Source organism: Nocardia sp. NPDC004860 (genome assembly GCF_040609015.1).
GTDB lineage: Bacteria > Actinomycetota > Actinomycetes > Mycobacteriales > Mycobacteriaceae > Nocardia.
The window spans coordinates 1-56159 of record NZ_JBEXJI010000002.1; the positions used below are offsets into that span (position 1 = coordinate 1).

Sequence of the window (56159 nt, forward strand, 5' to 3'; positions counted from 1 at the left end):
TCCGGGTGCCCTCGCCCCCGCCTTCGCCCCCCTCCGCCCCGTCAGCGGCCACTCACCGTCCAAATGAGACGCCCCCCTACGGTCCCCGACCCGTGGGGCCGCTTCACCGTTGTGCCGCAGGCACTATCGGCGCGGCGGTGCCGCGGGCACGGTCACCGCGCCGGGGCTCAGACGGTGACGGGCTTGTAGGTGGAGATGGCCCAGATCACCACGACGTCGAGCGCGATGATGAGCAGCGACCAGGCCGGGTAGTAGGGAATCCAGAGGAAGTTCTCCACGATGGACAGGGCCGCCAGGACCAGGGCGGCGACCCGGCCCCAGGTGGTGCCCCGGAGCAGGCCGATCGCCACGACGATCTCGATGATGCCGAGGACGATGTGGATCCAGCCCCATCCGGTGGTGTTCATCTTGTAGACGTAGTCGTAGCCGACGACCAGCAGATCGTCCGATGCCACCGCGGAAATGCCCTGCAAGATCGACAGCGCGCCGACGACGAGCAGCAGGATGCCCGCCGCGATCGCCGTTCCGGCGGCGAAGCCCTGTTTCAGTGTGGGTTCGGGACCAGTGCTTTGTGCCATTGGCCGAATATGCCACGGGTTTGCTGGCGAATGCGGAAACCGCTGCCGCCGTGTTTCCGTGCCCTGGCCGCCCTGGAATCCGGGCCGGTCAGGGTGTGGTCAGCGCCTGCGAGACCGCGGTGCCGAACGCCAGGTCCGCGGTGGTGTTCACCTTGGTATAGGTGCCGCCGGTGCGCTGGGTGAGGGTCTGCAGGGTCTGGGTGCCGGGGCCGCCGACCACGATGACGTCGATCCGCACCGGATGCGCCGGATCCATCGCGGCGGCGATGCCGGCGAGCAACTGATCGCCGGTGACCGTGGAATCGTCCTCGGGGCCGTCGGTGATCAGCAGGATCGAATTGGTGCGGGCCGCGGCGTAGTTGGCGAGCACGTTCTTGTAGGCGGCCTGCAGCGTGGGATAGGTGCGGTCCGGCTTGGAGGTGCTCGCGGTGACCGTGGTCAGGGCCTGGCTGATGGCGGTGCGCTGATCGTCCGACAGCGGCGCGGTCGGGGTCAGGACCTTGTAGGGGTTGTTCCCGTCGAGGTTCTTCGAGTACTCCCATACGCCCAGGCCGAAGCCCGGCGGCATGACGCCCATCGTGGACTCCAGTGCCGCGGCCGCATTGGCGAGACGGGTGCCGAAGCCCTCGGTGGCGGACATGGAGGAGGAGACGTCGAGCAGCACGGTGGCCTGCACACCGAGCACCGGATGGGCGAGGATCTGGCCCACTTTGTCCAGGACCGCCTTCGCCGGGACCGGGGTGGTGGCCGGGGGTGCGGCGCCGAAACCGTTGTCGGTGAACAGCTTCGACTGGTCGGGGGCGCGCAGGAAATCGGCGAACAGGCCCGCGATCAGATTCTGGGTCTGGTCCACCCAGGAGCCGGTGAGCTGGGCGGCCGGGTAGTCGGCGACCGGGCCAGCGCCATCGGGGCGGAAAGCGGCCAGCCCGTTGCGGGCCCGGATCTGCTGCTCGGTGGCGGCCACCGCGTGCACGGGAGCGGTGGCCGCGTCGGCGGCCCCCGACAGGTCGGTGAGCGCGCCGCTCACGTCCTTGGCGGCGGGTGCGCCCGCGGCCAGGCCGGAGATGGCCGAGACCACCTGACCGGTGGCGACGGCCTTCTCGTCGAGGGGATCGGTGCCGGAGACGCCCGAGCCGACCGCGGCCGCGATGGCCAGCGAGCCGTCCCCGGCGGGCATGGCCAGACGCAGCTTGCCCCAGGTGGGCAGCCCGAGATCGGCGAGCGAACCCTCTTGCAGCCGGGGCAGGTCCGACCAGTGCACCTTGGCGGTCTCGAGGGCGCGGCGCAGGTCGTCGGGAACGGCCAGGGAGATGGGGCTGACCGCGATGGGGGCCGGGGTGCCCGCGATCAGGCCCGGCACGCGCATCTGCTCGACCGAGCGGGAGGATTCCGGAATCCAGAGCGCGGGCTGCGGGCCCAGCGCCGGATCCCACGCCTTGCCGGAGGTGAATGCCGCGACCATGGCGGCCGAGGGCTGTGCGGCCACGGCCACCTCGGCGCAGTGATCGCGTACGTGCGGTTTGGTGGCGTTGAAGCGGTCGGCCGCGGCCTTGACCGGGGTGAGGATGTCGGGATCCACGGTCACGTTCAGGGTGGCGGTGCCCTCCACGCAGGAGGCGGCGGCGCGGCTGTCGCGCTCCTTGGACCGATCCGACAGCCAGGCCCAGCCGACGACGGCCAGCGCTAGCACTGCCACCGCGACCACTGCGATAACCGGTCCCTTGCTGATACCTCGTGACCTGCCCGCGGCGCGATGAGTTCCCACGAGCGACCATCCTATGTTGACGGGTCGGTAGCCACCTGTGCCAGGCGGTTACGCGAAGTCCGACCGGCCTGGACCCGGCGGGGCAGCGACGACAACGACTCCGAGTGACAACGGCGGTGACTCCCAGGGGAGTCACCGCCGAGGTGTCAGTCGCGAATCAGCTTGCCGCGGTCGTACTCGTGACCGCCCCAGACGCCGGACTGGCCGGTGCGGGCCGCGAAGTCGCCGCATTCGCGGCGGATCGGGCAGGCCGCGCAGATGGTGCGGGCGTAGTCGAAGTCCTGCGAGGGGTACGGGAACCACGCCTCGTGGTTCGGGTCACCCTTGCAGGCCGCGCGCTGCCAGTAGTCCTTCGAGTCGGAGATGGGGAGCAGATCCGCCAGGGTCGGCTCCCGAAGTGCAGTGTTCGTCATCGGATCTCGCTCCTCTCATGTCCGATCACGCGGTGCGGGTGTTCTTCGTTCATCGAGGTCGGTCCCGGTCCTGGGATTCAGGACGCCGCCAGTTCCTTCCAGACCTGACGCTGGGCTCGTTCTCTGTCATCGGGGGCCTTGGGCTCCCACAGCAGGCGCATGCCGGCCTCCTCGGGAGTCCGGTCCGCCTTGTACGTATTGCAGGGACCGCACGCGGCGATGAGGTTGGCCCAGGTATTGGGCCCACCCTTCGAGCGCGGGCGGATGTGGTCGACGGTGCGAGCCCAGTCGTTGCAGTACCCGCAGCGGTAGCGGTCGCGACGCAGGACCGCGGCCAGGGTGGCGCGGCTGTCGTCGTCGTGCACGAGGATCCGGTGTTCGAGGTAGATGTAGCGGTGCAGCCGGATGGTCTCCGGCAGCGCCAGCTCCAGGTGCTTCGAGCGGATCGGGAAGTGCGGCCGCCGATCGGTGACGGTCTCGGCGGCGCCGCCGAGCAGCAGCACCACCGCGCGCTCGGCGCGGATCGTGGTCAGCGCCTCGTAGGAGGCGTTGAGCAGCAGCACACCGGCGTGTATCCAGTTGTCGGTGGTTGTCTCCGGGTCGTCGGCGTGACGGAACAGCATGGGGGTCACCATGTTTCGTGAAAGGGATCGAACAGAAGGTTGGGAGTTGCCCGCTTACGCGTGGGCCTGGAGACGGCCGATGTTCCGGTCGTCGCCGCGCAGGCTGCGCTCGGTATGGCGCACGAGTAGGGCGCGCTGTTCGGGCGAACTCGGATACTGTTCGCTGAACCTCGGATTCATTGCCGTCTCCTCCTCTCCTGCTGGTCACGACCGTGACGGTCGGCTGATCATCGGTGAAAAACATGGTGGCACAACGGACCTGCCGTTGTCGGGTGATTTTTTCGCCCCCTGACTCCGGGTGCCCGCGTGGAGCGCGGACCTGGAGCCGTGGAGGTACAACGAAGGCCATCGGCCATTTGTTCCGGGGAGAACCGCAATTCATCGCCGGTTACCCGCCGGGGCTAGCGTGGCTGGTATCGCGACGAGCGTGGCGGGTATTACAGAGGAGCCGGCCCATGGAGATCCGACATCTGGTCTCGTTCATCACCCTCGCCGAGGAGCTGCACTTCGGGCGCGCGGCCCAGCGGCTGCATCTGACGCAGCCCAGCCTGAGCGCGCAGTTGCAGAAGCTGGAGAAGTCGATCGGCGTGACGCTGGTGGCGCGGAACTCCCATGAGGTGCGCCTCACGCCGGCCGGGCGGGAGTTCGAGATACAGGCCCGGCAGATCGTGGCGCAGCTGGATCGGGCGGCGCGGGCGGCGCGGGCCCTGGCGGACGGCCGGGTGGGGACGGTGAATGTCGGCTACAACCTGCCGGCGAGCCGGCATGTGCTGCCGGACACGCTGGTCCGGATGACCGAGCGGTATCCCGATATCGAGGTGTCGCTGTGGGAGAAGCGGACCGGCCCGCAGCTCACCGCGCTCGCGGAGGGCGCGCTGGATGTGGCCATGGTGTACGGCCATCCGAGCACGCCGGAGTTCCGGTACCGGCGGCTGCTGCATCGAGTGCCGCTGGTGGCGGTGGTGGGCAGGCGGCATCGGTGGGCGGACCGGGCGGGGGTGCCGTTCGCGGAATTGCAGGACCAGGAGTGTGTGCTGTTCGCGCGGGAGCAGTGCCCGGCCATGTACGACAACATCTTCCGGGCGGCCGCGCAGTCGCGGATCTCGCTGAATGTCACGCAGTACGCCGATGATCCCGGGGCGACCGCGCACATGGTGTCGGTGCGGCCGCTGGTGGGGTTCGCCTCGCTGCCGCGTGCCATCTCCATGGGGATGGGTGGACCGGGAAGTATGTCGGTTGCGGTGAAAATCGTGGATCCGGTGCCCACACTGGATCTGTACGCGGTCTGGCGCAGTGCGGAGACCAATCCGGCGGTGGCCGCGTTCCTGGAATGTATGGACGGTCCGGAGCCGGCGAGCGCTGCGGACCCGGAGAGCAGTGGGGTGGTCAGTGATGACGATCGACGCCTGGGCACAGCATCCGACGGGTCGCTTTCTCGCGCGTGACATCTTCGACTCGCTGCGGCGGTGGACCGGGGATGTCATCCCGTCGGAGGAGATTCCGCTGAAGGCCACGCTGGCCGCCATGGACGCCGGCGGCGTGGATCGGGCGCTGCTGTCGGCGTGGTGCGCGCCGGAGGGGGTGCTCATCTCGAATGACGAAGTGGCCCAATGGGTTGCGGAGGCGCCCGACCGGCTGATCGGGGTGGCCTCGGTGGATCTGCGGCGGCCGATGGAGTCGGTGCGGGAGCTGCGGCATCGGGTGCGGGAAGAGGGGTTCAAGGGGGTGCGGGTGCTGCCGTGGTTGTGGGAGGTGCCGCCGACCGACGCGCGGTTCTATCCGCTGTACGCGGCGTGCGTGGATCTGGGGATTCCGTTCTGCACGCAGGTCGGGCACACCGGGCCGTTGCGGCCCTCGGACCCGGGGCGGCCGATTCCCTACATCGACCGGATCGCCCTGGATTTCCCGGAGCTGACGATCGTGTGCGGTCATGTCGGTTATCCGTGGACCGAGGAGATGATCGCGGTGGCGCGCAAGCACGAGAACGTGGTGATCGATACCTCGGCGTACACCACGAAGCGGCTGCCGCCGGCGTTGGTCGCGTATCTGAAGACCACGAGTGGCCGGCGGAAGGTGTTGTTCGGCACCAACTATCCGATGATCATGCCGCAGCACGCGCTCGACGGGCTGGAGCAGCTGGGCCTGGACGACGAGACGCGGGAGCTGTACCTGGACGGGAACGCCCGGCGGGTGTTCGGTCTGTGATCATTTGAGTCCCGAACGGACGAAGCCGTTCACGATGTGCCGCTGCAACACCAGGTAGAGCAGCAGTACCGGCAGGCAGACCAACCCGGCACCACTAGCCCTTTCCGGGTGCGAGCGTCTGGAGGCGCCCCTGCACCTCGATGTCTGACTTGTCGTAGAGCCGGGTCGTGGGTGTCGTCTCGACCGCGCTGGCGATGATGGCCGTGTCCAGGACGTCGATCCGGGTGGAACCCGAACCGGCGATGCCGTATTGACGGCCCGCCGGTGACAGGGCGTCGATGCGATAGGCCAGCGCGGGTCCGACCCAGACCGGGATGCCCGCCAGCGCGGAGGCCGCGGTCATGTGGTTGTGCCCGCAGAGGATCATGCGGACGTCGGTGCCGGTGAGCACCTCGGCCAGCCGATCGGCATTGCGCAGCTTGAGGAATTCGGCGGCGGGGACGGCCGAGGGCAGCGGCGGGTGATGCAGCACCAGCAGGCTGCCCAGGGGCGCGGGCTCGCGGAGCTGGGCGGCCAGCCAGTCCAGCTGGTTGTCTTCGAGATGGCCGTGGTGCTGTCCGGGTGTGGTGGAGTCCAGGCCGATGACGCGCAGCCCGGCCACCTCGAGGACCTGGTCGTAGGGTGCGGTGGCCGCCGCCGAACCGGGCTCGTGCCCCAACAGTTCGACCCCGAATGCCGCTCGCTCGTCATGATTTCCCATCACGTAGAGCACCTGCGCGCCGAGCTCGGCCGCGACCGGTTCCACGGCCGCGCGCAGTCGCCGATATGCCTCGGGTGCGCCGGTGTCGGCCAGATCGCCGGACAGGATGAGCGCGTCGATGCGCCGCCCGCCGGTGCGGAGCTTGTCGAGGACGTGCAGCAGGACCGCATGGGTGTCGACCGCGCCCAGGACGCGCTCACCGTTGGGGCGCAGGTGGGTGTCGGTGAGCTGGACCAGGGTCAGGATGTTCGCCGGGTTCATGACGCCGGCAGGAGTGTGGCGCCCTCGGCGCGGGCTGCGGACAGGGTGGCCTGCGGATCCTTGCCCTGGAACACGACCGACTCGACAGCGTCCATCATGCCGTCGCGGATCTGCAGATAGTCGTTGCCGGGTGAGACCCCGGGTTCTCTGGTGGCCGGCTGCGCGACATTCGGGGCCAGCAGCGGGTTCTGCGCGGCCCAGGAGCCGAGAACCGCGGGGTCGGTCATCATCTCGGAGCGCAGTGGCAGGTATCCGATGTTCTGGGAGATCTTCACGTAGGACTCCTCACTGGTGAGATATCTGATCAGCTCCCAGACACGCGCTGCTTGGCCGGGTCGCTGGACAGAATGTGCAGGCCCGCACCGGAATTGGTGAGACGGCCGGTTTGTCGCCGAAGCGGGGCCACCGCTCTCCTTTCTCCGGGACTGCAAGGGCTTTCGCCGAGTTCGTGCGGTGTGCTGCGCCCAGTCTCGGTGCGTGGCGCCCGGCATGGCGCGGCGATCGGCACTGTCTATCGGTCGAATCGAGCAGCGCGCGTGACCGCGCGACCGTGGGAGCGCTCCGACACGGTGGGCTCGACGTCCGGCGATCCGCGGGCGATCTCGCGTTGCCCCCGAGCCCGTTCCCAATCGGGAGCAGCGCATGGCCGCCCACCCCGATCCGCTCTCCGAAAAGCCACCCGTCTTGCGGCCGGTGACCGTGCTTCGGCGCGCCCGCGCCGGAACATGTTGCTGTGCAACAGAATACGTAGTATTGCCGAGTTGAATCGGTGCCCGCCGTGGACCATCGGAGGTTTTCACGCTATCCGGCCGTGTCACACTCGCTGTGCGAATTGCACGGCGTGGCTTCGGCCGTGATGGTGGCTCGAGGAACCGGAGTGAGGCAGACCCAAGAACCTTGGGCTGGTGCGCGTTTGAAACGTGGACTACTCAAAGTAGAACCCCTGATCTTGCTCCGGCATTCGCTGTGATGTGACTGGCCTCAGGGGGATGGGAGAGGTTGTGCGGTTGCTCGGCCCTTGGTCGGATTCGGTGGATGTCGCCGCGTATGGGGGTGGGAAGGCGCGGGGGTTGTATGCGCTGGGGGAGGTGGGGGTGCGGGTGCCCGAGTGGGTGGCACTCGGCACGGAGGCGTTCGAGGGGTTCGCGAGTGCGGCCGGCCTGACAGGGGAATTGGAGGGGTTCGCGGCACTCGGGGAGGTCGAGGCCGCGGTGGTGCGGGCCGCTGAGCTGCGCGCAGCGCTGGCGGTCGCGGAGGTGTCCGACGCGGCGGTGGCGGTGATCGGCGAGGCCTGGGAGCGGCTCGGCCCGGAGCCTATCGCGGTGCGGTCCTCCATGTCGGCCGAGGACGGGGCGGAGGCTTCGTTCGCCGGGCAGTTCGACAGCCATCTGAACGTGCACGGTCTCGAAGCGGTGATCGCGCGGGTGCGGGACTGCTGGGTGTCGGCGTTCTCCGAGCGTGCGGTGCGATATGCGTTCGCGCACGGCCTGTCTCGCGCCTACGCGCCCGCGGTGGTGTTACAGCGATTGATCTCGGCGCGATCCAGTGGCGTGGTGTTCACACGGAATCCGATGACCGGTGCGGACGACGAGCTGGTGATCAGCGCCGTCTACGGGCTGGGGGAGGGTCTGGTGTCGGGCGCGGTCGACGCCGACTCGATGATCCTGGACCGGAACACCGGTGCATTGATCGATATCACACTGGGGGACAAGGATATTCGTGTCGATCCCGGCGACGGGCAGGGCTGCGCGACGGTCGAGGTCGAGGCCGGCCGACGCGGCGCGCGGGTGCTGAGCGACGCCGAGACCGCCGAGCTCGCCGAGATCGCCCGGGAGGTCGAAATATCCTGTGGCGCACCGCAGGACATCGAATGGGCCATCGACGACACCGGCGTGTGGCTGCTGCAGACCCGGCCGATCACCGCGACCGCGTCGACGCTGTCCGCGCGCGAGGTCGAGCTGCGTGGCGCGGGCGAGCGGGTGGGTCCCGGTGAGACGCGAATCTGGGACAACTCCAACATCATCGAGAGCTTCAGCGGCGTCACCTCACCGCTGACCTACACCACCGCCGCCGATATCTACGGCCGCGTGTACCGCGGCTACACGGCCTCCCTGGGGGTGCCGCCCGAGCAGCTGCGGCAGACCGATGCGTGGACTCCCGTGCTGCTGGGCAGCTTTCACGGCCGCGTCTACTACAACCTGCTGCACTGGTACCGCATGGTCGGCATCGCGCCCGGCTACCCGCTCAACCGCCGGGTGCTCGAGGCCGCCCTCGGCGTGGCCGAACCGCTGCCGACGGAGATCGCGAAGACGCTGCGGCCCTTCGAATTCGACAGCACAGCGGCCCGGCTGCGCTCGCGGGCGCGCACCACGGTGATCTACGCACGGCGCCTGTTCGGCATCGACGACCTGGTCGAACAGTTCATGGCCGACTTCTACCGCGTCTACGACGAGTACGACGCCGTGGACTACACCGCGCTGACCGGCGAGCAGGCCTACCGCTCCTATCGCACGGTGGAGGGCGACCTGGTGCGGCGGTGGGGCCCGCTCATGGTGCTCGACGCCATCCTGCTCACCCTGTCGGGCCTGATGTTCGTGCTGACCAAGCTGTTCCTGCCCAAGGCGCCGGAATGGTTCCTCTACGCCGTGGTCGGCCCGGGCGCGGACGTCGAATCCGCCGAGCCGGCCCGCGCGATGACCGAGCTCGCCCGGGTCGTTCGCGCTGATCCGGAACTGAACGACATCATCAATTCGACTGCGCCGGAGGCGATTCACGACGCGCTGCGGGCCGCCGGGCGCACCGAGTTCCGCGCCGCCCTCGACGACTATCTGGACCGCTACGGCTACCGCAGCCTCGACGAGCTGAAGCTGGAAACACCGGATCTGCGCGAGAATCCGGCCAATCTGTTCGTCATGCTGCGCAGTGCGGTCGGCCGGGTCGGCGACACCGTGACCGCGAACCGCGCCGGCGAGGCCGACGCCTACCTGGACGCGCATCTCGGCCACGGCCTCCGGCGGCGCGTCTACGAACGCCTGCGCGCCAAGGTCTCCCGCTGCGCCGCCCACCGTGAGCGGCTGCGCTTCTGCCGCACCCGTGCGTTCGGCATGGTCAAGCGCATGATCCGGGTGATGGGCCGGGATCTGGTGGCCCGCGGCGTGATCGACGAGTTCGAGGACGTGTTCCAGCTGACCGTCGAGGAACTGCGTGGCTGCTACGAGGGCGCGGACACCGACCGGCTGCGCGAGGTGGTGGCGGTGCGGAAGTCGCTGCGCGCCAAGGATTCCACGCTGGTGGCCCCGGCCCGCTTCCGCACCGTCGGACCGCGGCTGGGCAATGCCGAACTGGCCGAACAGGGCTGGGTGCCGGTCACCGCGACGGCCGCGGCCACTCCCGGCACGGTGCTCACCGGAACCCCGTCGGCGGCGGGCATTGTCGAGGGCGCCGCGGTGATCGTGGACGAACCCCGCGACGTGGCCGGCGGCATCCTCATCGCCTACCGCACCGATCCGGGCTGGGTGGCGGCCCTGCCCTCGGCGTCGGCGCTGGTCATCGAACGCGGCAGCCCGCTCACCCACGTGGCGATCGTGGCACGCGAGCTGGGCGTGCCGACCGTGGTCCAGTTGCCCGGCATCACCCGCCAACTGCGCAGCGGCATGCGTATTCGAGTCGATGGGGCCGCCGGCACCGTCACCGTGCTTTCCGAAGGAGACCAGTGATCGACCACGTGAACGACGAAGCGACCGTGCGCAGGTGGCTGATCGAGCCCTCGGCAGGCACCGGGCTCTACCTGGCCGACGAGGCCGACGGATGGGAGTACCGCAGCTATCGGGACCTGGCCGACCAGGTGTGGTCGATCGCGGACCTGCTGCGGGCCGCCGGACTCGGCAGCGGTGACGGCGCGTGCGTGATCATGCCGACCGGATTCCCATGTGTGGCGGCGTTCTACGCGGTGTGGGCGTGCGGCGGGGTGTTCACCCCGGTCGCGCCGCCCATGTTCGGCGACCTGGAGCAGATCGTCGCGCACATCGCGGGCATCGTCGAGCAGGCCGCGCCCCGCCTGGTGGTCACCTCCCCGGAGTTCGAGACCTTCGTGCGCAGCGCCTGCCTCGCGGCCGGTCGCACCGACGAACCGGTGGTCGTCCATGCCGCGACGCTGCCCGCCGCCCCCGCGACGCGCGAGCTCGCCGACGTGTCGGAAGTGGCACTGCTGCAGTTCACCTCGGGTTCCTCGGGCGCACCCCGCGGTGTGCGGGTGAGCTGGCACAACCTGGCCAACAACATCGCCATGATCACCCGCCTCATCGACTGGCAGCCGGGCGAAACCATGGTGTCGTGGCTGCCGCTCTACCACGACATGGGGCTGGTCGGCGCGTTCCTGCAGGGCGTCACCAACCAGGCCGACCTGTACCTCATGCGTCCCGACCAGTTCGTGCGCGACCCGCTGCGCTGGCTGCGCGCCATGACCCACGCCCAGCACGCGCCGTCGCCGTCGTTCGCGCTCGGCTATGTGGCGCACCGGGTCCGGCCCGAGGAGATCGCCGGCCTGGATCTGTCGGGCTGGCGGACGCTGGCCATCGGCTCCGAACCGGTCGAGGTGGCGGATCTGCAGGCCTTCGCGAATCTGACCGGCCCGCAAGGCTTCTCGATGGGCGCGTTCACCCTCGCCTACGGGCTGGCCGAGGCGACGCTCATGGTGACCTCCTCGCCCACCCGGCGGCCCATCACGGCGCTGCGGCTGGACAATCCGAATCTGCGCTTCGGCGAACCAGTTCCGGTGCTCGAGGAGGCGATGCTCGACGACACCCACCGGGTGGCGGGCGCGGGCTGGATCACCGGGCTCGGCTTCTCCACCCCCGAATCCACCGTGACCGTGGTCGACGACGAGGGCCGGGAACTGCCCGACGGCGTCCTGGGGGAGATGGTGGTGACCGGAGACTCGGTGGCGCTGGGCTACTCCGGAGAGGCGAGCGCGACCTCGTCGACCCGCCTGGAGAACGGCCGCCTGTACACGGGTGACGCCGGATTCCTCTACCGCGGCGAGGTTTTCGTCCTCGGCCGGATGGGCACCAGCATCAAGGTGCGCGGCCGCTCGGTGTTCATGGAGGACATCGAATCCCGGGTCGCCCAGGAAACCGGGCTCACCAAGGGCAAGCTCGCCGCCGTCGGCCTCGTCGAGGCCGGACTCCAGGGTGTCGCCCTCTTCGCCGAGACCGCGCCCGGCGACTGGATTCCGCAGGCCCGCACCCTCATTCGCGACCACCTCGGACCCGCCCAGACCGTGCACATCGTCACCGGGCCGCGCGGCCTCATCCGCCGCACCTCCAGCGGCAAACCCCGCCGCCGGCACATGTGGCAGCTGCTGCGGGACGGCGCCCTCGAGGGCGCGGTGCTGCACGAGGTGGATGCCGCTGCGGGGCAACCCCCTTCCCTCGAGCCGGAAGGGGCTGCGGTCGACAAGTCACAGCCGAGTGGGTTTACACAGGTCGGCGACTCCGCGGATGGCGGATCCGAGGCTGTACGGCGCCCGGCGCAAGCCGTGCCGCGACCCGGAATGCCCATGGACAGGCTGCGACAGCTCCTGGACGGCGCGCTGCGGTCGGTCGCCGTTCCCGAGGACGCCGCTGTCCTGTTCGAGGGCTCGCTGGCCGAGGGTTTCGGCAATGCGGGCTCGGACATCGACTTCCTGGTGGTGTCCCCTGGCGCGGACGAGCTGCCGACCCTGCCGACGGTCCTGTTCCTCGACGGCCGCCGCGTCGAGGTCCGCACCCGCTCGGTGGCCCAGCTGCGCCGGCAACTCGAGCGGGCCGCCACCGATCCGGACGAGGACGGCCTCAACCGCTGCCAGCGCTTCCTGCGTGCCACGGTCATCCGACCCGGCACGGTGGATCTGGACCAGCTGCGCGGAATCCTCACCCACGACGCCTTCACCACGGTCGTCGCCGACTGGTGGGCCACCCGCGCCCGCCACGCCCTGGGCTACGCCCTCGCCCTGCGCGCCTTCGGAGCCCACACCGAAGCCGAGGCCTGGGCCGAAGACGGCCTCCGGCAAGCCATGAAGGCCTGGCTCGCCCGCCGCGGCGAAACCTACCTCGAAACCAAATGGCTGCCACAGCAACTCGATCGCACCGCTCCCGATACGCTCATCGACCGCTACCGGCGGCTCATCGACGCGGCCGACCAGGAGTCCATGGGCAGCGACGGCGAATCCAGTCGGTTCAGGCCCGGAGTGTCCGGATCGTCGAATTCCGCCAGTAGGTACGCAACACAGGTCGAAGACTCCTCGGGCGATGCCGGCATTGCTGCGTTCGGACCCGAGTTCGACACGGCAGCAGCTTCCGCCGGCCGGGTGGACGGGGCGATCCTCGCCACGGCGGGATCGGAGTCGGCCGCGGGGACGCGCGAGCCGGCCGGCTCGCGGTGGGCTGCGAGGCTGGTGCTGGCCGCGGATCTCGGCGTCGACGGCGTCGTGGATGACCCGCACGAGCTGATCTTCACGCGGCGTCCCGCCGTCACCACCTGGCCGCTGGCCGGACGTCTGCACGTGCTGCGTTCCGACAGTGAGATTTTCGTGCTGTCCGAGGCGGGAGCGCAGGCGTGGCGGTCGGTGGTGTTCCGGCAGTCGATCCGGGATGTCATGGCGCGCGCTCCGCGCGATATCGGGGCGGCGCTGGCGGAGTTCGTCCGGCTGGGGTTCGTCGGCCTGCAGTGGCGGGGCGGCGCGGTGCTCGAACCGGCCCTGGCCATGTGCAAACCGGTGGAGCCATATACGCCGGTGGCCGTGGTGGCGACGCCCGCGCTGGGACTCACCGGTGCGGCGCGCGGGGAGGGAATCGCGACGCTGTCGGCATTGCCCGCCCGGCGGTTCATCGGGGCCGGTCTGAATCTGGTGTGGTCCAACGTGGTGCTCGAGAACGCCCGCGAGGATCTGGTGGGCGCGGTCAAGGACGCGCAGGGCGAGGTCGCCGATATCGCCGCGCACCGGCTCATCGCCATGAGTGTGCGAGTACTGTTGAGCGCGTTCGGCATTCATCCGCTGCCCGCCGATGTGGATCCGGTCGGCACGGTCGCCGGGCTGCTGCCCGCGCACGCCCCCGAGCGGTGCGTGCTGATCACGACACTGGAATCGGCTGCGCGCGTGCGGTTCTCGCACACCCTGCGAAACGGCGGCGACGCGCTGAACGATCTTGCCCGTGTCGACGCCGTCGTCGCCACGGTGCGGCGTCTGGCCGCGGATACCGGTGCGGGCCGGGACTTCCCGGCCTCCTTCGATTCCCGCGAGCAGTGGCAGCGCACCCTGACCCTCGGCTACGACTGGCTGCGGCTGGCCGGGTATCTCGACGCCGACCTGCCCCTGGACGAGGCCCGCGACCTGCTGGCCAGCGGCGGCCAGCAGCCCCACCTGCGAGAGAGCGAGCAGTCATGACCACCGAAGCCACTGTCGCCGAACGCGTCCGGCACATCATCGCCACCATGGCCCCGCGGCCCGCCGAACTCGACGGTGCCGCCGACGCGCCGGAACGGACCGGCGAGCTGCGCCTGATCGAGGATCTCGGCTTCGACTCGCTGCGGCTCATGGAATTGACCGTGGTGCTCGAACAGAGCTTCGCGTTGCCGCGCTACCGGCCCGAACAGCTGATGGGGGTGCTGCGGGTCGGCCAGGTCGTCGATCTGGTCACCCGCACCCTGGAGGTGAGCGCATGAGCGAACGGACCACCGTCCTGCTCACCGGCGCGAGTGGACTGGTCGGGTCGGAAGTCGCCGCCCGGCTCAGCGCCGCCGGCCGCCCGGTAGCCGCCGTGCTGCACAGTAATTCGGACATCCGGCGCAATGACGGCAGCGGGTACGAGCCGGACCTGCGGATCGCCGGCGACATCCGGCGGCCGGTCTTCGGGCTGGACCCCGCGACGGCCGCCGATCTCGCCGGCCGGGTGGGCATCATCGTGCACTGCGCCGCCACCACCGCCTTCGACGCCACCGCCGAGACCTACGACGAGCTCAATGTGCGCGGCGCGGAGCACGCCGTCGCGCTGGCCCTCGCCTGGGACGTGCCGCTGCTGCACGTCAGCACCGCCTACGTGTGCGGGCTGCGGCACGGCGTCATCCGCGAGGACGAGCTGGACGCGGGCCAATCCTTCGGAAACGGCTACGAGCAGAGCAAATTGCGGGCCGAACAGGTGATCCGGGCGGCCGGGGAACGCGGGCTGCGATGGGCGGTGGTGCGTCCGGGCATCGTCACCGGCGCGCTGGGCGACGGCGTGATCCGCGAGTACAAGAACCTCTACACCGTGGTGAAACTCATGGTCGAGGGCAAGCTGCGCACCCTGCCGGGCCGCTACGACGCCACGCTCGCCCTGGCCCCGGTCGACCACGTCGCCGACGTGATCGCCGCCGCGGTCACCGATTTCGGCAGTGTCGCCGGATCCACCCTGCACGCGGTGGGCCGGGACACGCTGTCACTGCGCGAGGTCTCCGACGTGCTGGCCGAGTACCCGTCCTTCGATGTCGCGACCTTCGTGCCGGAATCCTCCTTCCGCGCCGAGGATCTCGACCCGATCGAGCGCGAGTACTACCTGCGGATCGGGGTGCTCTACACCAGCTACTTCCAGCGCCGGCTGTCCTTCGACACCAGTAACGCGGACCGCCTGCTGGACCGGCTCCCACCGCAGACCGGCAAGGACTACCTGCGGGCGCTGCTGGACCACTGCCTGGAGTCCGGCTACCTGGGCGCGCCGCTGCCGTCCATCGCGGAAACCTTGGCGCGCACCGGAATCGGCGCATCGGCACCGGGAACGGGGGTCCGGTCGTGACCGACGACGACCTGCGCACCCTGCTCGCCGACGCGACTCCGTCGAAGGAGAAGGTCGACGCCTATCTCACCGACACCTATGTGCTCGAGACCGTCGAGCAGGCACAGCGGCTCGGTATCGACGCCGCCGCTTTCGCCCGCGAGCACTCGCTGTTGCTGCTGAAACCGGACGCCATCGTGGCCCGGGCCGTCGAACCGACCCTGACATGGCTGGCGGACAACGACTTCCAGGTGGTGGACGCTCGCCGCGTGGTGGTGGACCGGCACGTGGCCCGCGCCCTGTGGTACTTCGCCTGGAACATCGCCTCCCCGGAACGGCGTCGGCTGGCCGACCTGCTGGTGGGGATCTCCGATGTCCTGGTGCTCGTGGTCCGCGGCCCGGTCGCCGACCTGCCGACACCGGTGCGCCTCACCGCCGCCAAGGGCGCGACCGACCCCCGCAAACGGCAGCCCGGTGAACTGCGCTACCTGCTCGGCCGCCACAATTACCTGCTCAATCTCGTCCATTCCCCCGACGATCCCGCCGACGTGCTGCGCGAACTCGCCATCTACTTCGACGAGACCACCCGAGCCCAGGTGTTCGCCCACGCGCTCGAGGGGCGCGACCGGACCGACGCGGCCGCCGCGCTGGCCCGCGACCTCTACGATCGGGCCCCCGCCCGCAGTTTCGAGCGCTCCGACGCCATCGCCCGGCTGTGCACCGAACTGGGTTCCGCCGCAATGAAATCCCTCGACCATCGGATCTCCGCGGCCGAACCCGGCTCCCCGGCCGCCCAGGCCGCGCTGCTGGAGGCGGCGTGGTCCAGTGGCCGCGAGCTCGACCCCTGGTCGCTCATCGTGCTGGGTTCCTACGTCCTACCCATGCGCGCCGGGACCGGGTCGCAGACCCTGCGCCCGGTCAGCGCGACCGATTGGCTGGAGGCCAGACCATGACGACGACACAGCCACCCGGAACCGCCCACCCGCTCACCCGCGCCGCCGCCGTGCGCGCCACCCACCTGCGCACCATCCCGCGCGCGCTCGCGCACCGGCACGCGGTCGCCGAGGTCTTCGTGACCTCGCTGGAGGCCGAGACCTCCGGCGCCTTCGTGGCCGGGGCCCAATTGCCGCGCATGCACGGCCATTACGGCGATCACGCCGGCGCGCTGGGCCTGCACCACGACCTGATCGCGGTCATGGAGGCCGCCCGGCAGGTCTCCATCGCCGTGACCCACGAGTTCTTCGACGTGCCCACCGACCGGGCCTTCCTGGTGCGCACCTTCAACGGCACCGGCATCGACGGTGCGATCTGGGAGATCGGTTCCGCGCCGGCCGATCTCGAACTGCGGGTGCGGGCGCTGCGCGAACACCATCGGGGGGAGCGGCTGGAGGGACTGGACCTGTTCCTCGACATCAGCTGCCGGGGAGTTCCGATGGGTACCGTGGACGGCTCCTTCTCCTGGGTGGATCCGCGGCAGTGGGCCGCCATCCGCTCGGGCTACCGGAAGCAGCTGGGCCTGGGGCCCTTCGAGATTCCCGCGTCGCCGGGCACGCGGGCCGCCGCCGCGCTGGTCGGCCGGGAGAATCCCCGCAATGTGGTGATCGGGCCGCCGGAGTCCACCCCGGGACGGTCCCGCGCCGCGCTGGTCGCCGACACCACCCATCCGATCCTGTTCGACCATCAGCTCGACCACGTGCCCGGCAACCTGCTCATCGAGGCCTGCCGGCAGGTCGCGCTCACCACCGTGGGCCCGCAGCCCCGCCGATTGATCAGCGTGACAAGCGCTTTCGACCAGTTCGTGGAACTCGACCTGCCCGCCGTGTGCGTGGCCGAGCGCACCGACTCCGGGGTGGACGCCACCGTCGTGCACTGCGAGATCCGCCAGGCCGGCGCTGTCGCGGCCCGGATCGACCTCGAATTCGCGGGGGACCTGGCACCGGCGGAGGACGGCGACTGATGGACACCGATCTGCTGACCGGCACCCGCGCGGTCCGCAAACGCCTCGACCTGCAGCGGCCCGTCGACGACCGCGACCTGCGGGAGTGCCTGGAGATCGCGGTGCACGCGCCCAGCGGCTCGAACCGGCAGCCGTGGCGGTTCGTGGTGGTGCGCGACCCCGGCCTCAAATCCCGGATCGGTGAGTACTACCGGAAGGGGTTCGCCGCCAACCTCTCCGGCCGCACACCCCGGCCGGATCAGCTGGCCGATCTGGCCTCGGGGCAGCACCTGGCCGACCACCTGGGCGAGGTGCCCGCGCTGATCCTGGTGTGCGCGCTGGGCCGCCCGCCCGCCGAACCCACGGCGCTGCGGCTGGCCGGCTTCTACGGGTCGATCTATCCGGCGGTGTGGAATCTCCAGCTGGCCTTGCGCGCACGCGGACTCGGATCGACGCTGACCACGGCGCATCTGGCCTACGAGCGCGAAGTCGCCGAGCTGCTGGGCATTCCGTTCGAGGAGGTCACCCAGGTGGCCATGCTGCCGGTCGCGCACCTGCTGCCGGGCGGCGGCAAACCCGTGCGCCGCACACCCGCCGTGGAACTGACCGGCTGGGACGGCTGGCCGACGCCGGGGGAGGTGGCAGCGCCGTGACCGATCTCGCCGAAATCCCGTCCCGCACCGGACTTCTCACCTCGGTGGGCCGGATCGCACGGTTCACCAAGGTGATGTACAAGCCGCACTACCTGCTGTATGGCATCCTCTGGGTGCTGGCCCTCGAAGGGACGGCGGCACTGCTGACGCAGCCGGGCGTCGCCTGGCATCCGACCGGCGCGACCGCCGCCCGCATCGGCATCGTCGCGATCGTGCTGCTGTACCTGCGCATGGTCGACGAGCAGAAGGACCTCGAGTACGACCGGGTGCACAATCCGGACCGGCCACTGGTCACCGGAGCGGTGAGTGCGCTCGAATTGCGCAGTGCCATGGGGGTGATCGCGGCGGTGTCGATCGCGGGCAGCCTCGCGTTGTCGGTGCGCTCCGCGGTGGCCATCGCGGCGGTGCTCGTCTACGGCCTGATTCTCTGGGCGCTGGAACAGCTTTCGGAGACGGTGCGCACCGATATCATGCTCAACCTCGTGGTCACCTACCCGGTGCAGCTGCTGGTGACCGCGTACGTCGTGCTGTCGGCCATCGACACCGGCGAGGCGGCGGCCCACGGCCGGGTCGCGGTGGTGGCGATCGTGTTCGCCGGAGCCTTCCTGCAGTTCGAGTTCGCCCGCAAGACCTCGCGCAGCGTGCGGCCGGGGGAGATGTACTACTCGAACGCGCTCGGTGCGCCCGGTAGTGCCGGGGCGTCGGTTCTGTGCGCACTGGCGGCGGCGGTGGGTGAGATCGCCGTCGCGAAACCGTGGGAGTGGCACGGCACGGCCGCCGTCCTCGGCTGGATTCCCGTGGCACTCATGCTGATCCCGGCCATCGGAGCATGGCGGTTCGTGCGGTCGCGGGACGACGAGTACCCGGTGCTGCCCGCGGTCCTGTTCATTCTGACCCTGTACCTGACGCTGATCGCGCAGGCGGCGGTGGCCACCCGCGGCTGAACGCTCAGCGGTAGGACAAACGCCGGAAGGACACGGCGGCGCAGGCGAATCCGACCGCCGCGATGGCCAGGCACCAGAGCACCGCCGCCGGCGCCCGATCGGCGGTGGTGCCGTCCAGCAGCGCGCGCACGGTGTCGACCACCGGGGTCGCGGGCTGCCGGTCGGCGATCCCGCGCAGCCAGCCCGGCATGGTGCGGGTCGGCACGAACGCGCTGCTGACATACGGGATGAACGTGATGGCGTAGGTGAGTCCGCCCGCCGCCTCCGGATTGCTCGCCGCCATGCCCAGCGCCACCGCGACGGCCGTGATCGCGACCACGAACAAGGTGATCAGCGCGGCCGCGCCCAGCCAGCCCAGCGGCCCCGAACCCGGCCGATAGCCCAGTGCCACCGCGACACCCACCGCGATGGCGATGGCCGCCATGGTGCGCACGAGGCCCTCGCTCAGATGCCCCGCCGACAGTGCCTGCCGGAACATGGGCAGCGTCCGGAAGCGGTCCATGCTACCCCGCGTCATATCGGTGCACACGCTGGTCGCGGTGATCGACGCGCCGAAACCCGTGCACAGCAGCATGATTCCCGGCACCACATAGTTCAGGTACGAGCCGCCGACCTCGATCGCGCCGCCGAACACGTAGGTGAACAGCAGCATCATCAGAATCGGCATGGTCAGCGAGATGACCAGCGTGTCGGTGCTGCGCAGGGTCCGGCGGGCGCAGCGCCGGAACATGACCAGGGTGTCGGGGACGAAATGGCGTACCGCCGTGAGCATGGGCGCGGTCACCGGGCGGCGGCCTCGATGAGATCGGCTGTGCGCTCGGCCACCCCGGTGGTCCGCAGGGTCGCCGCGAAGCCCTCGACCCGCCGCCGGGTGCGCGCGTTCAGCAGCGGCGCCAGCGCGCCCGCCAGCCGGTCGGCGGTCATGGCGGTGAACGGAAGATGTGCGCCCACACCGAGTTTCTCCACCTGCCCGCCCCACATGGGCTGCTCGAACGACACCGAGCACACCACCGTGGGCAGTCCGGCCCGCAGGCTTTCGAACAGGGTGCCGATGCCGCCGTGGTGCACGGCGGCCGCGCAGCGCGGGAAGATCAGGTCGTAGGCGAAATTGCCGACCAGCTTGATCCGGTCGCCCGTCACGGTGTTCGCGACATCCAGGTCGCTCCACCCCGCGTGCACCAGGGCGCGCACCCCGAGCCGGGTGCACACCTGCTCCACCATGGCGAACACGGCCGCGGCGTCGCGAATCGGCATGCTGCCGAAGCCGAAGAACACCGGCGGCTCGCCCGCCTCGACCCAGGACAGAATGTCGTCGTGGCTGCCCGACAGCTCGCCGACCGCCGCGCGGGTGGCCTGATCCAGGGTCAGGAAGCCGGTGAAGGGGCGGCGGTGGTCCCACTGCTCCGGCAGGTTCGGCACCAGGGCAGGATCGTAGATCTGGATCTCGGGCACCCGCGCCCGCGCCAGCGCCGCGGCCGGGCTGGTGTACGACTTCGGCAGCCCCAGCACGCCGCGCAGCTCGTTGAGGTAGCGCAGGAACACCACGCGGCGCAGGTTCTCGGCCAGCAGCCAGGTGGCCCGATTGACCGGGGCGGGCGGATTCCAGTGTGCGGGAAGCAGACCGGGGAACGGGTAGGCGCCGTTCATCCGCGCCGGGTAGTAGTGCAGGCTGACCAGCGGCACGCCCATGGCCTCCGCGATCGAGGACGCCCGGTCCTCGGTGACGGTGCTGGCCACGATCAGGTCGGCCTTCGCGCACACGTCGATGACCTCACGATTCATCCGCTCGCCGTACTCGGCCATCTGCTTGCCGACCAGTTGCATCAGCCGCAGCGTATTGCCCGCGGCCAGCGCCCGCTGGCCCGCGTCGGAGCTGTAGAGCCGCTGCACGTCCGGTCCGCAGGCCTGCGCGGACAGGCCTGCGGCGGTGACGAATTCGACCAGATTCGGCGGCGCGCCGATCAGCACTTCATGGCCGCGGCGCTGCAATTCGACGCCCAGGCCCACGATCGGGTGCACATCGCCCCGGGTTCCGGTCAGCGGTATCGCGATGCGCATGCGGCCTCTCTCGGCAGGGGACGGGATCCCTTGACACTGGGGTGCTCTGCGGGCCGGCGTCCAGACGTAGGAAATGTGGGCATTTCACTGAGGGGCGGCGCTGCGTAGGGTTGCGCTGATGCACATCGCCATGTTCGTGGACTACCATCCGGCCTCGCTCGGCGGGGTGCAGACCGCCGTCACCGGGCTGCGCCGCGGACTCGAACGCGCCGGGCATCGGGTCACCGTGTTCACCGTGCCCGATCCGGCGGCCGCGCCGGACCCGGATGTCGTTGCGCTGCAACCGCTGCCGGTTCCGGCCGTGAACGGATTCGCGGTCGTCGCACCGACCCGGCGCAATGCCGCGCTCATCGACGCCGAATTCGCCGCCCGCGGGCCCGTCGACCTCGTGCACACCCAGAGCACCTACGGCGTCGCCATCGCGGGCATGAAAGCGGCACGGCGGCACCGGATTCCGCTCGTGCACACCGCGCAGAGCCGCGACGACGCCTTCATCGAGCACACCTCGCCCGCGCCCTACGCCACCGCGCTGGCGCTGCGCGGGTTGCACGGCCGCTGGGTGCCGCACGAACATCACATGCCGCACCGGGCCGGGGAATCGGCCGCGGCCCGGCACGCCTGGTGGACGATCAGCGGGCAGGCCCAGGCCGCCGACCAGGTGATCGCGCCAACCCGGCACTTCGCCGACCTGCTGCTCGCGCACGGGCTCACCCGCCCGATCACCGTGGTGTCCAACGGTGTCGACGACGCACTGCTCGACGCGCGCACCGCTATGGCACGCCCCGCGCACGGGCCGCTGCGGCTGGTGTGGTGCGGGCGGCTGTCGGGGGAGAAGCGGCTGCTGGAAGCCATCGAGGCGGTGCGGCGCACCGACAACTGCGTGCTCGACATCTACGGCGAGGGCGACCTGCGCGGTGCGGCAGTCGGCCGCGTCGTGGAACGGCGGCTCGGAGAGCGAATCCGGTTGCACGGCAGGGTCAGCCAGGCCGCCTGCCTCGACGCCATGGCCGCGGCGGACGCACTGCTGTTCCCCTCCAGTGGATTCGACACCCAGGGCATGGTGCTGCTCGAGGCCACCGCCGTCGGGCTCCCGGTCGTGTACTGCGATCCCGATCTCGCCGAATCGGTGCCCGCGGGCATCCGGTCGGCGGATCCGTCGGTCGAGGCGCTGAGCGAAACCCTCGCCAAGCTGGCAGCGGACCGCTCGGTGCTCGCCGACCTGCGCGCGCAGCTGGCGGGTCAGATCGACACCGTGCGCCAATCGCACCAGATCGCACGGGTATTGGAGGTCTACCGGGACGCCGGTGCCGGGTTGGCCGCCGCGCCACCGCCCGTCGTGCCGCGGAGCCTGGCGGACATCCCTACGGCACCGCGCAGCGTGCCGGTGCTCGGGCACAGTCTGCGGGCGCTCACCGACGCATCCGGCTTCGTGACCTCGCTGCCCGCGCTCGGGCCGATCGTGCGCGTGCGTTTCGGCCGCCAGACCGGCTACGTGCTCACCACCCCGGACCTGCTGCGCGAGGTCAATCTCAGCGACGCCGAATTCGAGCGGGAGGATCTGCGCGAGGCCATCGACGATATCGCGGGCGGGGCGGTCAATGTGCTGCGCGGGTCCGAGCACCGGTTGCGCCGCCGCATGATCTCGCCCGCGCTGCGGCAGAGCAGGCTGGCCGAATATGCCGAAGCCGCAGCCGATATCGCCAATGCCTGGGCCGCCGCACTGCCGGTCGGTCAACGCGTGAATCTCATGGACGAGGCGCACGGCCTGGTGCTCGACACCGTGTCGGCGACCCTGTTCACCGCCGACTTCGGCGACAGCGCGCGCCGCGAGATCCGCGACAATGTGCCGTGGCTGCTCAGCCAGGTCATCGTGCGCACCGCACTGCCGCCGCAGCTGCGCAGGCTGCGGGTCATCGCGAACTACCGGTGGCGCAGCAAGTCCCGGCACCTGCGCGCCGCCGTGGGGGCCGTGGTGAGCGAATACCGCAGGCGCGATGAGGATTTCAACGACGTGGTGTCGGCGCTCATCCGGCACACCGACAGCGAGACCGGAGCGCGGCTGTCCGACGATCACATCATCGACGAGGCCATCCTCATGCTCGCCGGCGGCGTCGGGTCCATGGCGTCGCTGACCGGGTGGCTGTGGCACGAGGTCAGCCTGCGACCGGCCATCGCCGAACGCCTGTACGCGGAACTGGACGCCGTGGTCGGCACCGGTGACGTGCGGCCCGAACACCTGGCCGCCATGCCGTACCTGAAACAGGTCGTCTCCGAGACCATTCGATTCTGGGGGCCCTGGATCAGCGCCGCCAACGCCAGCGCCGACCTGACCATCGGAGACGTCACCATACCGGCGGGGGCCGCGATCATGTTCAGCCCCTACATGGTTCAGCACGACCCGCGCTGGTTCACCCACCCCGAATCCTTCGATCCGGAACGCTGGTCCGCCGAGAACGCCGCCGACACCGCCAAGAAGGCGATGATCTCCTTCGGCGTCGGCCGCCGCCGCTGCCTCGGCGACCACTTCGCCATGCTCGAAATCGCGCTGGCCTCCGCGGCACTGCTGTCCCGCTGGCGGATCACCCCGGTGCCAGGACACCGGGTGCGGGCCTCCAACCGGGATTTCGTGCTCTCGCCGTCGGCGCTGCCGGTCACCCTGCGGGCCCGCTGATCGCGGCGGCTACTACAGCAGCACCGGCAGCTCGTGCAGACCGTGCATGAGGGTGCTCGGATGCCAGGCGAGCGCCTCCGCGGCCGGTGACAGGCGCAGGTCCGGGAACCGGGACAGCAATGCGGCGAAGGCGACCCGCGCTTCCAGGCGGGCCAGCGGGGCGCCGACACAGAAGTGGATACCGTGGCCGAAGGCCAGATGGCCGGTGGTGTCGCGGGCGGGATCCAGGGCGTCGGGGGCGGGATAGCGGTCGGCGTCGCGGTTGGCGGCGGCCAAGGCGACGAAGACGAATTCACCCTCGGGGATGTCCGTGCCCGCGATGGTGACCGGTTCGGCCGTGTGCCGGAGGGTGCTCATGTTCACCGGGCCGTCGAAGCGCAGGAATTCCTCCACCGCAGCGGGAATCGCCTCGGGTTCGGCGCGCAGGGCCCGCAGCTGCGCCGGATTGCGGAGCAGGGCGAGGGTGCCGTTGGCGATCAGATTGACCGTGGTGTCGTGCCCGGCGACCAGCAGCAGGAAGGCCATGCCGACCTGCTCGGACTCGGTGAGGGCATCGCCGTCGTCGGCGGGGACGGCCAGCGCGGACAGCAGATCGGCGGCGGGTTGCACTGCCTTCGCCCGCACCAGCTGGGTCAGGTAGACCGCCATGGCCTCGGAGGCGCGGGCCCGGTCTTCGTCCAGGCCCGCGACCGCGACCAGCGCCCGGGTCCACTCCTGGAAGTCCGCGCGATCGCCGAGCGGCACACCGAGCAGCTCGCAGATCACCGTGATCGGCAGCGGCTCGGCGAATTCGCGCAGCAGGTCCACCTCAGAGCGGCCCTCCAGGGCATCCAGCAGCGAGCCGGTGATCTCCTCGATGCGCGGGCCCAGCGCGGCCACCCGGCGCGGGGTGAAAGCCCGGGTCACCAGCTTCCGCAGCCGGGTATGGCCGGGCGGATCGGTATTGAGCATGTGGGATAGCAGCGCCAGCATATTCGGATCCGACTGCGGCACACCACGTTTGCGGCTGAGCAGTGCGTCGGAGACCGCGGCCGCCTTCTGCAGGCGCGGATCGGAGAGTGCGGCCCGCCCTGCGGCGTAATCGAGGATGACCCAGCGGATCACGCCGTCGGGGAACCGGACTCGCCGCACCGGCCCGTGCTCGCGCCAGCGCCGGTAGTGGGCGTGCGGATCGGCGAAGAACTCCGGGCCGATGGATTCGATCCGGTCCGGGGCTTCGGTGTCGGCCATACCGCGACCCTAACCGATGGAATGGCTTGCGGCGAATGGCAATTCGTCGCGATGTAAAAGACTCTGTACATCGAGTCGTGTTTTCTTGACGCCGGGTTCAGCCTTACGGGGAGAAGCGAACCTGGATCCGGGGTGTCGCGGCCGTGGTCTCGTACCTGATCCGGGAACGTAGCGCGCGGTACCCGTTCTTCAGGGCGGGGATAGCGCATCGCGTGGCACGCTAATGTACTACCATGTCAAGCGTGGGCGATCGAGTGGTGAAGCGGGCGTATAAGTTCCGCTTCTACCCCACGCCCGAGCGGGCCGAACAGCTCGTCCGTACCTTCGGTTGTGTCCGGTACGTGTACAACCGAGCATTGGCGGAGCGTTCCCGTGCTTGGAGCCAGGAGCAGCGTCGCGTCAACTACGCGGACACATCGCTGATGCTCACGCAATGGAAACGCGACCCCGAAACCGAGTGGCTTACAGAGCCTTCCAAGGGGCCGTTGCAGCAAGCCTTGAGGAACCTTCAGGGGGCTTTCGACAAGTTCTGGCGCAAACAAACCGGCTATCCCCAGTTCAAGAGGAAGGGCCGGTCGAAGGACTCGGCCACCTACTTCTCGAACTGCTTCACCTACCGCGACGGCCAGATCAGACTTGCGAAACAAGCGGAACCGCTGAGCATTCGCTGGTCTCGTCCACTGCCGGTAGGTGCTGTCCCGTCGCAGGTTACGGTGTCACGCGACAGCGCGGGCCGGTACCACATTTCGATCCTGGTCGAGGAGACGATCAGCGCGCACGCCCCGACCGATGCGACGGTCGGTGTCGATGCGGGTATCACGTCGCTGTACACGTTCTCCACCGGGGAGAAGGTGTCCAATCCCCGGCACGAGCGCAAGGACCGGGCGCGGTTGGCGAAGGCGCAGCAAGTGTTGTCGAGGAAACACAAGGGCTCCAGCAACCGGGCGAAGGCTCGGTTGAAGGTGGCTCGTATTCATGCCCGGATCGCCGATCGGCGGCGGGACCATCTGCACAAACTCTCGACTCGGTTGGTGCGCGAAAACCAAGTGATTGCCATAGAGGATTTGAGTGTGCGGAACATGGTTCGGAATCGTTCGCTGGCGCGGGCGATCTCGGACGCGTCGTGGTCACAGTTTCGGTCGATGCTGGAATACAAGGCCGACTGGTACGGGCGCACCGTGGTGGCGATCGACCGGTTCTATCCGTCGAGCAAGACATGCTCGACGTGTGGGCGGATCGCCGATCGCCTGCCGCTCGACATCCGGGAGTGGACGTGTCCGTGCGGCACTGTCCACGATCGGGATATCAACGCGGCGAAGAACATTCTTGCGGCCGGGCTGGCCGTCGAAGCCTGCGGAGATGGTGTGAGACCGCCCCGCAGCTGATGCGAGGAGGCAACCGTCGATGAAACAGGAAGCCCCTGTCGTGAGGCAGGGAATCCCGATCCTTCAGGGCCGGGAGGGAGTCAACTATCTGATCGTCGTGCTGGCTGGCGCGTGCGCGGCACACCGCGGTGGTGGACGTGGCCTATGTCGCGCCGCTGCTGTGGGCGGTCGGCGGGTCCATCGTGGTCTCGATCGTGGTCAGCTGACCGCGGAGACGCGTGAACCCCTCCGCCGAGTGCGGCGAGGGGGTTCACGAAATCGAATGGTCCGCTGTTACAGCGGCATCGGGCCGGACGAGCCCGACGAGACCCAGGACCAGCCCGCGTGGATGCGGGCCAGGATCAGGTTGACGATGTCGAGGACGGTTGAACCCGTCGGTGTTTCCTCAGTGCTCGGGGTGGTTGACGGTGCGGAGCGTAGTCGAGGGGGTTCGGGAGCGATATGGGTTGGCGCAAAGGTGAATTAGTGCTGCGGCGGAGTAGGACGCGACAGGGTGGCCGGGTGGTCGGAGGTCGCGGAGAGTTGAGCGCCGAAGATGTCTTCGCCGAGCCGGCGGGCCGCAGCTAGATCCAGGATGGTGCCGTCGAGGTGGGGGTGGGCGTCGGACCAGCGCTGGGCGGTGTCGCGGTCGGTGAAGAAGTTCAGGTCGTTGCAGCAGGAGTCGGCGGAGGGGCCCTCGCCGGCTCGGGCGCCGAGGAAGACGACCGTGGTTGCCGGTTGGGCGGTGAGTTCGCCGTCCCGGATGGTTATCTCGACGGGCTCCGAGGTCGACGGGTCCGCCGAAGTGATGACGGCATCGGCGCCGAGCATCGCCGGCATGCCGAGTGCGTCGACCGCGCACATTGCGTAAACCGTTGCGCCGTTGGTGATTCGAACGCGGTGCGGGGTCGGTGACGTCGAGAAGGGATACGCCGAGGCGATAGCGCCCGGGGCATCGAGGCGGATCACGTCCGCTGCGTGTAGGCGAGCCAGGACCGATTCGGCCGAGACGTCGAATCGCGCGGCGATGCGGGCCAGCTCCGTTGCGCTCGGTGGTCGGCCCGTGGCGGCGAAACCGCGCAGAACAGCCTGGTGGATCTCCTTTTCGGCGGGGTCCGCCGGTTGCGCGGCGCGTCGCCACGTCGTGAGTCCGGGTGCGAGGGAGCCCACGGTGTCCGAGGGTGCACAGCAGTCGCCGGCAGCTCGGGAGTCGTCCGGCGCATCGATCGGCTCGAGTTGCAGGGCCGCGCGGAGAGCGCCGACCGTCGGGGCGCCGTCGATGCCGCCGGATTCGGAGCGGTACAGGCGGCACGCGACGCTCGGGACCTGGCCCGGCACAGCGAACGGGTCGACCCCGTCGACCAGCAGCGTGGGCGACCCGGCCATGCCCGCCGCGGCCGCATCGTCCGGGTCGTCGATGACGCGGTGAGAAATCTCGAGGACGATCGGATGGCCCGCCGTCGCCTGGCGGATGCGATCCTCCAGCACTGCCACATTCGGACAGTGCGGAACCTGCAGAATCTCGAGCTTCACGACCGATCTCCCTTCTCGTGCAAGGTCTCCAGCAATGAGCAGCAGCGGTCCTCGCGCGGGCGCTCGCAGGTCGCCACCAGCTCGGCCAGCGATCGCCGCATGCGTTGCAGGTCGGCGATGCGCTCGGCGAGCAGGGCCATCCTCGACTCGGCCAGCTCCCGCGCCGTATCGCAGTCCTCGGGGCCGCCCGCGGCGAGCTGCAGGAGCACTTCGACCTCGTCCAGGCTGAACCCGTGATCCTGCGCCCGCTTGACGAATCGGATCGTCGCCACCGCGTCCGCGGGATACGCGCGATACCCGCCCGCCGAACGCGGCGGCTCCGCCAGCAGCCCCCGCCGCTCGTAATACCGCAGGGTCTGCACGTTCACGCCCGCGCGGGCGGCCACCTCACTGCTGCGCATACCGCCATTCTCAACCCGGTACCCGGGTACAGAGTCAAGGATGAGCCGCGGCTGCCGGATCGGTACGGAGCGGGCGGCAGCCGGGCTGGACCGAATCCGCTACGCCGAGGCGGGAACCGGGGACTTCGCGAAGGCGAGGAGGTCGCGGGTGAGGCGTTCCGGGTGGGTCAGGTAGAGGCCGTGAGGGGCGTTTTCGTAGATGACGAGTTCGCTGTCCGGGACGAGGGCGGCCTGGCGGCGGCCGCCGAAATCGAGTGAGATCGAGGCGTCGGAGTCGCCGTGGATGATCAATGTCGGGACGGTGATGGTGCGCATCTCGGCGCGGAAGTCCGTTTCGACCACCGCGCGGTTGCATTCGAGGGTCGCCCACATCGATGTTCCCGCAATGGATTGCAGGACGCGGTCGCGGGTGATCGCGGAGACCTCGCAGCCGGGCAGGCCGACACCGATGTAGGGGTCGGCATTGTCGGTGAGCCAGCGGTCCTGATGGTGGTGCCAGGAATCGCGGAGGGCGTCGGCGGCCGCGCGCGGGGCGCCGTCCGGGTTGTCGTCGGTGGCCAGCAGGAACGGCAGCGCGGCCGCCACCAGCGCGATGCGATCCACCCGGGCGCTGCCGTGGCGGGTCAGATAGCGGACGATCTCGCCGCCGCCCATGGAATGGCCGACCAGCAGGAGATCACGCAGGTCCAGGTGGTCGATCAAGTCGGCGACATCATCGGCGAGGGTGTCGTAGTCGTAGCCGTGGCCCGGATCATCGGAGCGGCCGTGGCCGCGGCGGTCCAGAGCGATGGTGCGGTAGCCGCGCCCGGCCAGATCGGCCATCACACCGCGCGGTTCGGTGCTGTCCATCCCGGCCGCCGCCAGGAACAGCACCGGGCGGCCGGTGCCCCAATCGCGGTAGAACAGCGAGGTGCCGGTGCGGGTTTCGACGAAAGGCATTGCGATGTCTCCTCATTCGATGGTCGGACAGGGTCCGTTCGGAACGAGGAGGACAGTATGTCGGCTTCACTGACATCTAGTGTCAGTGGATTCGGGCAGAATTTTCGATATGCGCGCCAGCCGTCTCATGTCGATCCTGTTGCTGTTGCAGACACGCGACCGGGTCACCGCCCAGGAGATCGCCGGCCAGCTGGAGGTCTCGATCCGCACCGTCTACCGCGACATGGAATCCCTCTCCGCCGCCGGCATCCCCGTCTACGGCGATCCGGGCCACGACGGCGGCTACCGCCTCCTCGACGGCTTCCGCGCGAAACTCGAGCTGCTGACCACCGACGAGGCCGGATCCCTGTTCTTCGCCGGACTCCCCAGCGCCGCAGCCGATCTCGGACTCGGTGCGATCGTCACCGCCGCCAACCTCAAGGTCATGTCCGCCCTGCCCCCGGAACTCCGCGACCGGGCGGGCCGCGTCGCCGAGCGCTTCCACCTCGACGCCCCCGGCTGGTACAACGAAGCCGAGCCGACGCCCCACCTCACCACGGTTGCCGACGCCGTCTGGAACGAACGCGCCCTGCGCTTCACCTACATCCGCTGGGCCACACCACATCTGGTCACCCGCGCCACCGAACCCCTCGGCCTGGTCCTCAAATCCGGCAACTGGTACCTCGTCGGCCATACCGCCACCGACCTGCGCACCTACCGCATCTCCCGGATCATGGAACTCGAGGTCCTCCCCGACCCCGTATCCCGCCCACCCGACTTCGACCTCGCCGCCTACTGGGCCACCTACCTGGATTCCTTCGACCAACGCCGCCACCACCATTCGGCCCTGATCCGCCTCACCGCCGAAACCTTCGACCGGCTACCGGAACTCCTGGACCCCGCCACCGCGCAGGCCGCGCGCGACTCGGCCACCGACCCCACCCCCACCGGCCACCGCGACATCCGCCTCCCCATCGAATCCACCGACCGCGTCGTCCCCGACCTGCTCCGCCTCGGCGCCGGCGCGGAAGTCCTCGCCCCCGAATCGCTTCGCGAACGGATCGCCACCGAGACCGCGGCGATGGCCCGCCTCTACCGCCATTGATGCCGCCCGCACACGAGCTCTCGGTGCCGATCCGGTTACCTCGCGCGGTGTTTGTTTCGTCGTCAGGCAGGACTGTCCTGGTAGCGCGGCCAGTTCGACAACGTCTGGTGCAGTGCTTCGACAATGTGCGGCCAGGAGTCGCCGGGGGAGCGTGAGTGAGCGAAGCCGCCGGCCGACTCGAGCGTGGCGAATCCGTGAAAAGTGCTGCGCAGCAGGCGAGCCGCGTCCAGTCCCTCGGATTCCCCCAATCCGTACCCGCGTAGCAGCGCCGCCGTCAGCTCGACACTGCGCAGCAGCGCCGGCTCATCGGCCACCTCGGCCGGATCCATCCGAATCTGCGTGGCCGCATAGCGTTCCGGATACTCGAGCACGTAGGCCCGATACGCGTCGGCGAACGCCACCAACGCTTCCCTCCCGGAACGACCGAGAACAGCCGCCCCGATCCGCTCGTTCAGCTCCGCACTGGCCAGCAGCGCCACCCGCACGCGCAAATCCTGCAGCCCCCGTACATGCACATACAAACTCGGATCCTTCACCCCCACCCGCTTGGCCAGCGCGGAGAGCGTGAGCTTCTCGAACCCGATCTCATCGACCAGTTCGGCCGCCGCTCCGACCACCCGCTCCGTCGTCAACCCAACCCGCGGAGACATCCGCCCTCCTTCCCACGCCCACCAAGCCAAAACCTAGCATCCATAGGAACAATCGAATCAGCCCTCTGAAGCGAATCCCCGGTCGACAACTGTCGACCGGGGATTCGCTTCATGGGGTGGAGCAGATGTGTCCTAGACGGACTTGTTGAAGGCCTTGGCCTCGCGGCGGCGGCGGTGCAGGATGGGCTCGGTGTAGCCGTTGGGCTGCTTGGTGCCCTCGAGGACCAGTTCCTTCGCGGCCTGGAAGGCGATGGAGGCGTTGAAGTCCGGGGCCATGGGGAAGTACGACGAGTCGCCGGCGTTCTGGCGGTCGACGACGGGGGCCATGCGCTCGAGGGAGGCGATGACATCCGCCTCGGTCACGATGCCGTGGCGCAGCCAGTTGGCCATCAGCTGGCTGGAGATGCGCAGGGTGGCGCGGTCCTCCATGAGGCCGATGTCCTTGATGTCGGGCACCTTCGAGCAGCCGACGCCCTGGTCGATCCAGCGCACCACGTAGCCGAGGATGCCCTGCGAGTTGTTGTCCAGCTCCTGCTGGATCTCCTCGGCGGACCAGTCGGTGTTCGGGGCGAGCGGGATCTCGAGGATCTCGTCGACGGTGGCGCGCGGGCCGCCCTTGGCGATCTCGGCCTGCCGCTTGAACACGTCCACCAGGTGGTAGTGGGTGGCGTGCAGGGTGGCGGCGGTGGGCGAGGGCACCCAGGCGGTGTTGGCGCCGGACTTCGGGTGGCCGATCTTCTGGACCAGCATCTCGGCCATCAGATCGGGCATGGCCCACATGCCCTTACCGATCTGCGCCTTGCCGGGCAGGCCGGTGGCCAGGCCGGTGTCGACGTTCCAGTCCTCGTAGGACTTGATCCACTGCTGGGCCTTCATCTCGGCCTTGCGGACCATCGGCCCGGCCTCCATGGAGGTGTGGATCTCGTCGCCGGTGCGGTCCAGGAAGCCGGTGTTGATGAAGACCACGCGGTCCTTGGCGGCGAAGATGGACGCCTTCAGGTTCACCGTGGTGCGGCGCTCCTCGTCCATGATGCCGACCTTGAGGGTGTTGACCGGCAGGCCCACGACCTCTTCGATGCGGCCGAACAGCTCGTTGGTGAAGGCCACCTCGTCCGGGCCGTGCATCTTCGGCTTCACGATGTAGATCGAGCCGGTGCGGGTGTTCTTCAGCTGGGTCTCGCCATTGAGGGCGTGCTTGGCGATCAGGACGGTGATCAGGCCGTCCATGATGCCCTCGGGCACCTCGTTGCCGGCCGCGTCGATGATCGCGTCGGAGGTCATCAGGTGACCCACGTTGCGCACGAACAGCAGCGAACGGCCGTGCAGCACAAGCTCACTGCCGTCGAGGGCGGTGTATACGCGGTCCGGGTTCATGGTGCGGGTGAAGGTCTTGCCGACCTTCGACACCTGCTCGGCCAGATCGCCCTTCATCAGGCCCAGCCAGTTGTGGTAGCAGAGGACCTTGTCCTCGGCGTCCACGGCCGCGACCGAGTCCTCGAAGTCCATGATCGTGGTGACCGCGGACTCGAGCACCACGTCCTTGACGCCCGCGGTGTCGGTGGAGCCGATCGGGGAGGCCGGGTCGATCTGGATCTCGATGTGCAGGCCGTTGTGCTTCAGCAGCACCGAGGTCGGGTTGGCCGGCTCGCCCAGGTAACCCACCAGCGCGTCGTTGTCGGCGAGGCCGATCTCGGTGCCGTCCTCGAGGCCGACCACGAGCTCGCCGTCCTCGATCGAGTACTTGGTGGAGCCGACGTGCGAGCCGGTGATCAGCGGCACGGCGTCGTCGAGGAAGTTGCGGGCCCACTCGATGACCTTGTCACCGCGGACCTTGTTGTAGCCCGAACCCTTCTCCGCGCCATTGGCCTCGGAGATGGCGTCGGTGCCGTACAGGGCGTCGTACAGCGAGCCCCAGCGCGCGTTCGCGGCATTGATGGCGAAGCGGGCGTTCATCACCGGCACGACCAGCTGCGGTCCCGCCTGGGTGGCGATTTCGGCGTCCACGTTCTCGGTGCCGATCTGGAAGTCGGCCGGTTCGGGACGGAGATAGCCGATCTCGGTGAGGAACTGCTTGTAGGCAGCCTTGTCGTAGCCTGCGCCCGGGTTCGCGCGGTGCCACTCGTCGATCTTGGCTTGGATGTCGTCGCGTTCCGCCAGCAGTGCGCGGTTGCGGGGAGCGAGGTCATTGATGACGGCCTCGGCACCCGACCAGAACGCGGCGGAATCAACACCGGTGCCGGGAAGGGCCTCGTTCTCCACGAAATCGTGGAGCACCTTGGCAACCTGCAGCCCGCCGACCTGAATCCGCTCTGTCATCTACTGCCTCATTTCGAGAAGCCGGGTGGAAAAAGTACGGGCGTCATATTACTCGCGGTTACCGGGCGGTATTTCACGGCCTCGGGGTTGGGGCCTCGGACGATGGGGGTTGATTGTATCGATCGGTATATTTAATGTACTGGTTGGAACATTTTCCGGCCGCTCGGAGCGGAGGTGCGATTCATGGGAAAACCCTTGTCCGGCAAGGTCTCTGTGGTAACCGGCGGCAGTCGCGGGCTCGGGCGCGAGATGGTGCTGGCGCTCGCGGCGGCCGGATCCGATGTCGTCATCGCCAGCCGCAAGCTCGGGGCATGTGAGGAACTAGCCTCCGAGGTGCGTGCGCAGACCGGGCAGCGGGCGCTGGCGGTGGCCTGCAATGTGGGCGACTGGGAGCAGTGCGAAACGCTCGCCGAGGCCGCCTACGGCGAGTTCGGGACGGTCGGCGTCCTGGTCAACAATGCCGGGATGTCCCTGCTCTATCCCAGCTTGGACCAGGTTTCCGAGGCCATGTTCGACAAGGTGATCGCCACCAATCTGAAGGGGCCCTTCCGGCTCTCGGCGCTCATCGGCGCGCGCATGGCCGCGGCGGGCGGCGGATCGATCGTGAATATATCTTCGATCGAGGCCGCGCATCCCGAACCGCTGGCGGTGCCCTACGCCGCCGCGAAGGCCGGTCTCGAGGCCCTGACCGTGGGGCTGGCGCACACCTACGGGCCGTCGGTGCGGGTGAACACGATTCGCTGCGGCCCCTTCGACACCGATATCGCCAAGGCGTGGCCGCCGCAGATGCGCGCCGAACTGGCCCGGCACACCGCCCTCGGCCGGATCGGGGCGCCCGCCGACATCGCGGGGGCGGTGCTGTTCCTCGCCTCCGACGCCTCCGCCTACTGCACCGGCGCGACCCTGGCCCTGGACGGTGGATTCCGATGACCGCCGCCGTCCCGGCCCGCCGCCGCGGCCGCCCGCCCGCGTCGGCGAGCGGACCGGGGGAGACCCGGGAGCGGATCGTGCGCGCGGCGCTGGAACTGTTCGCGGAGCAGGGTTTCCACGGCACCGGCGTCGCCGAGATCGGGGAACGGGCCGATGTGCAGCGCGGGGCGCTGTACTACCACATCGGATCCAAGGAGGAACTGCTGTGGCAGATCCTCGCCGACTACACCCGGCTCATGCTGGCCGAGGCGGAGCAGATCGCGGACGGCCCCGACTATCCGATCACCAAGCTGCGCAAGCTGATCCACAGCCACGTCCGGCTGATCATCGACAATCGCCGGGCCGTGGCCATCCAGCTGCGCGATGTCACCGCGCTGACCGGCGAACGGGCGCGGGAGCTGCAGGAGCTGCGCGACCGCCTGCAAGCGCTGTGGCAGCGGGTCATCGACGCCGGCCGGGCCGCGGGCGTGCTGCGCACCGACGACCACGTGGTCACCAATGGCGTACTGGGCATGCTCAATTCGGTGACCTTCTGGTACCGGCCCGATGGGCAGCACACCCCCGACGAGATCGCCGACATTCTCTGCACCACCGTCCTGGACGGACTCATCCAACCGCGCAAGAGCACGAAAGGCTGATCATGGCTTGGGATTTCGAGACGGACCCGGAATACCAGAAGAAACTGGACTGGGTCGCGGAGTTCGTCAGGACCGAGGTGGAACCTCTGGACCTGCTCTACCCCAACCCCTACGACCGTCGGAACCCGGAGGTCCGGGCGCTCATGAAACCGTTGCAGGAGAAGGTGAAACAGCAGCAGCTGTGGGCGTGCCACCTCGGACCCGAGCTGGGCGGCCCGGGCTACGGGCAGCTGAAGCTGGCCCTGCTCAACGAGATGCTGGGCACGTCCCAGTGGGCCCCCCTCGTCTTCGGCTGTCAGGCACCGGATTCCGGCAATGCCGAGATCCTGGCCCACTTCGGCACGCCCGAGCAGCAGGCGAAATACCTGCAGCCCCTGCTCGATGGCGAGATCGGCTCGTGCTACGTCATGACGGAGCCCACCGGCGGTTCGGACCCGACGGCCTTCCGGACCCGCGCGGTGCGCGAGGGCCAGGAGTGGGTCATCAACGGCGAGAAGTGGTTCAACTCCGCCGCCGAGTTCGCCGCCTTCCACATCGTCATGGCGGTGACCGATCCGGACGCGCCGCCGCATCAGCGGCTGTCGATGTTCATCGTGCCCGCTGACGTCCCCGGTCTCGAGATCGTGCGGAACTTCACCGTCCCCGGTTTCAGCGAGCACGAGGCCCACCTGCGTTTCACCGACGTGCGCATTCCGGCGGACGCGCTGCTGGGTGCGGAGGGCCTCGGCTTCGTCGTGGCCCAGACCCGCCTGGGCGGCGGCCGCGTCCACCACGCCATGCGCACGGTCGCGCTGGTGCGCAAGGCCTTCGACATGATGTGCGAACGGGCGGTGTCGCGGCCGATGGGCACCGGCGTGCTCGGCGGTAAGCAGCTGACCCAGGAGAAGATCGCCGAATCCTGGATCGAGATGGAGCAGTTCCGGCTGCTGGTGCTGCGCACCGCGTGGCGCATCGACAAGGAACAGGACTACCGCAAGGTCCGCCACGACATCGCCGCGATCAAGGTGGCCATGCCCAAGGTCATGCACGACATCGCCCAGCGCGCCATGCATCTGCACGGGGCCATCGGCGTCAGCACCGATCTCCCGTTCCTCGACATGATGAACTACGCCCAGGTGATGGCCATCGCCGACGGGCCGACGGAGGTCCACAAGATCACCCTGGCGAAGGAGGTCCTGAAGACCTACGCGCCCGCGGATCCGGTCTACCCCAGCGGTTTCCGGCCCGCCCTGCGCGAACAGGCTCGTCAGCTGGTGGCCGACCGGCTCGAGCACGCCGTCGGAAACCTCTAGCCCGCCTGATCCGAAGGCCTGCGGACGAGGGCGATCCGGTGCCTCTCGTCCGCCGGCTGTTCGGCGATCAGGGCGCCGGCGTGGGTTCGCCGATGGTCTTGATGTAGTCATCCACGTAGGTGGAGAGGATCTGCTCGACAGTGAGCAGGAACCTGGTGGCGTTCGCGGCGGTGGGGCCGCCCGCGTAATCGCCCGCGCCGGCGACGAAGCGCCAGCCTTCGGAGAGCAGCAACTGCTGGGTGCGGCGGTTGGTCGCCACCCGCTGGTCGGCGTGGAAGATGGCGGCGCTGCCGGTGGCCACCACGGCCACCCCGCCGGCGCAGGCGGTGGCGGCGCGGATGAGGGAGCCCTCGAATCCGGCCAGGCCAGTCACCACGGCGCTGGCGACCATCGCGACGAACCGGAGAATCTGCCCCCAGCTGCGGAATCGGCCGGTGAGGCGGCCGGTGTCGGCGACCTCGCGGGCGTAGGTGCTGGTCCAGAAATCGTGGAACGCGGGGCCGACGACATTCCAGTCGATGACCGCTGCCATGGCGTCGGTTTGGGCCTGGGGCGACGAAGATCCTGCCACCCGGTCAGTGTGGCACGCGTACCGTTGCCGGGCTCAGCGGTTGCGGCGAGTCCGCCTCGCGGCCAACGGCATCGGCGGCGCGGCGCGCACGGCGCGTCGGCTCAGCCCTGGCGCGGTTCGATCCAGAGCCCTTCGGACAGGGCGCACAGTTCGCCGTCGGCCGTCGAGAGCGCCACGCCGACCGTGTGTTTGCGGCCCTCACGCGTGACCACCCAGGCGTGCGAAATGTAGTCGGCCCCGGCGTACATCGGTCGCAGCTGTTGTGAGGTCATGGCGGCGGTGAACGCGCCGCTGCCCATTCGCGAGAAGACGAACGCGGCGCGGCCGCCCGGGCAGTCGAGCGCAGACCAGACCACCTCGGGCGGGAGCTCTCCGGACTCGTCGGCGAGCCCGGCGTCGGGGGTCCAGGCGGCGGCCATCATCTGCGCACCGGGCAGCTCCGACGGGAACAGCAGCAGCCCGCGGCCCGGCTCGCAGGCCAGCCCGCAGCCGTAGCAGTCGGTGACCGTCCGGTCGCCCGACAGCCCCAGTTCGACAGCGGATTTCGCCGCCGCCCAGGAGGGCGCGGGCCGTGGATCGAGGGTGAGCGCCGCGGGCGCGGCCTCGACCAGCAGGGTGTCGTCGGTGGCGGTGAAGGCGACGTGGCCGTCGCCGGGGCGGGAGAGCAGGATCGGGGTGTCGACCGTGACGGCGCGCCGGAAGTCGACGCGCACGGTGTCCGCGCCGGATTGGGCGGCCAGCAGGCCTGCGAGGTAGCCACCGAACGCGATCTCCGGATAACCGTGGATATGCGTCGGAACGGTGAGCGCCTCGGCCCGAGTCATGCTGACAGTCAACCTTTCCCGGCCGGTCGGCCGATCATCCCTTCGACCATACCCACAGCAGGCCGGGGCGCAGCCGGTGAAATTTCCCACTCTCGGCGAGAGCGATGACGAGGCCGGGCATCGGCTGGAACAACCGAGCTTCGGGCAGGGATCACCGGTGCCGTCCCAAGGTTGCCCGGGGCCCGACCGGCGGCGGAGCGGTCGGGCTAGCGGCGCTTGCGCTCGCGGACCAGGTGGGAACGCAAGCGGGAGAAACCCTTGACCCGCACGCTGCGCAGACGGCGGATCGTCAGCTCATCGTCGCCGTCGAGTTCGGCCGCCGCGCCGTCGTCGACCAGGACCGTGCCCGGGCGGGCCACACCGGTGAGCCGGGCGGCCACATTGACCACCGTGCCGTAGAGGTCGCCGAAACGGGTCAGGACCGGTCCGTAGGCCAGGCCCACCCGGAGCTCGGGCATCTCCGGAATCGTCTGGGCCGCACGGGTGATCGCCGTATTGAGGTCCAGCCCGATGCGGGCGCCGGCGCGGGCGTCCTCGGCGGCGAACATCACCTCGTCGCCGACATTCTTGATCACCCAGCCGCCGTGCGCGGTGATCACCTCGGTGGTCGCGGACTCGAAGGTCTCCAGCAGTTCGGTCAGCTCGTCGGGGTCGAGGTGGCGGGACAGGCGGGTGTAGCCGACCATATCGGCGAAGCCGACCAGCAGGTGGCGCGTGGCTCCGCCGGAGGCGAGCGAGCGGGTGAGCGCCGCGGCCATGTGCCGTTGCCAGGCGTAGTCCTGCAATTCGGCGAGGACCGCGATGGCCTGTTCGGTGGCCTCCCGGCCCGCCTCGGGCCGCCCGGCGCCCGCCGCGATCCGGCCGCCGATCTCGCGGGTGATCAGATCCGCCTGCCACTCGGCGAGCCGCGCCATCGCCTGACCCAGTGTGCGGGCGGCGGCGATCTGGTTCTGCTCGTTCGCGATCGAAGCCTGGTCCAGGCTGGTGAAGGCGTGAATCGCGGCGACATCGTTGTCGGTGAACGCCACCTCGTCGTCGCTGGCCGCGGCCGGAAAGCCCAGCGCCACCCAGAGCTTGCGGGCCCGGTCGGCGGGCACACCGGACAGCTCGGCCACCTGCGCGCGGGTGTACCGGCGTGGGCCGCCGAGCAACGACCGTTCGACCACCGCGTCGACCGCCTCGGTCAGGCCACCAGATTCGATCATGCCGCCAGTACAGCACATCGAGTGACGGAGACACGGGCGTCCCGCGACAGCGTCCGATTCCACCAGTCGAGCGATGGCGACTCCAAAACCATTGCGGCCGTGGGCGACAGGCAACACCTCAGCCTCCGCGCCTCAGGACAGGGGCTGGGCGTCGCGCTGCGCGAGCATGATCGTCATCAGCCCCGATTCCTGCGACTGGGCCGTGATCATGCCCCGCGCGGCCTCCTTCACCGGACCCGATGCGAGCAGCCGATCGGCCGCCTGAGCCATGGCCACGCCGCCGCGGTGGTGGCGCAGCATGAGCTGCAGGAACAGGACCTCGGCGGCCTGGCCGCGGGCGGCGGCGAGCGAGTCGAGTTCGGCCTGGGTGGCCATGCCGGGCATGGACGTGCCGTTCGTACTGGTCATGGTCGGCATCGAATGGTCGTGCGCGGCAGCCGCATCCGCCGTCATCCACGCCATCGGATGGGTGGAGTCCGGCGAGGCATTGGCCAGGCGCAGCCAGCCGAGCATGGTGCCGATCTCCATGCGCTGGGCATCGGCGATCTGCTGGGCCAGCCGGCGCACCGTGGGATCCACCCCGGAATCCAAGCGCTGCACCATGATCAGCGCCTGCTCGTGATGGGCGGTCATGTCCTGGCTGAAGCCGATCTCGGCCCGGCTGAGCACCGGTGGCGCGGAACGGCTCTCGGGAATCAGTAGTGGGCGCAGCAGCATCCCGGCCGCCAGCAGGGCGAGGGCGAGCAACGCCGGCGCCGCCGGCCGCCGGACCCGAGCGCCCGGGCGAGCCGTCACGATCCCACCACGGACTGCTGGTCGGCGGGCGGGGTGTACACGTCATCGGCGAGTTGCAACACCATGAAGCCGTTGTCATTGCAGGTGGCCCACAACTGGTTGCCGTGCCACTCCGGCGGGGAGAAGCACCAGTCGGTGGACAGATCACCGAAGGCGACCATGCCGGACCGCGACGAGAGCGCCCTGTTCGGATCGAACTTGCCCTCCAGCACCGCCCGCGCCGCCGACGGGAACTCCATCACCGGGACGCCGATGAGCGAGGCCAGGGCGTGCGGGGAGTTCCACAGCTCCAGGTTCCGGCCCTTGCGGGCGGGCGGATTGAAGTACGCGATCTCCTTGGCGTGGAACGGATCCCGCACATCGAACACCCGGATGCCGGATTCCTCCCAGCCGCAGGCCAGCGCGGTCGGATTCGCGGGCCGATCGGCGGCGCAGTAGTGGGCGTCGTAGGAGAACACCGAGCCGCCCATGGCCGAGGCCAGCATCGAATCCTGATGCTCGGGCAGGTTGATCTCCAGCTTGATCTTGGCCGCGACCGTCGGGTTGGTCTCGTCGGAGATATCGATGAGCTTCACCCCGCCCGCGCCGCCCTCGTCCACGGTGAACAGGTACGGCTTGCCGTCATAGGTGACCGGAATACTGTGCTGCGTCGCCCAGCCATCGGTCCAGAACACCCGTCCCAGATGGTTGACCTGCGGGTTCGGATCCCGGCGCTGTACCGCGCTGATGTCCAGCACGGTGAAACCGGCCAGTGCGGACAGGTACATACGGTTGCCGTCCGGGCTGATCCCGAAGCCGTGCGCCTCGATGCCGGTGAGGCCCTGCCAGATCACGTGCGGATTCGCCGGGTCGGTCAGGTCGACCGCGCTGACGAAACCGGGCGCGATGCCCGAGGCCCAGTAGGTCCGGCCGTCCGGGGAGAACCCGCCCTCGTGGGTCGTGATCGGCAGCGGCATCAGCAGATTCGTGCCCGCACCGGTATTGAGCAGCCGCGGGTGGGCGCAGTCGGAGATGTCGTAGACCGACAGGAACCCGGCACCCTCGCCGACCGGAACGCCGGTGCCCACCAGCAGCTTTCGCTCGGCATTGACCTTGAGCGATTCCCATGTGCCGGCGAGCATGGCGGGCTCGGTGAGGGTCCCGGTCACCACCGGATTCGCCGGATCCGATACATCGAGCACCTGCACACCCTGCGCGGGCCCGAGAATATTGCCCGGGAACATCGACCCGGTGTAGGAGCAGTGGTCGTAGGTCGCCGAGGTGATCCCCGCGCCCCTGCCCACATAGCCGCCGACGAACGACAGATTGCACCGATACCCCAGCGTGCTGCGCCCGCTGTTGCGATCCTCGGCCGGAACATCGCCCTGCAGACCGGTTTCCGGCAGCGCGTCGTCCCCGCAGTCCGCCCGCGGCACCGATGTCCGTCCGACATCCAGGAACTGCTGCACCTGATTCGCGATGTCGGACTGCAGATCCGCCGTCGCACCCTGCATCGGCAGCAGGGCCGCCCCCAGCAGCGTCACCGCCAGCACCGCCGCCGGCTTGGACCGGCGCACGCCCGTGAACCGCATCATTGCGGTTACCCCCGTCTTCTTCCGAAATGTTCGTATCGTGACCGGTGGCACAGACAGCTATGCAATGTGGTCACCATTACGTCTCGAAACGCTAACGCATAAACGGACTGTCCGGTAGGGCGAGTTACAAATAAGTGTCTGTGACACCATCGGTCAGCCGGGGGCCGATCATCCCGGGGCAAGGCGAAATCCCTTGCTGCAGTGAGTAACAGACTCGGTCGGTCCGTCGATTGCGGAAACATCCGATGATCGAAGGGGATAGGTGACTCATGCGCACAACAGGATTCACAGCACTACTGGCGTGCGCCGTGCTGGCAGCCGCCACCGGCTGCTCGAGCTCCCCGTCCTCCACTCCGTCCCCCGCGCCGGCCACCTCTGCGCTCACCACGGGCGGCACCCCGTCCGGTGGCAACCGGGGCGGCGGCCCGGCCACCGGCACTCCCGCCTCCACGGCCACGCAACCCACCGACACCCCCATCCCCGCCTGCGCCTCCGGTCAGGTCGACGTCACCGCGAAGAGCATGGGCGCCGCCATGAGCCACAACGGCACAACCCTCACCTTCGCCATCGCCAACCCGTCCCAGGCCTGCACCCTCACCGGCTACCCCGGCCTGGACGAAATCACCGACACCGGCACTGTCATCCACGCCGAACGCACCCCCAACGGGTACATCGGCGGCCTCCCCGCCGGTGCCGACACCCCACCCACCGTGGTGGTCAAATCCGGCCACCCCGCCCACGCCATCGCCGAGGGCACCTCCTGCGGCCCGTACAACAAACCCGACCCCAAAGTCGTCAAAACCGAAGTAACCGCCCCCAACTCAACCGACACCCGCGCAATAGACGCCACCATCTACACCTGCTCCCTCGAGATCCACCCAGTCACCGAGTAACGCGTTGGCTGCCGCTGTCCTCGCTCGGTGTTCACGATGATCGCGAACAGGGCGGTCGAGGTGCCGCTGGTCGTGGTGCTCTGCGAGTCAGTCTGTCCTGGAATGGGTTGCGGCCCACGTGACGGCCCAGGCGTCGAGTGGGCCGAGTGCGCCGCGCAGTGCGGCGCCCAGTGGAGTCAGCGCGTACCCGTCGTCGTCCGCGTGCAGCACCCCGGCCTCCGTGAGTTCCCGCAGCCGTTGATACAGCACGCTGGACGACAGTCCCTCGCATCGAGCGAGCAGACCCCGCGCTCCGACCGGGCCGTCACGAAGTTCCCAGATGATGCGCAGGGTCCACCGGCGTCCGAGCAGGTCGAGGGCCGCCATCAGTGGACGTCCCGTCGATGAACCGCGTACCGGTTTTCCGGGCCGTGGGACTCCCATCGCACTCCTTGTGTTTCGAATATCGAAACACTAGCATCCGGAGTGTTTCTATTTCCGAAACTTGGGAGTTGGGGATGTCCAGGATCGAACCTCTCGAGCCGCCGTACGCCGAGGAGACCGGCTCACTGCTGGCCCGGATGATGCCCGGCGACGCGGCCCCGATCGGTCTGTTCCGGCTCTTCGCCAAGAACCTGCCCATGGCCACCGCAATGCATGGCTGGGGAGGCTATGAACTGAGCAAGGGGCTGTCACTGAGGCTGCGCGAACGCGAGATCGTCATCGACCGGACCACCGCCCGCTGCGGTTGTGAATACGAGTGGGGTGTACACCTCGCGGTCTTCGCCGGGCGTGCCGGGCTCACCACGGAACAGCAGATCTCACTCACCCACGGCGAGCCCGACGATCCTTGCTGGACAGTGGAATCCGAACGCCTGCTGATCCGCGCGGTCGACTCGTTGCACGACGAGGGCGATATCGATGATGGCCTGTGGGGCGCACTGGCGAAGGAGTTCGACGAGCGGCAGTTGCTGGATCTGGTGCTCCTGTGCGGCTGGTACCACGCGATCAGCTTCGTCGCGCGGGTGACCAGATTGCCGAACGAGCCCGGTACGCCGAACTTCGCCGATCCGACGGCGACTGCGGAATAGACCCATCGCCCCTGCGCTTTACGGCGCGGGCGTGATCACCCCGGTCAGCAGCGCTCGGCAGGCGTCGAGCAGGCGGGTGCGGAGGACTTCTGCGCGGGTGGCGATATCGGCTTGGGCGCGGACGTATTCGGCTCGGCCGGTGGGGGTTTCGATGCGGATGGGGATGTAGCCGTAGGAGAGGAGGTCGTAGGGGCTGGCCTTCATGTCGAGTTCGCGGGCGGCGCAGGCCAACTCGAAGGCGTCGAAGAGGAGGTCGGAGGAGATCAGGGGGGTGAGCTTGAAGCCCCACTTGTAGATGTCCATGTTGGCGTGGAGGCAGCCGGGTTGTTCGCGGTCTATTTGCAGGTCGCGGGTGAGAGGTTCGGCGTTGCGGGGGGCCGCTTCGGGGGTGAAGAAGCGGAAGGCGTCGAAGTGGGTGCAGCGCAGCTGCATGGAGTCGACTACGGCGTCGGTGCCTCCGGGGCCCAGGCGGAGGGGGACCTGTTGGTGGCGGACGTCGTCGGTGCGGTAGACCATGGCCCACTCGTGCAGGCCGAAGCAGGAGAGCTGGGCGGGGCGGGCGGCGGTGGCCGCGAGGAGGCGGGCGACGAATTCGAGGGTGTCGCGGCGCTTTTCGAGGAAGGCCGGGTCCGCGGTCCGGCCGGAGGTCGGAGCGCCGCCGGGATCGGTGGCCGAGATCTGGTGGTAGCCGCGGGAACCCGCGTAGTCGTCGGCCTCGGCGAGCACAACACCGAAGCCCGGATGCCACTTTCGGAGCTGGGCGGGTTTGTGGCCGTAGTACGTGAACAGGAAGTCGATCACCGGGTGTTTCGAACCGGTCGCCCGGCGCTCGAGATACGGGCCGACCAGGGCGTCGACGCGGTCGCGGTGGGCGGCCGCCCGGCCCCGCCAAGCGGGGCCGGACAGCCATTGGGGTCCGGGTGACACGGTGGAATCGGTGCGCGCGTTCATCATTCGGCGAGGCGGTGGGTGGCGTCGCGGACCGTGCCGACGAACTCCTCCACCAGATCTTCCAGGGCCACGATGCCGACCGTATTGCCGCGGCTGTCGACCACGCGGCCCAGATGGGAGTTGGTGCGGCGCAGCCGGGCCAGCGCCTCGAACAGGGTGGTGCCCATGCTGACGGTGGGCAGCGGGCGGATATCGGTGCGGGGGATGGGGGTGCCCGGGCCCGCGCTGTCGTCGGCGGTCAGATCGAGCACGTCCTTGACGTGCAGGTAGCCGACCAGGGAACCGTCGTCCGCGCGCACCGGGTACCGGGAGAATCCCGTTTCGGCGACGGCGGATTCGATATCGCCCAGCGTGGTCCCGTCCCCGCGCAGCGGCACCGAGCGGGTCTCGGTCAGCGTCACCATCACATCGGCGACGATTCGGTCGCTCGAGCCCAGCGCCTGGGTGAGGCGGCGATGCTCCTCCTCGTCCAGCAGACCCTCCGAACGGGATTCGCCGAACATCTCGGCCAGCTCCACCGACGACACCGTGGAATCCAGCTCGTCCTTCCGCTCGATGCGCAGGGCGCGCAGGGTGATATTGGCCGCGAAGTTGTAGATCGCGATCAATGGCTTCGCCAGCCGCAGCCACATCAGATGCACCGGAACCAGCAGCAGCGCCGACCGTTCCGGTCCCGCGAGCGCGATGTTCTTCGGAATCATCTCGCCCAGCAGAATGTGCAGGATCACCACGATGGTCAGCGCCAGGGCGAACGAGATCGGATGCAACAGCGAATCCGGCACGCCCACCAGATCGAACGGCTTCTCGAGCAGATGCGCCACCGCCGGCTCACCCACGCGACCCAGCAGGATCGAGCAGATGGTGATGCCCAGCTGCGCGGCCGCCAGCATCATCGACAGGTTCTGACCCGCCTCGATCACCGTGTTGGCGCTCCGCTTGCCCTGCGCGGCAAGCGCTTCCAGCCGGTCGCGGCGCGCGGAGATGAGCGCGAACTCCGCGCCCACGAAGAACGCGTTGCCCAGCAGCAGCACCAGCGTGAGCAGGACGGCGTACAGGTCACCCATGGCTGTGCTCCCAGGTCGCGAGGGCCTCGGCGTCGACCGGCCGGATCAGGACGCGGTCGATGCGCCGGCCGTCCATCCGCTCCACCCGGGCGATCCAGCCGCCCTTGGTGTGCGGGTGCTCCAGCTGATGGTTGCCGGGGTGCGGCAGCAGCACCTCGTCGCCGGTCTCGGGGATCCGGCCCAGCCGGGTCAGCACCAGGCCGCCGATGGTCTCGTACTCACCCTCGGGCGCGTCGTAACCGGTCGTGCGGGAGACCTCGTCGATGCGCAGCAGGCCCGAGCAGTTCCAGCCGTTCGGGGTGCGGCGCACATCGAGTTCCTCCTCGTCGTGCTCGTCGCGCACGTCGCCGAGGATCTCCTCGATCAGGTCCTCCATGGTGACGATGCCGGCGGTGCCGCCGTACTCGTCGACCACCAGCGCCACCTGCATGCCGTCCCGGCGCACCCGCTCGAGCACCTCGTCGCCATCGAGGCTGGCCGGCACGATCGGCACCGGCTGGGCGATCGTCTTCAGCTTGATGCTGCGCCGATCCTTGGCCGGATGCACGAAGGTCTGCTTCACGTGCACGAAGCCCAGGGTGTTGTCCAGGTCGCCGTCGATGACCGGGAACCGGGAGTAACCGGTCTCGCGGGCGGCGTCGACCAGATCGGCGAGAGTGCAATCCCGATCGAGGGATTCGATCGTCATCCGCGGCGTCATCAGCTCCTCCGCGGTGCGCTCACCGAACTGCAGCGAGCGATCCACCACCTGCGCGGTGCGCTGGTCCAGCACCCCGTGCAGCGCGGAAGTCCGCACCAGCGAACCCAATTCCTGCGGCGAGCGCGCCGAACGGAGTTCCTCCGCGGGCTCGACGCCCAGCCGGCGCACCGCCCAGTTGGCGGCCCCGTTCAGGAAATTGATCATCCACTTGAACACGGTGGAGAACGCGATCATCGGCCCGGCGGTCAGCCGCGCCATGGACAGCGGGTTGGCGATGGCGATGTTCTTGGGCACCAGCTCGCCGTAGATCATGGACAGCGAGGTCGCGATGAGCAGTGCCAGCGCCAGCGAAATGCCCTGCGCGGTACCGGCGCTCACCCCGAACGAGCGGAACATCGGCTCCAGCAGCCGTGCCAGCACGGGCTCGGCGATATAACCGGTGATCAGCGTCGTGATGGTGATGCCCAGCTGGGCGCCCGACAACTGGAACGAGAGTGTGCGATGCGCCTGCCGCACCTGCCGGGCCCGGCGGTCGCCGTCGCGGGCGTGCGCCTCCACGGTCGAGCGTTCCAGAGCGGTGAGCGAGAACTCGGCGGCGACGAACAGTGCCGTGCCGGCGGTCAGAGCGATGAATCCGAGCAGACTGAGAACGGTGAGCAGGACCGACACGGTCAGCACCACCTGGCCGTTTCCGAAGCCGGTATTGCGGGGAAGCCGGGTTCGTCACCCGGCTCGGTAGAGGAGCCCTCCTGTGAAGCGCCCTTGGACGCGGGTGACAACTTGTTCCTTTCGCAGGGGTTGCTGGCGGAGATACGCCACGGATACCCATTTCTTGGGTCCGGTCAGGCTATGTTACCGGGCGGCCTCCAAGGTTTCCGCACAGCGGTGCCGTATCACATCCGGCGGCGGCCCCGCATCGCCGCAGGACCGGCAGGGCCGGGCCCCGCACACGCGAAACCCGGCGGATCCGAGAGGGACCCGCCGGGTTCGGGATGTGCAGTACTAACCGGTGGTGATCACCAACCGGAGGGCAGCGGCCGGCCCTCGGCGAAACCGGCGGCCGACTGCACGCCGAGTACGGCGCGCTCGTGGAACTCGCCGATGGTGCGGGCGCCGGCGTAGGTGCAGGAGCTGCGCACACCGGAGGTGATGTGGTCGATCAGGTCCTCCACGCCCGGGCGCTCGGGATCCAGGCGCATGCGTGAGGAGGAGATGCCCTCCTCGAACAGCGCCTTGCGGGCCCGGTCGAACGCCGAGTCGGTGGCGGTGCGGGCGGCCACGGCACGCTTGGAGGCCATGCCGAAGGACTCCTTGTACCGGTTGCCGTCGCGGTCGACGCGCAGGTCGCCGGGCGACTCGTAGGTGCCCGCGAACCAGGAGCCGATCATCACGTTGGCGGCGCCGGCCGCGAGGGCCAGGGCCACGTCGCGCGGGTGGCGCACGCCGCCGTCGGCCCACACGTGCTTGCCGAATTCCTGGGCGGCCGCGGCACATTCGGCCACCGCCGAGAACTGCGGGCGGCCCACGCCGGTCATCATGCGGGTGGTGCACATGGCGCCGGGGCCCACACCGACCTTGATGATGTCCGCGCCGGCCGCGATCAGATCGCGGGTGCCGTCGGCGGAGACCACATTGCCCGCGACCAGCGGCACGCCCAGGTCCAGCGCGGCCACCGAGGCCAGCGCCTCCAGCATCTTCTGCTGGTGGCCGTGCGCGGTGTCCATGACCAGGACGTCGGCGCCCGCGTCGACCAGGGCCTTGGCCTTGGCCGGGATGTCGCCGTTGATGCCGACGGCGGCCGCGATGCGCAGCCGGCCATTGGCGTCGGTGGCCGGGGTGTAGATGCCGGTGCGGATGGCGCCGGTCCGGGTCATCACGCCCGCGAGGGTGCCGTCGGCATGGACCAGCACGGCCAGGTGGGCGTGCTCGGCCTCGAGCAGATCGAAGATGTCGCGCGGCGAGGAGTCGGCCGGGGCGCTGACGAAATTGGCGTCTGCGACCACGCTCAGGCGGGCGAAGCGGTCCACGTCGGCGCAGGCGGCCTCGGTGACCACACCGACCGGCTTGCCGTTCTCGACCACCACGACCGCGCCGTGGGCGCGCTTGTGGATGAGGGCCAGCGCGTCGGACACCGACTGGTCGGGATCGAGCACCACAGGGGTGTCGGCGGTGAGCGAGCGGCTCTTGACGAAGGCGATGGTGGCGGCGGCCGCGGGGATCGGAAGATCCTGCGGCAGTACCACGATGCCGCCCCGGCGGGCGACGGTCTCGGCCATGCGGCGGCCGGCGACGGCTGTCATATTGGCGACCACGAGCGGAATGGTCGTGCCGCTCCCATCGGTGGTGGAGAGATCGACATCGAACCGGGACGCCACATCCGTCCGGCGGGGGACGAGGAAGACGTCGTCGTAGGTCAGGTCGTAGGGCGGAGTCTGCCCGGGAAGAAACTGCACGTTGGACCATGGTAGCTGAATGCTGGGAGTTCGCGGTGCGATCGGGCGCGGAAAATGCCAGGCGGGTGCCAGCGCGGTCTCCTAAGTTGGCGTCCGTGACCGATCTTGCGGCGCTCGCCGATCGACTGGATGTCAGCGACACCATCACCAAACTCTTCGTCTACTGCGACCAGGCCCGCTGGGCAGACCTGCGCGAGTCGGTGCTCGCGGAGGAGGTGTTCTTCGACAACGGCTTCGGCGGACCCGTCGGCCCGCAGCCCGGCGCCGACATCGCCGATGCCTGGGCCACCGGCCTGGGCGCACTGGACGCCGTCCACCACCAGGCCGGCAATCACCTCGTCGAGATCACCGGCGACACCGCGCTGGCCCACGCCGACGCCATCGCCGTGCACGTGAAGAACGACGCCACCGGCGGCACCACCCGCTGGTTCGTCGGCAGCTATGTCCTCGGCCTGCGGCGGACCGAAAAGGGCTGGCGCATCGACCGTTTCGAATACCAGCTGAAGACCATCGACGGCAATGCCGACCTGCTCTGAGCGGTAGCTCAGGACGCGGTGGGAATGAACAGCGCCTCGAAGGGCGGTTCGCCCACCGCGACGGTCGTGTGACCGCGTCCCTCGGTGTCGGCGGCCAGCACCAGATCACCCGGTGCGAACCGCCGGTGCTCACCGTCGGAGGTGGTCACCTCGATCACGCCGCGCAGCATGACCACCCACTGCCGGGCCGGGGCCGGATGCGGCGCACTGTCGAAGCCCGCGCTGCGCAGGTAGGACACACCCGCGATCGAGGGCAGGCCGCCGACGGCCATGGTGGGCACTCCGATCGCCAGAGTTCGCTCAGCCAAAGGGATTTCGGCGTCGGTGAACGTCGAACCGCCCTCGTTCGTGGCTTCGATGACGGTGTAGCGCAGGTTCTTTCGCTCGCTCATGGCCCACATGTTCACCGCCCGGCTGCGAATTCGCGATTCCCTGCAGGGAATGACACGGAGGCTGTCCGCTGTCCGTGCCGAGCCACCAAAGTGCCGTTTGCTGCAAGATTGCTACAGCCACTTTTGGGCTCGGAGTTATCTCGATCTCGTCCGATTTGCCGGAAACCCCGCTCGATTTGGCGCGCGTGTTGTAGGAACGTCCAAACGTGTCGGCGTCAGCGGGCCGAACGTCGGGCCGCGCCCGGCTTGCGCTTCTTGTTGTGCGGCCGGCTCTCGCCCTTCGGCCGCTGCCGGAACCGCGGCTGCTCGCGCGAAGCCTCCGCCGCGGGCGCCGGCGGCGCCGAGGGATCCGGCACCGGACGGCCACTGGGCCGGCGCGCGCCCGTGATCTCGAGCAGCCGCCGATCACCCGGCCGCACCTCCACGTCGGTGAGCGTCACCGAGGCCCGCTCCGCCAGCCGCGCGGCCTCCTCCCGATCGTCCGGGGTGACGATGGTGACGACCGTGCCCGACGCGCCCGCCCGCGCGGTCCGCCCGGTCCGGTGCAGATAGTCCTTGGGATCCGCGGGCGGATCCACGTGCACGACCAGCGAGACATCGTCGATGTGCAGCCCGCGGGCGGCCACATCGGTGGCGACCAGTACGGGCGCGGTTCCGTCCGCGAACGCCGCGAGCATGCGATTGCGCTGGTTCTGCGCCTTCCCGCCGTGCAGCGCTACCGCGCCGATCCCGATCTCGCGCAGCTTGCGCGCCAGCTTGTCGGCACCGTGCTGGGTGCGCACGAACAGCAGCGTCCGGCCCTGCCGCGCGGCGATCTCGCTGACCACCGCCCGCTTGTCGGACCGCCGGACATGCAGGGCGTAGTGCGCGATATCGGGTCCGGCCGCGACGCTTCCGAGCTCGCTGTCCGAATCCGTGTCTGCCGCACCGGTTTCCACCGGCCCCGCCGACGCCGCGGCCGGAACGGTGCCGATCGCATGGGTCGCCGGTTCCCGCAGGTACTTCCGCACGAGTTCGTCGACCGTCTCGTCGAGGGTCGCCGAGAACAGCAGTTGCTGCGCCTCGCGCGGCACCTTGTTGAGCAGCGCCGTCAGCTGCGGCAGGAAGCCCAGCTCGGCCATGTGGTCGGCCTCGTCGACCGTGACGACCCGAATGTCGCCCAGCTGCACCGCTTTCCGCCCGAGCAGATCGGTCAACCGCCCCGGCGTCGCGATGACGACGTCCACCCCGCGCGCCAGCCGCTCCTCCTGCTTCTTGATGGGCAACCCGCCGACCGCCGTGGCCAGCCGCAGCCCCAATGACAGCGCGGGCTCGTCCAACGCGCTCTCGATCTGAATCGCCAGCTCCCGCGTCGGGGCCAGAATCAGCCCGCGCGGCCGCCGCGGCGCACTCGGCGCACCGAACAGCCGCACCAGCATCGGCAGCCCGAACGCGAGCGTCTTCCCCGACCCTGTCGCCGCCCGGCCCAGCACGTCCCGTCCATCCAGAATGTCCGGAATCACCGCTGCCTGAACAGGAAACGGCTTATCGATTCCGCCCCGCCGCAGCGCCTGCACCAGCACCGGCGGCAGTCCCAGATCCGCGAACCGCACCTCGCCGCCCTCGGAACCGGTCCTCACGCGCTCGTCCACCGGGCTCGTGGTCCCAGCCGGGTCGCGCTGGTCCGGCCCGCTCTCGCGGGCACCGGCCCGGCGGGCTTCGGCCGCTCGGTCGGTCGGCGAAGCCTCGGCTGCGGGTGACGAGTCGGTGGTGATGGTTTCCTCCCGGGCTGAAGTGGGTGTCGAAGTCGGAGTGGGTGCGGGGTTGCCGCTGATGGCGGGCGGTGGCGAAAGGCTCTCGCCCGGGCCGGAATCGGCGGCGGGCATGGCGGATTGCGCCGCGCCCGAGTCGGATTCGGGAGCAGGTAGGTGCGGATCAGGCACGGCTGACCAGGCGGCTGAGCTCGACCAGCCAGGGGATCGCGACGGCGAGGGTCGGGACGACCAGGATCGCGGCGGCGGCGAGGTAGGCGGCGACAGCGATGCGGAGATCGCCGATCGGACCGGCCAGGCGCTGGATGCGGATCAGGGTGGTCGGGCCGCCGACGGCCATGGCGCCCTGTGGGGCCGGGGAATTGGAGCAGGCCACCAGGGCGCGCGCCAGGGGAGTGGGCCCGGTGACCTTGACCGCGGAGTCGTCGGCGAGCAGTTCGATGAGCAGCTTCACCGAGTCCAGCGCGGATTTGGAACGGACCACACGGGGGAACGCCTCGTGCGCGGCGGTGAAGGCCTCGAGTACCAGATCGTGGCGGGCGCGCAGGTGGGAGCGCTCGTGGCTGACGATGGCGGTGAGTTCCTCGTCGGACAGGTTGGTGACGGTGCCCTGGCTGAGGACCACGCGCCGGCGCAGGCCGGGCAGGCAGTAGGCGATCGGCTCGGTGGCGGCCAGTACCCGGATATCGGCCGATTTCCGATGCACACCGGACTGATCCAGCAGGTCGACCAGCATGCGGTGGCGGGCGCGGCGGCGGCGGGTGTGGATGCCGACCCGGATCACCGACCAGATCAGCCGCGCTCCGACGAGCAGGGTGAGCGCGAACACCAGGACCAGGGCCAGCCACAGCGGCAGACCGAGGGCGTCGATCTCCTTGCTGGGCGTGGTGGTCGGACGGCCGTCGCCGCCCGGGACGAGGAGCCGGGAGGCGATGGCGAGTCCGGAACCGAAGGCGCTCAGCACCGCGGCCAGCGCGATCGCCTGCCACAGCACCAGCGCCGCACGGGGGCTGCGATAGGGCCAGGTGGCCCGGCTGAGCAGCGTTGGCACCGGTCCCGCCAATAAGAGGGCGAGACCGGCGAAAACCGGCGCTGTCCAGTCCATGTCCTCAGCTCACTGCGTTGTGGGGCTCGGGCCGAGGCTACGGCTATTTGGACTCGGGTTTGTCCTTGCGCGCCACCTCGGTGGCTTCGAGCTTAGCGAGTGCGTCGCGCAATGCGGCAGCCTCGTCCGCGCCGACCTGTTCGACGAAGTGCACCAGCGCGGCGCGGCGGCTGCCGACTTCGTCCGCCTGCTGCAGTGCGTCGACCATGAGGCTGGCGACGAGTTCGTCGCGTGTGTGCACCGGCGCGTAGCGGTGCGCGCGGTCGTCGCGCTGCTGGACCACCAGATTCTTCTTCGCCAAGCGCTGCAGAACGGTCATCACCGTGGTGTACGCGAGTTCACGACGCTCAGCGAGGGCTTCATGGACCTGCCGGACCGTTTGCGGTTCGTCGGCCGACCACAACTGGTCCATGACCGCTTTCTCGAGTTCACCAAGACCTGCCATCCCACAAGTTTACGGAGACAACGACAGGAATGCGTACTACAGCCCGTCGTAACCGGCGAGTTGCTGGTGTGGTATTGCTCATACCCCGGCATCCGCCGGCATGTCTCCGGATCGGGAGTCACGGACGTGCCGGGCGCCGATGGGCACGATCATCGGCCGCCCCGACACGGGGTCCTCGAGCACCTCGGCGCGCAGGCCGAAAACCGCGCGCAGCAGCTCGGCGTCGATGGTGTCGGCGGGGACGCCCTGGGCGACGATGCGGCCGGCGTGCATGACGATGAGGCGGTCGCTGTAGCGGATGGCCAGATTCAGATCGTGCAGGACCATGACCACGGTGCGGCCGAGGTCGTCGTGCAGGCGGTCGACCAGGTCGAGGACCTCGAGGGAATGGGCGAGGTCGAGGTAGGTGGTCGGCTCGTCGAGCAGCAGGATGTCGGTGCCCTGGGCCAGGGCCATGGAGATCCAGGCGCGCTGGCGCTGGCCGCCGGAGAGCTCGTCGAGGGTGCGGCCCGCCAGGTCCGCGATACCGGTCTGTTCCAGGGCGGCGGTCACCTCGGCCTCGTCGTCGGCCGACCACTGCCGCAGCCAGGACTGATGCGGATGCCGGCCGCGGGCAACCAGATCCGCGACGGTCAGGCCCTCGGGCGCGACCGGCGTCTGGGGCAGCATGCCGACGATGCGCGCGACGTCCTTGGTCTTCATGGTGGAGATGGCCTTGCCGTCCAGCAGGACTCGGCCCGACCGGGGCCGCAGCAACCGGCCCAGGGCGCGCAGCAGCGTCGACTTGCCGCAGCCGTTCGGGCCGATGACGGTGGTGATCAGCCCGGGCTCGAGCTGCACCGAGAGCCCGTCGACGATGACCCGCTCGCCGTAGCCGAGGGTGATGTTTTCCGCCGCGAGAGTCACAGTGTCGCCTTCCGGTTGGTCCGAACGAGCAGGTAGAGCAGGAACGGTCCGCCGACGGCCGCGGTGACCACGCCGACCGGCAGCGAGACGGGAAAGACGGTGCGCGCGAGCAGGTCCGCCCCGACCACCGCGATCGCTCCGACCAGTGCCGAGGCGACGACCGGTTCCCCGGGGGTCCGCAGCAGTCGCCGCGCGATCTGCGGCGCGGCCAGCCCGACGAACCCGAGCGGGCCCACCGCCGCGGTCGCCAGCGCGGCGCAACCGACCGCGGCGGCAAGGAGAATCGCCTGCTGGGTCTGGATGCGGACGCCGAGGATGCGCGTGGTGTCGGTGCCGAACCGCAGCGCGGCCAGCGTCCGCGCCGACCCGGCCGTGACGAGCAGCGCGACGCCCAGGCCGATCGCGGCGGGCACGAGGGACGACCAGTCCGCCGCGTTCAGCGACCCGGTGAGCCACTGCTGGGCATGCGCGGCATCGGTGAGCGTGGCCCGCGTCAGCAGCCAGCTCACCACCGACAGCAGCGCCGCGTTCACGCCGATCCCGATGAGCACCAGCCGGAATCCCAGGACCCCGCTGTCCCCGGTCGCCGTCCGGCCCCAGGCCAGCAGGTAGATCAGCGCGGCGGTGAGCAGCCCGCCGGCCAGTGCTGCCGCCGAAACACCCAGCGCCGCGGCCGTGCCCGTCCCGACGCCACCCATCCCGACCAGCACCGCGACCGCACCGCAGCTCGCGCCGGAGGTGATGCCCAGCAGATCCGGGCTGGCCAGCGGATTGTGCAGAATCGACTGCGTCACCGCGCCCGCCAACCCCAGCGCCGCCCCGACCACGATCGCGGTCAGCGCCCTGGGCAGCCGCGAATCCATGATCACGAACCGCTGCGCGCGAGTCCCTCCGCCGCCCAGCACATCCAGCACCCGCCCGAGCGGAATCCGGAACTCGCCCACCGCGATATCCAGCGCGAACAACCCGAACAGAATCGCCGCCAGCGCAACCACGGTGAGCGCCGCGCCGATTCGCAGCACCGCCGAGATCCGACCCACTCGCACCGCTGGCCGAACACTGCGCACCGTGTCGACGGAGGTTGGCGCGGTGGAGGGTAATGGGGCGCTTCCGCGGGTGTTTGCCGTGGGGTGGCTGGGGCTCACCGCGTTGCGGGTGGCGTTGGGAGGTGTCGGAAGAGTCACAGGCTCACCAGCTTTCGGCGGCGGACCAGAAGGATGAAGAACGGTGCGCCCAGGGCGGCGAGGGTGACGCCGGCCTGGAGTTCGCCCGGGCGGGCGATGAGGCGGCCGGCGGTGTCGGCGAGGAGCAGGACCAGTGCGCCGAGCAGGCCCGAAAAGGGGAGCAGCCAGCGGTAATCGGGGCCGGTGAGGGCGCGCGCCAGGTGGGGGACGATCAGACCGAGGAAGGCGATCGGTCCGACGGCGGCGGTGGCCGCGCCCGCCAGGAGGACGACCGCGGCCAGGCCGAGTGCCCGGCTGCGGGCGACATTCACGCCGAGACCGCGGGCGACATCATCGCCGAGGCCGAGCAGGTTGAGGGCGGGGGCCGAGGCCAGGGCCAGCAGCGCGCCCAGCGCGAGGAACGGCAGTACCTGGCCGAAGGTGGAGGCGTCGTGCCCGGCCACGTCGCCGACCACCCAGTAGCGGTAGGTATTGAGGGCCGTGCCGTCCAGCAGGACAACGATATTGGTCATGGCCTGCAGGAACGCGGTGACGGCCGCGCCGGCGAGGACCAGGCTGAGCGGGCTCGCCCGGCCGCCCCCGAGCGAGGAGACGCCGAATACCACCAGGCCCGCGAGCAGCGCGCCCGCGAAGGCGAACCAGATGTACTGCGCGGGCGTGGTGAGGGCGAGCAGGTGGATGCTCAGCGCGGCCAGGAAGGCCGCGCCCGCATTGATGCCGAGTAATCCGGCGTCCGCCAGCGGATTTCGGGTGTAGCCCTGGATCAGGGCTCCGGCCATGCCGAGCGCGAGTCCGGCGATCAGGGCGAGTCCTGTTCGCGGAAGGCGTAATTCGCGCACGATCTGGGCGGCCGAGCCGTCCGCGGGACACGAGAGTGGTAGTCCACCAGGGCAAATGAGCGCGTCGTACACGGTTCCGAGACTCAGATTCCGGGAGCCGAGGGCAATGCTGGCCGCGATGGCACACAGCAGCAGGGCGGCGAGAACGAGAAGTCCGGACAGACGTCGCCGTCTGGTGGTGACTACGGCGGGCACGGTGACGAACTACTCCTGACGCGTTCATTGCTTCGATAAGTCTGGTAAGCCTAACCTATCTTCCCGTGCTCGTTGTCCATGCATTGGCCGAATAGTCGATGAATGAGGAGGTTCGATGCTCGAACCCGTAACCGTGTGTCCGCCGCGCGATTCCCGGCTCGCCTTCGGGACGGCCTGTTCCCGCCTGCGCGCCCTGCAACCCGAACACCCGCGCGTCTACGCCGTCGCCGCCATGGCCGACCAGGGAAAACGCCGCTGGTGGCGGCTCGCCGACGGCATTCGCGAGGGGCGGATCGAGGTGATGTACCGGCGGCACGCGGCCGAGATGAGCAATGCCGACATCGCGGCCGAAGTGGTGGCCACGGCGCTCATCCACGCGGTGATCGGACGGGTGATGGCGATGGTGGTGTCCGAGGGCCGAGCCTGGGATCCGGGCCTGGAGAACCTGTGGATCCACACCGACAACGACGGCGGCATCGACTGGGCGGGCCTGTCCGACACCACGATCCGCGTGATCGACGGCGACCGCCTCACCGGCGAGGACGGCGTCGTGGCCCTGCCCTGTGAGCCGGCGCTCTACGTCTGGCTCGCCCACCGCTGCCTGCCGGCGCTGTCCCTGATCCAGGTGGCGATGGCGCGCTGCGCGGGTCTGAGCGTCCGCCGCTTCTGGGGCCTGGTCGCGGAATCCATTGTGGGCGCGGCGACCTACGTGCCGGCGCTGTCGCGCACCTCCTCC

At 69.4% G+C, this 56159-nt stretch carries 52 protein-coding genes and 1 pseudogene (1 of these 53 running past the window's edge); 20 read left to right on the forward strand and 33 right to left on the reverse strand.

Annotated features, from left to right (window positions below; all coding sequences use genetic code 11):
- Positions 1-167: 167 nt before the first annotated feature.
- From ABZV44_RS03945 to ABZV44_RS03965, 5 genes are all read right to left on the reverse strand, one after another.
- Entirely contained in the window at positions 168-578 is a 411-nt protein-coding gene (locus ABZV44_RS03945; RefSeq protein ID WP_354831705.1) for a hypothetical protein, read from the reverse strand.
- Positions 579-666: 88 nt separating this feature from the next.
- Positions 667-2343 carry a substrate-binding domain-containing protein gene (locus ABZV44_RS03950; protein WP_354831707.1) on the reverse strand — a complete coding sequence of 559 codons (1677 nt, stop codon included), beginning with the start codon at positions 2341-2343 and terminating at the stop codon, positions 667-669.
- A gap of 146 nt (positions 2344-2489) precedes the next feature.
- Entirely contained in the window at positions 2490-2756 is a 267-nt protein-coding gene (locus ABZV44_RS03955) for a WhiB family transcriptional regulator (RefSeq protein ID WP_354831710.1), read from the reverse strand.
- A 77-nt stretch (positions 2757-2833) separates the two neighbouring features.
- Positions 2834-3379, reverse strand: a complete 546-nt coding sequence (locus tag ABZV44_RS03960) for an HNH endonuclease (protein ID WP_354831713.1) — start codon at positions 3377-3379, stop codon at positions 2834-2836.
- A gap of 54 nt (positions 3380-3433) precedes the next feature.
- Positions 3434-3559, reverse strand: a complete 126-nt coding sequence (locus ABZV44_RS03965) for a hypothetical protein (RefSeq protein ID WP_354831715.1) — start codon at positions 3557-3559, stop codon at positions 3434-3436.
- A 275-nt stretch (positions 3560-3834) separates the two neighbouring features.
- Between ABZV44_RS03965 and ABZV44_RS03970 the strand changes: the two genes are divergently transcribed.
- Together ABZV44_RS03970 and ABZV44_RS03975 are read left to right on the forward strand one after the other, a co-directional pair.
- Positions 3835-4824 (forward strand): LysR substrate-binding domain-containing protein, encoded by a 990-nt coding sequence (locus ABZV44_RS03970; protein ID WP_354831718.1) that lies wholly within the window; start codon positions 3835-3837, stop codon positions 4822-4824.
- Positions 4772-5584, forward strand: coding sequence for an amidohydrolase family protein (locus ABZV44_RS03975; protein WP_354831721.1), 813 nt, complete (start codon positions 4772-4774; stop codon positions 5582-5584). The genes ABZV44_RS03970 and ABZV44_RS03975 overlap by 53 nt, the downstream gene beginning before the upstream one ends.
- On the opposite strand, the pseudogene ABZV44_RS03980 reads toward ABZV44_RS03975, so the two are convergent.
- The 3 genes and pseudogenes from ABZV44_RS03980 to ABZV44_RS03990 all read right to left on the reverse strand — a co-directional run.
- Positions 5585-5680: pseudogene (locus ABZV44_RS03980) on the reverse strand (carbohydrate ABC transporter permease); the annotation flags it as partial.
- Positions 5679-6545, reverse strand: a complete 867-nt coding sequence (locus ABZV44_RS03985; protein WP_354831724.1) for a metallophosphoesterase — start codon at positions 6543-6545, stop codon at positions 5679-5681. The gene ABZV44_RS03985 and the pseudogene ABZV44_RS03980, both read right to left, overlap by 2 nt.
- The gene (locus ABZV44_RS03990; protein WP_354831727.1) at positions 6542-6820 is read right to left on the reverse strand and encodes a hypothetical protein; all 279 of its coding nucleotides are present in this window, start codon (positions 6818-6820) and stop codon (positions 6542-6544) included. The genes ABZV44_RS03985 and ABZV44_RS03990 overlap by 4 nt, the downstream gene beginning before the upstream one ends.
- A 714-nt stretch (positions 6821-7534) precedes the next feature.
- On the opposite strand from ABZV44_RS03990, the gene ABZV44_RS03995 reads away from it, so the two are divergent.
- Genes ABZV44_RS03995 through ABZV44_RS04030 form a run of 8 tightly spaced genes read left to right on the forward strand, consistent with a single transcriptional unit; the run spans position 7535 to position 18864 of the window.
- Positions 7535-10261 (forward strand): phosphoenolpyruvate synthase, encoded by a 2727-nt coding sequence (locus ABZV44_RS03995; RefSeq protein WP_354831730.1) that lies wholly within the window; start codon positions 7535-7537, stop codon positions 10259-10261.
- Positions 10258-13968 (forward strand): AMP-binding protein, encoded by a 3711-nt coding sequence (locus ABZV44_RS04000; protein ID WP_354831732.1) that lies wholly within the window; start codon positions 10258-10260, stop codon positions 13966-13968. Before ABZV44_RS03995 ends, ABZV44_RS04000 begins: the two co-directional genes overlap by 4 nt.
- Positions 13965-14246 carry an acyl carrier protein gene (locus ABZV44_RS04005; protein ID WP_354831734.1) on the forward strand — a complete coding sequence of 94 codons (282 nt, stop codon included), beginning with the start codon at positions 13965-13967 and terminating at the stop codon, positions 14244-14246. The genes ABZV44_RS04000 and ABZV44_RS04005 overlap by 4 nt, the downstream gene beginning before the upstream one ends.
- Positions 14243-15352, forward strand: a complete 1110-nt coding sequence (locus ABZV44_RS04010) for an SDR family oxidoreductase (protein ID WP_354831736.1) — start codon at positions 14243-14245, stop codon at positions 15350-15352. Before ABZV44_RS04005 ends, ABZV44_RS04010 begins: the two co-directional genes overlap by 4 nt.
- Entirely contained in the window at positions 15349-16284 is a 936-nt protein-coding gene (locus ABZV44_RS04015) for a nucleoside-diphosphate kinase (protein ID WP_354831738.1), read from the forward strand. Before ABZV44_RS04010 ends, ABZV44_RS04015 begins: the two co-directional genes overlap by 4 nt.
- On the forward strand, positions 16281-17288 hold the full coding sequence (locus ABZV44_RS04020) for a ScbA/BarX family gamma-butyrolactone biosynthesis protein (RefSeq protein WP_354831740.1): 1008 nt from the start codon (positions 16281-16283) through the stop codon (positions 17286-17288). Before ABZV44_RS04015 ends, ABZV44_RS04020 begins: the two co-directional genes overlap by 4 nt.
- On the forward strand, positions 17288-17920 hold the full coding sequence (locus tag ABZV44_RS04025; RefSeq protein WP_354831742.1) for a nitroreductase family protein: 633 nt from the start codon (positions 17288-17290) through the stop codon (positions 17918-17920). Before ABZV44_RS04020 ends, ABZV44_RS04025 begins: the two co-directional genes overlap by 1 nt.
- The gene (locus ABZV44_RS04030) at positions 17917-18864 is read left to right on the forward strand and encodes a hypothetical protein (RefSeq protein ID WP_354831744.1); all 948 of its coding nucleotides are present in this window, start codon (positions 17917-17919) and stop codon (positions 18862-18864) included. Before ABZV44_RS04025 ends, ABZV44_RS04030 begins: the two co-directional genes overlap by 4 nt.
- 4 nt (positions 18865-18868) lie before the next feature.
- On the opposite strand, the gene ABZV44_RS04035 is transcribed toward ABZV44_RS04030, so the two are convergent.
- Both ABZV44_RS04035 and ABZV44_RS04040 read right to left on the reverse strand, forming a co-directional pair.
- Positions 18869-19648, reverse strand: a complete 780-nt coding sequence (locus tag ABZV44_RS04035) for an ABC transporter permease (protein ID WP_354831747.1) — start codon at positions 19646-19648, stop codon at positions 18869-18871.
- Positions 19645-20922 carry a glycosyltransferase gene (locus ABZV44_RS04040; protein ID WP_354831750.1) on the reverse strand — a complete coding sequence of 426 codons (1278 nt, stop codon included), beginning with the start codon at positions 20920-20922 and terminating at the stop codon, positions 19645-19647. Before ABZV44_RS04040 ends, ABZV44_RS04035 begins: the two co-directional genes overlap by 4 nt.
- Positions 20923-21040: 118 nt before the next feature.
- Here ABZV44_RS04040 and ABZV44_RS04045 point away from each other — a divergent pair, with 118 nt between their 5' ends.
- Positions 21041-23593: a cytochrome P450 gene (locus ABZV44_RS04045; protein WP_354831753.1), complete on the forward strand. Its 2553-nt coding sequence runs from the start codon at positions 21041-21043 to the stop codon at positions 23591-23593.
- A 12-nt stretch (positions 23594-23605) separates the two neighbouring features.
- Here ABZV44_RS04045 and ABZV44_RS04050 read toward each other — a convergent pair whose 3' ends face one another.
- Positions 23606-24823, reverse strand: a complete 1218-nt coding sequence (locus tag ABZV44_RS04050) for a cytochrome P450 (protein WP_354831756.1) — start codon at positions 24821-24823, stop codon at positions 23606-23608.
- Positions 24824-25056: 233 nt separating this feature from the next.
- Between ABZV44_RS04050 and ABZV44_RS04055 the strand changes: the two genes are divergently transcribed.
- Positions 25057-26208: an RNA-guided endonuclease TnpB family protein gene (locus ABZV44_RS04055; RefSeq protein ID WP_354831758.1), complete on the forward strand. Its 1152-nt coding sequence runs from the start codon at positions 25057-25059 to the stop codon at positions 26206-26208.
- 462 nt (positions 26209-26670) lie between these two features.
- Here the strand turns inward: ABZV44_RS04055 and ABZV44_RS04060 are convergent, their stop codons facing one another.
- The 3 genes from ABZV44_RS04060 to ABZV44_RS04070 form a co-directional block, all read right to left on the reverse strand.
- Positions 26671-27720 (reverse strand): alkylmercury lyase family protein, encoded by a 1050-nt coding sequence (locus ABZV44_RS04060; RefSeq protein WP_354831760.1) that lies wholly within the window; start codon positions 27718-27720, stop codon positions 26671-26673.
- On the reverse strand, positions 27717-28121 hold the full coding sequence (locus ABZV44_RS04065; protein ID WP_354831763.1) for a MerR family transcriptional regulator: 405 nt from the start codon (positions 28119-28121) through the stop codon (positions 27717-27719). Before ABZV44_RS04065 ends, ABZV44_RS04060 begins: the two co-directional genes overlap by 4 nt.
- Before the next feature lie 99 nt (positions 28122-28220).
- Positions 28221-29060 carry an alpha/beta hydrolase gene (locus ABZV44_RS04070; protein ID WP_354831766.1) on the reverse strand — a complete coding sequence of 280 codons (840 nt, stop codon included), beginning with the start codon at positions 29058-29060 and terminating at the stop codon, positions 28221-28223.
- A gap of 109 nt (positions 29061-29169) precedes the next feature.
- Here ABZV44_RS04070 and ABZV44_RS04075 point away from each other — a divergent pair, with 109 nt between their 5' ends.
- The gene (locus ABZV44_RS04075) at positions 29170-30144 is read left to right on the forward strand and encodes a YafY family protein (RefSeq protein ID WP_354831768.1); all 975 of its coding nucleotides are present in this window, start codon (positions 29170-29172) and stop codon (positions 30142-30144) included.
- 62 nt (positions 30145-30206) lie between these two features.
- Here ABZV44_RS04075 and ABZV44_RS04080 read toward each other — a convergent pair whose 3' ends face one another.
- Positions 30207-30794 (reverse strand): WHG domain-containing protein, encoded by a 588-nt coding sequence (locus tag ABZV44_RS04080; RefSeq protein WP_354831771.1) that lies wholly within the window; start codon positions 30792-30794, stop codon positions 30207-30209.
- A gap of 132 nt (positions 30795-30926) precedes the next feature.
- Complete coding sequence (locus ABZV44_RS04085; protein WP_354831774.1) at positions 30927-33110, reverse strand: malate synthase G; 2184 nt, start codon at positions 33108-33110, stop codon at positions 30927-30929.
- Positions 33111-33293: 183 nt separating this feature from the next.
- Here ABZV44_RS04085 and ABZV44_RS04090 point away from each other — a divergent pair, with 183 nt between their 5' ends.
- The 3 genes from ABZV44_RS04090 to ABZV44_RS04100 are packed head-to-tail and all read left to right on the forward strand — an operon-like array spanning position 33294 to position 35970.
- Positions 33294-34040, forward strand: a complete 747-nt coding sequence (locus ABZV44_RS04090) for a glucose 1-dehydrogenase (RefSeq protein ID WP_354831777.1) — start codon at positions 33294-33296, stop codon at positions 34038-34040.
- Positions 34037-34678, forward strand: coding sequence for a TetR/AcrR family transcriptional regulator (locus ABZV44_RS04095; protein ID WP_354831780.1), 642 nt, complete (start codon positions 34037-34039; stop codon positions 34676-34678). The genes ABZV44_RS04090 and ABZV44_RS04095 overlap by 4 nt, the downstream gene beginning before the upstream one ends.
- 2 nt (positions 34679-34680) lie before the next feature.
- Positions 34681-35970, forward strand: coding sequence for an acyl-CoA dehydrogenase family protein (locus ABZV44_RS04100; protein ID WP_354831783.1), 1290 nt, complete (start codon positions 34681-34683; stop codon positions 35968-35970).
- A gap of 67 nt (positions 35971-36037) precedes the next feature.
- On the opposite strand, the gene ABZV44_RS04105 is transcribed toward ABZV44_RS04100, so the two are convergent.
- The 5 genes from ABZV44_RS04105 to ABZV44_RS04125 form a co-directional block, all read right to left on the reverse strand.
- Positions 36038-36541 (reverse strand): DUF4231 domain-containing protein, encoded by a 504-nt coding sequence (locus ABZV44_RS04105; protein ID WP_354831786.1) that lies wholly within the window; start codon positions 36539-36541, stop codon positions 36038-36040.
- 101 nt (positions 36542-36642) lie between these two features.
- Entirely contained in the window at positions 36643-37365 is a 723-nt protein-coding gene (locus tag ABZV44_RS04110) for a hypothetical protein (protein ID WP_354831789.1), read from the reverse strand.
- A 206-nt stretch (positions 37366-37571) separates the two neighbouring features.
- Positions 37572-38570 (reverse strand): adenylate/guanylate cyclase domain-containing protein, encoded by a 999-nt coding sequence (locus ABZV44_RS04115; RefSeq protein WP_354831792.1) that lies wholly within the window; start codon positions 38568-38570, stop codon positions 37572-37574.
- A 132-nt stretch (positions 38571-38702) separates the two neighbouring features.
- Positions 38703-39287 carry a DUF305 domain-containing protein gene (locus ABZV44_RS04120; protein WP_354833085.1) on the reverse strand — a complete coding sequence of 195 codons (585 nt, stop codon included), beginning with the start codon at positions 39285-39287 and terminating at the stop codon, positions 38703-38705.
- A 74-nt stretch (positions 39288-39361) separates the two neighbouring features.
- Positions 39362-40939 (reverse strand): hypothetical protein, encoded by a 1578-nt coding sequence (locus ABZV44_RS04125; protein ID WP_354831794.1) that lies wholly within the window; start codon positions 40937-40939, stop codon positions 39362-39364.
- A 269-nt stretch (positions 40940-41208) separates the two neighbouring features.
- Here ABZV44_RS04125 and ABZV44_RS04130 point away from each other — a divergent pair, with 269 nt between their 5' ends.
- Positions 41209-41832: a DUF4232 domain-containing protein gene (locus ABZV44_RS04130; protein WP_354831796.1), complete on the forward strand. Its 624-nt coding sequence runs from the start codon at positions 41209-41211 to the stop codon at positions 41830-41832.
- Between the two features lie 87 nt (positions 41833-41919).
- Here ABZV44_RS04130 and ABZV44_RS04135 read toward each other — a convergent pair whose 3' ends face one another.
- Entirely contained in the window at positions 41920-42198 is a 279-nt protein-coding gene (locus tag ABZV44_RS04135; RefSeq protein ID WP_354831798.1) for a helix-turn-helix domain-containing protein, read from the reverse strand.
- Positions 42199-42329: 131 nt separating this feature from the next.
- Between ABZV44_RS04135 and ABZV44_RS04140 the strand changes: the two genes are divergently transcribed.
- Positions 42330-42902 (forward strand): carboxymuconolactone decarboxylase family protein, encoded by a 573-nt coding sequence (locus ABZV44_RS04140; protein ID WP_354831801.1) that lies wholly within the window; start codon positions 42330-42332, stop codon positions 42900-42902.
- Positions 42903-42920: 18 nt separating this feature from the next.
- Here ABZV44_RS04140 and ABZV44_RS04145 read toward each other — a convergent pair whose 3' ends face one another.
- From ABZV44_RS04145 to ABZV44_RS04160, 4 genes are all read right to left on the reverse strand, one after another.
- Positions 42921-43853 carry a 3-methyladenine DNA glycosylase gene (locus ABZV44_RS04145; protein WP_354833087.1) on the reverse strand — a complete coding sequence of 311 codons (933 nt, stop codon included), beginning with the start codon at positions 43851-43853 and terminating at the stop codon, positions 42921-42923.
- Positions 43853-44917, reverse strand: a complete 1065-nt coding sequence (locus ABZV44_RS04150) for a hemolysin family protein (protein WP_354831803.1) — start codon at positions 44915-44917, stop codon at positions 43853-43855. The genes ABZV44_RS04145 and ABZV44_RS04150 overlap by 1 nt, the downstream gene beginning before the upstream one ends.
- On the reverse strand, positions 44910-46286 hold the full coding sequence (locus ABZV44_RS04155) for a hemolysin family protein (RefSeq protein ID WP_354833089.1): 1377 nt from the start codon (positions 46284-46286) through the stop codon (positions 44910-44912). The genes ABZV44_RS04150 and ABZV44_RS04155 overlap by 8 nt, the downstream gene beginning before the upstream one ends.
- A gap of 347 nt (positions 46287-46633) precedes the next feature.
- Entirely contained in the window at positions 46634-48070 is a 1437-nt protein-coding gene (locus ABZV44_RS04160) for a GuaB1 family IMP dehydrogenase-related protein (RefSeq protein WP_354831806.1), read from the reverse strand.
- Between the two features lie 95 nt (positions 48071-48165).
- On the opposite strand from ABZV44_RS04160, the gene ABZV44_RS04165 reads away from it, so the two are divergent.
- A complete protein-coding gene (locus ABZV44_RS04165; protein WP_354831809.1) occupies positions 48166-48606 on the forward strand; it encodes a nuclear transport factor 2 family protein in 441 nt (146 codons plus the stop codon).
- A gap of 8 nt (positions 48607-48614) precedes the next feature.
- Here the strand turns inward: ABZV44_RS04165 and ABZV44_RS04170 are convergent, their stop codons facing one another.
- The 7 genes from ABZV44_RS04170 to ABZV44_RS04200 all read right to left on the reverse strand — a co-directional run bounded on the left by ABZV44_RS04170 (position 48615) and on the right by ABZV44_RS04200 (position 55423).
- Positions 48615-48998, reverse strand: a complete 384-nt coding sequence (locus tag ABZV44_RS04170) for a hypothetical protein (protein WP_354831812.1) — start codon at positions 48996-48998, stop codon at positions 48615-48617.
- A gap of 215 nt (positions 48999-49213) precedes the next feature.
- On the reverse strand, positions 49214-50617 hold the full coding sequence (locus ABZV44_RS04175; RefSeq protein WP_354831815.1) for a DEAD/DEAH box helicase: 1404 nt from the start codon (positions 50615-50617) through the stop codon (positions 49214-49216).
- 295 nt (positions 50618-50912) lie between these two features.
- The gene (locus ABZV44_RS04180) at positions 50913-51854 is read right to left on the reverse strand and encodes a M48 family metalloprotease (RefSeq protein ID WP_354831820.1); all 942 of its coding nucleotides are present in this window, start codon (positions 51852-51854) and stop codon (positions 50913-50915) included.
- Positions 51855-51897: 43 nt separating this feature from the next.
- Positions 51898-52299: a BlaI/MecI/CopY family transcriptional regulator gene (locus ABZV44_RS04185; protein WP_354831823.1), complete on the reverse strand. Its 402-nt coding sequence runs from the start codon at positions 52297-52299 to the stop codon at positions 51898-51900.
- Positions 52300-52377: 78 nt separating this feature from the next.
- Positions 52378-53205, reverse strand: a complete 828-nt coding sequence (locus tag ABZV44_RS04190) for an ABC transporter ATP-binding protein (protein ID WP_354831825.1) — start codon at positions 53203-53205, stop codon at positions 52378-52380.
- Positions 53202-54251 (reverse strand): iron chelate uptake ABC transporter family permease subunit, encoded by a 1050-nt coding sequence (locus tag ABZV44_RS04195; RefSeq protein ID WP_354831828.1) that lies wholly within the window; start codon positions 54249-54251, stop codon positions 53202-53204. Before ABZV44_RS04195 ends, ABZV44_RS04190 begins: the two co-directional genes overlap by 4 nt.
- A 134-nt stretch (positions 54252-54385) precedes the next feature.
- Complete coding sequence (locus ABZV44_RS04200; protein ID WP_354831830.1) at positions 54386-55423, reverse strand: iron ABC transporter permease; 1038 nt, start codon at positions 55421-55423, stop codon at positions 54386-54388.
- 115 nt (positions 55424-55538) lie between these two features.
- Between ABZV44_RS04200 and ABZV44_RS04205 the strand changes: the two genes are divergently transcribed.
- A protein-coding gene (locus ABZV44_RS04205) for a hypothetical protein (RefSeq protein ID WP_354831833.1) crosses the window boundary here: on the forward strand, positions 55539-56159 show its 5' portion. 84 nt of this gene lie beyond the right edge of the window; only the first 621 of its 705 coding nucleotides appear in the window; its start codon is at positions 55539-55541; its stop codon lies beyond the right edge, outside the window.

Bases quoted from the DNA above. Each gene is read 5' to 3' on its own strand.
- ABZV44_RS04080 (WP_354831771.1), bottom strand. From the start codon at position 30,794: ATGTCTCCGCGGGTTGGGTTGACGACGGAGCGGGTGGTCGGAGCGGCG.
- ABZV44_RS03960 (WP_354831713.1), bottom strand. From the start codon at position 3,379: ATGCTGTTCCGTCACGCCGACGACCCGGAGACAACCACCGACAACTGG.
- ABZV44_RS04025 (WP_354831742.1), top strand. From the start codon at position 17,288: ATGGACACCGATCTGCTGACCGGCACCCGCGCGGTCCGCAAACGCCTC.
- ABZV44_RS03965 (WP_354831715.1), bottom strand. From the start codon at position 3,559: ATGAATCCGAGGTTCAGCGAACAGTATCCGAGTTCGCCCGAACAGCGC.
- ABZV44_RS04180 (WP_354831820.1), bottom strand. From the start codon at position 51,854: ATGGACTGGACAGCGCCGGTTTTCGCCGGTCTCGCCCTCTTATTGGCG.
- ABZV44_RS04170 (WP_354831812.1), bottom strand. From the start codon at position 48,998: ATGAGCGAGCGAAAGAACCTGCGCTACACCGTCATCGAAGCCACGAAC.
- ABZV44_RS04085 (WP_354831774.1), bottom strand. From the start codon at position 33,110: ATGACAGAGCGGATTCAGGTCGGCGGGCTGCAGGTTGCCAAGGTGCTC.
- ABZV44_RS04125 (WP_354831794.1), bottom strand. From the start codon at position 40,939: ATGATGCGGTTCACGGGCGTGCGCCGGTCCAAGCCGGCGGCGGTGCTG.
- ABZV44_RS03955 (WP_354831710.1), bottom strand. From the start codon at position 2,756: ATGACGAACACTGCACTTCGGGAGCCGACCCTGGCGGATCTGCTCCCC.
- ABZV44_RS04095 (WP_354831780.1), top strand. From the start codon at position 34,037: ATGACCGCCGCCGTCCCGGCCCGCCGCCGCGGCCGCCCGCCCGCGTCG.
- ABZV44_RS04110 (WP_354831789.1), bottom strand. From the start codon at position 37,365: ATGACTCGGGCCGAGGCGCTCACCGTTCCGACGCATATCCACGGTTAT.
- ABZV44_RS04120 (WP_354833085.1), bottom strand. From the start codon at position 39,287: ATGCTGCTGCGCCCACTACTGATTCCCGAGAGCCGTTCCGCGCCACCG.
- ABZV44_RS03985 (WP_354831724.1), bottom strand. From the start codon at position 6,545: ATGAACCCGGCGAACATCCTGACCCTGGTCCAGCTCACCGACACCCAC.
- ABZV44_RS04115 (WP_354831792.1), bottom strand. From the start codon at position 38,570: ATGATCGAATCTGGTGGCCTGACCGAGGCGGTCGACGCGGTGGTCGAA.
- ABZV44_RS04005 (WP_354831734.1), top strand. From the start codon at position 13,965: ATGACCACCGAAGCCACTGTCGCCGAACGCGTCCGGCACATCATCGCC.
- ABZV44_RS04045 (WP_354831753.1), top strand. From the start codon at position 21,041: ATGCACATCGCCATGTTCGTGGACTACCATCCGGCCTCGCTCGGCGGG.
- ABZV44_RS04130 (WP_354831796.1), top strand. From the start codon at position 41,209: ATGCGCACAACAGGATTCACAGCACTACTGGCGTGCGCCGTGCTGGCA.
- ABZV44_RS04135 (WP_354831798.1), bottom strand. From the start codon at position 42,198: ATGGCGGCCCTCGACCTGCTCGGACGCCGGTGGACCCTGCGCATCATC.
- ABZV44_RS04050 (WP_354831756.1), bottom strand. From the start codon at position 24,823: ATGGCCGACACCGAAGCCCCGGACCGGATCGAATCCATCGGCCCGGAG.
- ABZV44_RS04140 (WP_354831801.1), top strand. From the start codon at position 42,330: ATGTCCAGGATCGAACCTCTCGAGCCGCCGTACGCCGAGGAGACCGGC.
- ABZV44_RS04040 (WP_354831750.1), bottom strand. From the start codon at position 20,922: ATGCGCATCGCGATACCGCTGACCGGAACCCGGGGCGATGTGCACCCG.
- ABZV44_RS03975 (WP_354831721.1), top strand. From the start codon at position 4,772: ATGACGATCGACGCCTGGGCACAGCATCCGACGGGTCGCTTTCTCGCG.
- ABZV44_RS04010 (WP_354831736.1), top strand. From the start codon at position 14,243: ATGAGCGAACGGACCACCGTCCTGCTCACCGGCGCGAGTGGACTGGTC.
- ABZV44_RS03995 (WP_354831730.1), top strand. From the start codon at position 7,535: ATGGGAGAGGTTGTGCGGTTGCTCGGCCCTTGGTCGGATTCGGTGGAT.
- ABZV44_RS04145 (WP_354833087.1), bottom strand. From the start codon at position 43,853: ATGAACGCGCGCACCGATTCCACCGTGTCACCCGGACCCCAATGGCTG.
- ABZV44_RS04020 (WP_354831740.1), top strand. From the start codon at position 16,281: ATGACGACGACACAGCCACCCGGAACCGCCCACCCGCTCACCCGCGCC.
- ABZV44_RS04070 (WP_354831766.1), bottom strand. From the start codon at position 29,060: ATGCCTTTCGTCGAAACCCGCACCGGCACCTCGCTGTTCTACCGCGAT.
- ABZV44_RS03970 (WP_354831718.1), top strand. From the start codon at position 3,835: ATGGAGATCCGACATCTGGTCTCGTTCATCACCCTCGCCGAGGAGCTG.
- ABZV44_RS04090 (WP_354831777.1), top strand. From the start codon at position 33,294: ATGGGAAAACCCTTGTCCGGCAAGGTCTCTGTGGTAACCGGCGGCAGT.
- ABZV44_RS04055 (WP_354831758.1), top strand. From the start codon at position 25,057: ATGTCAAGCGTGGGCGATCGAGTGGTGAAGCGGGCGTATAAGTTCCGC.
- ABZV44_RS04185 (WP_354831823.1), bottom strand. From the start codon at position 52,299: ATGGCAGGTCTTGGTGAACTCGAGAAAGCGGTCATGGACCAGTTGTGG.
- ABZV44_RS03945 (WP_354831705.1), bottom strand. From the start codon at position 578: ATGGCACAAAGCACTGGTCCCGAACCCACACTGAAACAGGGCTTCGCC.
- ABZV44_RS04100 (WP_354831783.1), top strand. From the start codon at position 34,681: ATGGCTTGGGATTTCGAGACGGACCCGGAATACCAGAAGAAACTGGAC.
- ABZV44_RS04150 (WP_354831803.1), bottom strand. From the start codon at position 44,917: ATGGGTGACCTGTACGCCGTCCTGCTCACGCTGGTGCTGCTGCTGGGC.
- ABZV44_RS04065 (WP_354831763.1), bottom strand. From the start codon at position 28,121: ATGCGCAGCAGTGAGGTGGCCGCCCGCGCGGGCGTGAACGTGCAGACC.
- ABZV44_RS04075 (WP_354831768.1), top strand. From the start codon at position 29,170: ATGCGCGCCAGCCGTCTCATGTCGATCCTGTTGCTGTTGCAGACACGC.